This window comes from Ectopseudomonas guguanensis (genome assembly GCF_900104265.1).
Lineage (GTDB): Bacteria > Pseudomonadota > Gammaproteobacteria > Pseudomonadales > Pseudomonadaceae > Aquipseudomonas > Aquipseudomonas guguanensis.
The window spans coordinates 1-49,179 of the sequence record NZ_FNJJ01000002.1 but is presented as its reverse complement, the minus strand read 5'-3'; the positions used below and the strand labels follow the sequence as shown (position 1 = coordinate 49,179).

57 protein-coding genes and 3 tRNA genes are annotated in these 49,179 nt (G+C 62.4%); 17 read left to right on the top strand and 43 right to left on the bottom strand.

What is annotated here, in order from left to right; genetic code table 11:
- Positions 1–164 precede the first annotated feature (164 nt).
- A complete protein-coding gene (locus BLS61_RS23615) occupies positions 165–329 on the bottom strand; it encodes a hypothetical protein (protein ID WP_167358694.1) in 165 nt (54 codons plus the stop codon).
- Between the two features lie 173 nt (positions 330–502).
- Between BLS61_RS23615 and BLS61_RS02750 the strand changes: the two genes are divergently transcribed.
- Both BLS61_RS02750 and BLS61_RS02745 read left to right on the top strand, forming a co-directional pair.
- Positions 503–2,416, top strand: coding sequence for a bifunctional metallophosphatase/5'-nucleotidase (locus BLS61_RS02750; protein ID WP_090427015.1), 1,914 nt, complete (start codon positions 503–505; stop codon positions 2,414–2,416).
- Positions 2,417–2,712: 296 nt separating this feature from the next.
- On the top strand, positions 2,713–3,627 hold the full coding sequence (locus BLS61_RS02745) for a DMT family transporter (RefSeq protein WP_090427013.1): 915 nt from the start codon (positions 2,713–2,715) through the stop codon (positions 3,625–3,627).
- A gap of 200 nt (positions 3,628–3,827) precedes the next feature.
- On the opposite strand, the gene BLS61_RS02740 is transcribed toward BLS61_RS02745, so the two are convergent.
- The 3 genes from BLS61_RS02740 to BLS61_RS23340 form a co-directional block, all read right to left on the bottom strand.
- Positions 3,828–4,274: a hypothetical protein gene (locus BLS61_RS02740; RefSeq protein WP_090427011.1), complete on the bottom strand. Its 447-nt coding sequence runs from the start codon at positions 4,272–4,274 to the stop codon at positions 3,828–3,830.
- Positions 4,275–4,299: 25 nt separating this feature from the next.
- Positions 4,300–4,464 carry a hypothetical protein gene (locus BLS61_RS23610; protein WP_090427008.1) on the bottom strand — a complete coding sequence of 55 codons (165 nt, stop codon included), beginning with the start codon at positions 4,462–4,464 and terminating at the stop codon, positions 4,300–4,302.
- 105 nt (positions 4,465–4,569) lie between these two features.
- Positions 4,570–4,779 (bottom strand): hypothetical protein, encoded by a 210-nt coding sequence (locus BLS61_RS23340; RefSeq protein ID WP_139205530.1) that lies wholly within the window; start codon positions 4,777–4,779, stop codon positions 4,570–4,572.
- A 239-nt stretch (positions 4,780–5,018) separates the two neighbouring features.
- Here BLS61_RS23340 and BLS61_RS02730 point away from each other — a divergent pair.
- A tRNA-Met gene (locus tag BLS61_RS02730) sits at positions 5,019–5,095 on the top strand.
- Positions 5,096–5,159: 64 nt separating this feature from the next.
- Here the strand turns inward: BLS61_RS02730 and BLS61_RS02725 are convergent.
- From BLS61_RS02725 to BLS61_RS02655, 12 genes are all read right to left on the bottom strand, one after another.
- A complete protein-coding gene (locus BLS61_RS02725; RefSeq protein ID WP_090427005.1) occupies positions 5,160–5,981 on the bottom strand; it encodes a hypothetical protein in 822 nt (273 codons plus the stop codon).
- 75 nt (positions 5,982–6,056) lie between these two features.
- On the bottom strand, positions 6,057–7,043 hold the full coding sequence (locus BLS61_RS02720; RefSeq protein ID WP_090427002.1) for a phage integrase: 987 nt from the start codon (positions 7,041–7,043) through the stop codon (positions 6,057–6,059).
- Complete coding sequence (locus BLS61_RS02715; protein WP_090427000.1) at positions 7,040–8,323, bottom strand: hypothetical protein; 1,284 nt, start codon at positions 8,321–8,323, stop codon at positions 7,040–7,042. Before BLS61_RS02715 ends, BLS61_RS02720 begins: the two co-directional genes overlap by 4 nt.
- 121 nt (positions 8,324–8,444) lie before the next feature.
- A complete protein-coding gene (locus BLS61_RS02710) occupies positions 8,445–9,746 on the bottom strand; it encodes a zonular occludens toxin domain-containing protein (protein WP_090426997.1) in 1,302 nt (433 codons plus the stop codon).
- Between the two features lie 2 nt (positions 9,747–9,748).
- Complete coding sequence (locus tag BLS61_RS02705; protein ID WP_090426994.1) at positions 9,749–10,108, bottom strand: DUF2523 family protein; 360 nt, start codon at positions 10,106–10,108, stop codon at positions 9,749–9,751.
- 5 nt (positions 10,109–10,113) lie between these two features.
- Complete coding sequence (locus BLS61_RS23335; protein ID WP_139205529.1) at positions 10,114–11,784, bottom strand: hypothetical protein; 1,671 nt, start codon at positions 11,782–11,784, stop codon at positions 10,114–10,116.
- Between the two features lie 146 nt (positions 11,785–11,930).
- Positions 11,931–12,191: a major capsid protein gene (locus BLS61_RS02690; protein WP_090426986.1), complete on the bottom strand. Its 261-nt coding sequence runs from the start codon at positions 12,189–12,191 to the stop codon at positions 11,931–11,933.
- A gap of 263 nt (positions 12,192–12,454) precedes the next feature.
- Complete coding sequence (locus tag BLS61_RS02680; RefSeq protein ID WP_017361246.1) at positions 12,455–12,634, bottom strand: hypothetical protein; 180 nt, start codon at positions 12,632–12,634, stop codon at positions 12,455–12,457.
- Positions 12,635–12,649: 15 nt separating this feature from the next.
- Positions 12,650–13,021, bottom strand: coding sequence for a hypothetical protein (locus BLS61_RS02675; protein WP_090426980.1), 372 nt, complete (start codon positions 13,019–13,021; stop codon positions 12,650–12,652).
- Positions 13,022–13,269: 248 nt separating this feature from the next.
- Positions 13,270–13,581, bottom strand: coding sequence for a hypothetical protein (locus BLS61_RS23730; protein ID WP_208598766.1), 312 nt, complete (start codon positions 13,579–13,581; stop codon positions 13,270–13,272).
- A gap of 4 nt (positions 13,582–13,585) precedes the next feature.
- A complete protein-coding gene (pflM, locus tag BLS61_RS23330; RefSeq protein ID WP_139205528.1) occupies positions 13,586–13,963 on the bottom strand; it encodes a lysogeny maintenance protein PflM in 378 nt (125 codons plus the stop codon).
- A 439-nt stretch (positions 13,964–14,402) separates the two neighbouring features.
- Entirely contained in the window at positions 14,403–14,675 is a 273-nt protein-coding gene (locus tag BLS61_RS02655; RefSeq protein WP_080558732.1) for a MerR family transcriptional regulator, read from the bottom strand.
- 218 nt (positions 14,676–14,893) lie between these two features.
- On the opposite strand from BLS61_RS02655, the gene BLS61_RS24040 reads away from it, so the two are divergent.
- Together BLS61_RS24040 and BLS61_RS02645 are read left to right on the top strand one after the other, a co-directional pair.
- A complete protein-coding gene (locus tag BLS61_RS24040) occupies positions 14,894–15,067 on the top strand; it encodes a hypothetical protein (RefSeq protein WP_341844474.1) in 174 nt (57 codons plus the stop codon).
- Positions 15,068–15,131: 64 nt separating this feature from the next.
- A complete protein-coding gene (locus tag BLS61_RS02645) occupies positions 15,132–15,449 on the top strand; it encodes a hypothetical protein (protein WP_090426977.1) in 318 nt (105 codons plus the stop codon).
- Between the two features lie 113 nt (positions 15,450–15,562).
- On the opposite strand, the gene BLS61_RS02640 is transcribed toward BLS61_RS02645, so the two are convergent.
- The 6 genes from BLS61_RS02640 to BLS61_RS02620 form a co-directional block, all read right to left on the bottom strand.
- Positions 15,563–16,345, bottom strand: a complete 783-nt coding sequence (locus tag BLS61_RS02640) for a nucleotidyl cyclase domain-containing protein (protein WP_090426973.1) — start codon at positions 16,343–16,345, stop codon at positions 15,563–15,565.
- Position 16,346: 1 nt separating this feature from the next.
- On the bottom strand, positions 16,347–16,916 hold the full coding sequence (locus BLS61_RS23325; RefSeq protein WP_139205527.1) for a hypothetical protein: 570 nt from the start codon (positions 16,914–16,916) through the stop codon (positions 16,347–16,349).
- Between the two features lie 283 nt (positions 16,917–17,199).
- Positions 17,200–17,370, bottom strand: coding sequence for a YhfG family protein (locus tag BLS61_RS02635; RefSeq protein ID WP_090426970.1), 171 nt, complete (start codon positions 17,368–17,370; stop codon positions 17,200–17,202).
- Between the two features lie 91 nt (positions 17,371–17,461).
- Positions 17,462–17,767, bottom strand: a complete 306-nt coding sequence (locus BLS61_RS02630) for a HigA family addiction module antitoxin (protein WP_090426968.1) — start codon at positions 17,765–17,767, stop codon at positions 17,462–17,464.
- 12 nt (positions 17,768–17,779) lie between these two features.
- Positions 17,780–18,058, bottom strand: coding sequence for a type II toxin-antitoxin system RelE/ParE family toxin (locus tag BLS61_RS02625; protein ID WP_090426965.1), 279 nt, complete (start codon positions 18,056–18,058; stop codon positions 17,780–17,782).
- A 107-nt stretch (positions 18,059–18,165) separates the two neighbouring features.
- Positions 18,166–18,666, bottom strand: a complete 501-nt coding sequence (locus tag BLS61_RS02620) for a BRO-N domain-containing protein (RefSeq protein WP_167358693.1) — start codon at positions 18,664–18,666, stop codon at positions 18,166–18,168.
- Positions 18,667–18,911: 245 nt separating this feature from the next.
- On the opposite strand from BLS61_RS02620, the gene BLS61_RS02615 reads away from it, so the two are divergent.
- Positions 18,912–19,184, top strand: coding sequence for a DNA-binding protein (locus BLS61_RS02615; protein WP_090428033.1), 273 nt, complete (start codon positions 18,912–18,914; stop codon positions 19,182–19,184).
- A gap of 129 nt (positions 19,185–19,313) precedes the next feature.
- Positions 19,314–20,381 (top strand): hypothetical protein, encoded by a 1,068-nt coding sequence (locus tag BLS61_RS23320; protein ID WP_139205526.1) that lies wholly within the window; start codon positions 19,314–19,316, stop codon positions 20,379–20,381.
- 211 nt (positions 20,382–20,592) lie between these two features.
- Here the strand turns inward: BLS61_RS23320 and ychF are convergent, their stop codons facing one another.
- The 9 genes from ychF to BLS61_RS02570 all read right to left on the bottom strand — a co-directional run bounded on the left by ychF (position 20,593) and on the right by BLS61_RS02570 (position 27,899).
- Complete coding sequence (gene ychF / locus BLS61_RS02610) at positions 20,593–21,693, bottom strand: redox-regulated ATPase YchF (protein ID WP_090426958.1); 1,101 nt, start codon at positions 21,691–21,693, stop codon at positions 20,593–20,595.
- Positions 21,694–21,718: 25 nt separating this feature from the next.
- Positions 21,719–22,309, bottom strand: a complete 591-nt coding sequence (pth, locus tag BLS61_RS02605) for an aminoacyl-tRNA hydrolase (protein WP_090426955.1) — start codon at positions 22,307–22,309, stop codon at positions 21,719–21,721.
- Between the two features lie 63 nt (positions 22,310–22,372).
- Entirely contained in the window at positions 22,373–22,975 is a 603-nt protein-coding gene (locus BLS61_RS02600) for a 50S ribosomal protein L25/general stress protein Ctc (protein ID WP_090426952.1), read from the bottom strand.
- 105 nt (positions 22,976–23,080) lie between these two features.
- On the bottom strand, positions 23,081–24,022 hold the full coding sequence (locus BLS61_RS02595; protein WP_003244667.1) for a ribose-phosphate pyrophosphokinase: 942 nt from the start codon (positions 24,020–24,022) through the stop codon (positions 23,081–23,083).
- A gap of 45 nt (positions 24,023–24,067) precedes the next feature.
- Positions 24,068–24,142 (bottom strand) — tRNA-Gln (locus BLS61_RS02590).
- Between the two features lie 56 nt (positions 24,143–24,198).
- Positions 24,199–24,273: transfer RNA gene (locus BLS61_RS02585), tRNA-Gln, on the bottom strand.
- Between the two features lie 26 nt (positions 24,274–24,299).
- Positions 24,300–25,169, bottom strand: coding sequence for a 4-(cytidine 5'-diphospho)-2-C-methyl-D-erythritol kinase (gene ispE, locus BLS61_RS02580; protein WP_090426950.1), 870 nt, complete (start codon positions 25,167–25,169; stop codon positions 24,300–24,302).
- A gap of 388 nt (positions 25,170–25,557) precedes the next feature.
- Complete coding sequence (lolB, locus tag BLS61_RS02575) at positions 25,558–26,175, bottom strand: lipoprotein insertase outer membrane protein LolB (RefSeq protein ID WP_090426948.1); 618 nt, start codon at positions 26,173–26,175, stop codon at positions 25,558–25,560.
- Positions 26,172–27,899 (bottom strand): tetratricopeptide repeat protein, encoded by a 1,728-nt coding sequence (locus BLS61_RS02570; protein WP_090426946.1) that lies wholly within the window; start codon positions 27,897–27,899, stop codon positions 26,172–26,174. The genes lolB and BLS61_RS02570 overlap by 4 nt, the downstream gene beginning before the upstream one ends.
- A 209-nt stretch (positions 27,900–28,108) precedes the next feature.
- Between BLS61_RS02570 and hemA the strand changes: the two genes are divergently transcribed.
- From hemA to BLS61_RS02540, 6 genes are all read left to right on the top strand, one after another.
- Positions 28,109–29,389: a glutamyl-tRNA reductase gene (gene hemA / locus BLS61_RS02565; RefSeq protein ID WP_090426944.1), complete on the top strand. Its 1,281-nt coding sequence runs from the start codon at positions 28,109–28,111 to the stop codon at positions 29,387–29,389.
- Positions 29,386–30,468, top strand: coding sequence for a peptide chain release factor 1 (gene prfA / locus BLS61_RS02560; protein WP_090426942.1), 1,083 nt, complete (start codon positions 29,386–29,388; stop codon positions 30,466–30,468). Before hemA ends, prfA begins: the two co-directional genes overlap by 4 nt.
- 285 nt (positions 30,469–30,753) lie before the next feature.
- Positions 30,754–31,587: a peptide chain release factor N(5)-glutamine methyltransferase gene (gene prmC / locus BLS61_RS02555; RefSeq protein WP_090426940.1), complete on the top strand. Its 834-nt coding sequence runs from the start codon at positions 30,754–30,756 to the stop codon at positions 31,585–31,587.
- 4 nt (positions 31,588–31,591) lie between these two features.
- Positions 31,592–32,344, top strand: a complete 753-nt coding sequence (locus BLS61_RS02550; protein ID WP_090426937.1) for a molybdopterin-synthase adenylyltransferase MoeB — start codon at positions 31,592–31,594, stop codon at positions 32,342–32,344.
- Positions 32,334–33,122, top strand: a complete 789-nt coding sequence (murI, locus tag BLS61_RS02545; RefSeq protein WP_090426935.1) for a glutamate racemase — start codon at positions 32,334–32,336, stop codon at positions 33,120–33,122. Before BLS61_RS02550 ends, murI begins: the two co-directional genes overlap by 11 nt.
- Positions 33,123–33,216: 94 nt before the next feature.
- Positions 33,217–33,732: an acyloxyacyl hydrolase gene (locus tag BLS61_RS02540; protein WP_090426933.1), complete on the top strand. Its 516-nt coding sequence runs from the start codon at positions 33,217–33,219 to the stop codon at positions 33,730–33,732.
- A 73-nt stretch (positions 33,733–33,805) separates the two neighbouring features.
- Here the strand turns inward: BLS61_RS02540 and BLS61_RS02535 are convergent, their stop codons facing one another.
- The 11 genes from BLS61_RS02535 to BLS61_RS02485 all read right to left on the bottom strand — a co-directional run bounded on the left by BLS61_RS02535 (position 33,806) and on the right by BLS61_RS02485 (position 43,521).
- Positions 33,806–34,339 carry a DUF2878 domain-containing protein gene (locus tag BLS61_RS02535; protein ID WP_090426932.1) on the bottom strand — a complete coding sequence of 178 codons (534 nt, stop codon included), beginning with the start codon at positions 34,337–34,339 and terminating at the stop codon, positions 33,806–33,808.
- Complete coding sequence (locus BLS61_RS02530) at positions 34,332–35,606, bottom strand: SAM-dependent methyltransferase (protein WP_090426929.1); 1,275 nt, start codon at positions 35,604–35,606, stop codon at positions 34,332–34,334. Before BLS61_RS02530 ends, BLS61_RS02535 begins: the two co-directional genes overlap by 8 nt.
- A complete protein-coding gene (locus BLS61_RS02525) occupies positions 35,593–36,393 on the bottom strand; it encodes a DUF1365 domain-containing protein (protein WP_090426927.1) in 801 nt (266 codons plus the stop codon). The genes BLS61_RS02530 and BLS61_RS02525 overlap by 14 nt, the downstream gene beginning before the upstream one ends.
- A complete protein-coding gene (locus tag BLS61_RS02520; protein WP_090426924.1) occupies positions 36,393–37,640 on the bottom strand; it encodes an NAD(P)/FAD-dependent oxidoreductase in 1,248 nt (415 codons plus the stop codon). The genes BLS61_RS02525 and BLS61_RS02520 overlap by 1 nt, the downstream gene beginning before the upstream one ends.
- A complete protein-coding gene (locus BLS61_RS02515) occupies positions 37,637–38,392 on the bottom strand; it encodes an SDR family NAD(P)-dependent oxidoreductase (protein ID WP_090426922.1) in 756 nt (251 codons plus the stop codon). The genes BLS61_RS02520 and BLS61_RS02515 overlap by 4 nt, the downstream gene beginning before the upstream one ends.
- Positions 38,389–38,811, bottom strand: coding sequence for a nuclear transport factor 2 family protein (locus tag BLS61_RS02510; protein WP_090426919.1), 423 nt, complete (start codon positions 38,809–38,811; stop codon positions 38,389–38,391). The genes BLS61_RS02515 and BLS61_RS02510 overlap by 4 nt, the downstream gene beginning before the upstream one ends.
- Positions 38,808–40,244, bottom strand: a complete 1,437-nt coding sequence (gene phrB / locus BLS61_RS02505; protein ID WP_090426916.1) for a deoxyribodipyrimidine photo-lyase — start codon at positions 40,242–40,244, stop codon at positions 38,808–38,810. The genes BLS61_RS02510 and phrB overlap by 4 nt, the downstream gene beginning before the upstream one ends.
- Positions 40,232–41,188, bottom strand: coding sequence for a MerR family transcriptional regulator (locus BLS61_RS02500; protein ID WP_090426913.1), 957 nt, complete (start codon positions 41,186–41,188; stop codon positions 40,232–40,234). The genes phrB and BLS61_RS02500 overlap by 13 nt, the downstream gene beginning before the upstream one ends.
- Positions 41,189–41,192: 4 nt before the next feature.
- Entirely contained in the window at positions 41,193–42,143 is a 951-nt protein-coding gene (locus BLS61_RS02495; RefSeq protein WP_090426910.1) for a YbgA family protein, read from the bottom strand.
- Between the two features lie 164 nt (positions 42,144–42,307).
- Complete coding sequence (locus BLS61_RS02490) at positions 42,308–42,538, bottom strand: TIGR02450 family Trp-rich protein (RefSeq protein ID WP_090426906.1); 231 nt, start codon at positions 42,536–42,538, stop codon at positions 42,308–42,310.
- The gene (locus tag BLS61_RS02485) at positions 42,535–43,521 is read right to left on the bottom strand and encodes an NAD(P)/FAD-dependent oxidoreductase (protein ID WP_090426903.1); all 987 of its coding nucleotides are present in this window, start codon (positions 43,519–43,521) and stop codon (positions 42,535–42,537) included. The genes BLS61_RS02490 and BLS61_RS02485 overlap by 4 nt, the downstream gene beginning before the upstream one ends.
- A 347-nt stretch (positions 43,522–43,868) precedes the next feature.
- Between BLS61_RS02485 and BLS61_RS02480 the strand changes: the two genes are divergently transcribed.
- From BLS61_RS02480 to BLS61_RS02465, 4 genes are all read left to right on the top strand, one after another.
- A complete protein-coding gene (locus BLS61_RS02480; RefSeq protein ID WP_090426901.1) occupies positions 43,869–44,771 on the top strand; it encodes a TIGR01777 family oxidoreductase in 903 nt (300 codons plus the stop codon).
- A 12-nt stretch (positions 44,772–44,783) separates the two neighbouring features.
- Positions 44,784–45,806 (top strand): ferrochelatase, encoded by a 1,023-nt coding sequence (hemH, locus tag BLS61_RS02475; RefSeq protein ID WP_090426898.1) that lies wholly within the window; start codon positions 44,784–44,786, stop codon positions 45,804–45,806.
- Positions 45,807–45,970: 164 nt separating this feature from the next.
- Entirely contained in the window at positions 45,971–47,302 is a 1,332-nt protein-coding gene (locus BLS61_RS02470) for a spinster family MFS transporter (protein WP_003246965.1), read from the top strand.
- Between the two features lie 133 nt (positions 47,303–47,435).
- Positions 47,436–48,206 (top strand): hypothetical protein, encoded by a 771-nt coding sequence (locus BLS61_RS02465; RefSeq protein WP_244157899.1) that lies wholly within the window; start codon positions 47,436–47,438, stop codon positions 48,204–48,206.
- Between the two features lie 4 nt (positions 48,207–48,210).
- On the opposite strand, the gene BLS61_RS02460 is transcribed toward BLS61_RS02465, so the two are convergent.
- Entirely contained in the window at positions 48,211–48,933 is a 723-nt protein-coding gene (locus BLS61_RS02460) for a substrate-binding periplasmic protein (protein ID WP_090426893.1), read from the bottom strand.
- Positions 48,934–49,179: the final 246 nt, after the last annotated feature.

The window sequence follows — 49,179 nt, the reverse complement described above, 5'->3', positions numbered from 1 at the left end:
GCCCGAACGAATCGCGACACCCTCAATATCGCTTGGTGCGCATGGCGCACCCTACGATGTGCATGCAACCACGCGACCCATAGGGTGCGCCGCGCGCACCGGCTTTGCACAACGCCGTGCCGAACGAATCGCGACCCCATCATCGCTCGATGGCATGGCGCAACCTACGCCAACGCCAGATGCACCCGTAGCGCAATCGGCACCAGCATCAGCAACACGCCCAGGCCCAGCACTCGCACGCCCCATTCGTGTTCGCGAAAGTTGAAGCCGACTCCCAGCAACAGGAATCCGCCGATCAGCAGCACCAGCATCAGGTGATAGTGGTCCATCGCTCTTCTCCGCTTCGCTGTCCTGCTTTGAGCCTAGTCGCTGTGGCGTTCTGCCGTGCTGACCTGGGGCAATGAATGCCTGACTCGATTGGCGACAAAGTGCGTCCCGATCGGTCGCTGCCTGGCGTAATGGCCTGCTCCATACTGTGCGCAGTCATCGTCAAGGATCGTCCATGCGCCTGTTTTCCTCATTCCTGCTCGCCGGCCTGCTTGCCGCCGCGCCGCTGGTCGCTGCCGAGCGCAGTTTCACCATCCTGCACAGCAACGACTGGCAGTCGCGTCTGCTCGGCTTCGGCCCCTACAACGAGTACAGCCCGGCGACGCTGAACGATGACGACACCGTAGGCGGCGTCGCGCGCCTGGCCACCCTGTTGAACGAACGCCGCGCAGCAGCCGGTGACGAACCCCTGCTGCTGCTCGATGGCGGCGACTTCACCATGGGCACGCTGTTTCACACCATCGCCCGCGAGATGGGCAGCGAACTGCGCCTGATGACCGAGCTGGGCTACGACGCCGCGGTGATCGGCAACCATGAATTCGATTTCCGCCCCGCCGGCCTCGCGGCGATGATCAGCGCCGCGCACAAGGCCAAGGGCGATGCGCTGCTGCCGTTGCTGTCGAGCAACATGCGCTTCGATCCGGCGAGCAAGGCCGATGACAGCCTGCAGGCGCACGCCGAGGCCGGGCGCATCCTGCCGTACAAGCTGATCGAACGTGGCGGCATCCGCTTCGGTCTGTTCGGCCTGCTCGGCAACAACGCCGTGGCGGTCAGCCCGATGATCAAACCGGTGACCTTCGCCGACCCGGTGGCCACCGCAAGGGAAACCGTGGCCAAGCTGCGCGAGGAGGGCGCCGAGGTGGTCATCCTGCTCTCGCACATGGGCGTCACCCAGCAGGCCGATGGCCGCTGGCGCGGCGAGGAAGTGGAGCTGGTCGAGCAGGTGCCCGGCATCGATATCGTCGTTGGCGGCCACTCGCATGTGGCGCTGCCGCAGCCGGTATTGGTCAACGGCCGTACCCCGGTGGTACAGGCCGGCTCGGAAATCCAGTACCTCGGCGAACTGCGCATGACCCTCGGCGCCGACGGCGTGCCGCGGGTGCGGGACTATCGCCTGCATCCGATCAACGACAGTATCGCTGGCGACGAGGCGATCACCGCCCAGGTGGAAGACTTCAAGCAGGTGGTCAGCGAGCGCATGCTGGCGCCCAAGGGCTATCGCTTCGACCAGTCGCTGGCCAAGGTCGACCAGAGCCTGGGCCGCGATTTCAGCGACCAGACCCTGGCCAATCTGGTGACCGACGCCCTGCGTCATGCGGTGGACGCCGACCTGGCCTTCACCGGCAACGGCACCATCCGCGACGACCTGCTCAAGGGACGCAACGGCGTGCAGGACGTGTCCGACCTGTTCCGTATCGCGCCGCTGGGTATCGGCCATTTCGATGACGAGCCCGGCTACCCGATGATCAAGGCCTACGTCAGCGCCCGCGAAATCAAGTCGCTGCTGGAGGTGCTGCTGCTCGCCTATCAGTTGCGCGACAGCCAGAGCTATTACCCGCGTGTGTCTGGCGTGCGCTTCAGCTATAACCCCTGGCGCGTGCCGTTCGACCGCGTCAGCCGCATCGAGATTGGCGATCCGGTCAGGGGTTACCGCGAGCTGGATCTGAACGACACGCGCCTCTACAGCATCGGGGCGACCAGCTACGTCGGCAGCTTCACCTGGCTGGTGCCGGACCTGACCAAAGGCCTGCTCGAGGTCATCCCCAAGGATGCCGAGGGCCGTCCACTGCCGCGCATCGAAGACGCCATCGTCGACCAGGACCCGGAAACCGAAGGCGTACAGGAGCTCAAGGAGTGGCAGGCGCTGCTCGACCATATCCGCAGCCTGCCGGATCTGGACGGCGACGGCCTGGCCGACATACCCACCACCGGCGCTGCCGCCGAGGTGCGCATGCTCCGCGCTCCCAGCCTGCATCCTGCCGAGCTGTTCCGTCTGGCCGGGCCGCTGCAGTGGGGTGTCAGCCTGGTGATTCTGGCCGGCGTGCTGCTGATTCTCTGGCTGCTGAGTCGCCCGTTGCGCCGCCGGTAGTGACGAGCGTCCCGCTGTAGGATGCGCCGTGCGCACCGAGGATTGACGCGCATCCGTGTATGTCCGCGCACAGTGCCTTCGAATCGACTGGTGCCGAATGACTGGTGCGCACGGCGCTCCCTAGGGTTCGCGTCCGTCCCGCAACCTTGCCAAGCTTTCAATGCCTCCGTATGGTGCAAAGCCGCCTGATTCGGAAGCTATGCAATGATCGCTCAGCACTGCCTGCTCGGTGACCGCGCACAACCGGCCAAACCCCTTCTGGATAAATGCCGCCCTGCAGCGGTGGCGCTTGCCTTATGAGCACACTCAACCATTCCCGCTCGCTGGCCTTCTTCGGCCTGCTGCTGGCCAACCTCTGCTGGTCCGGCAATGCCCTGGTGGCGCGTGCCTTCGCCGGCGAAATCGCGCCGTTCACCCTGTCATTCTGGCGCTGGTGCCTGGCGCTGGCGCTGTTGTTGCCGTTCGTGGCCGTGCCGCTGTGGCGTCATCGCGCGGCCGTGGCCAAGGCCGGCTGGCGCCTGCTGGTGCTCGGCTGCCTGGGCATCGCCGGCTACAACTCGCTGCTCTACAGCGCTGCGCAAACCACGGCGGCCATCAATATCTCGCTGGTCAACACCTGCCTGCCGCTGGTGACCTTCATTGGCGCCGGGCTGCTGCTCAACGAGTGGCCTGCGCGCCGTGCCTGGTGGGGCATGCTGGTGGCCGTGGTGGGCCTGGCGGTGCTGATCAGCCAGGGGCAGTGGAGCCGCCTGGCCAGCCTGTCCTTCAACCAGGGCGACCTGATCATGCTGCTGGCGGTGGTGGACTGGGCGCTGTATTCGCTGCTGCTGCGGCGCTGGGCCGCCTACCTGCAGCCGATTCCAGCGCTGGCCCTGCTAGGCGTGTTCATCCTGCTCGGCGTGCCGCTGATCCTGCCCTTCTATCTATACGAGCTGAGCCAGGGCGCGCACCTGGCGCTGAACGTCGCCAACCTCTCGGCCATCGCCTACACCGCCGTGTTCGCCTCGCTGCTGGCCTACCTGGCCTGGAACCATGGCATTCGCGTGGTCGGCGCCGCCAAGGCGGCTCTGACCAACTACGTCATGCCGGTATTCACCGCGTTTCTCGGCTGGGTGCTGTTGAACGAGAGCCTGCAGCTCTACCACTGGCTGGGTGCAGCGATGATCTTCGGCGGCCTGCTGCTGGCCACGCGGCCAGGCAAAACACTGTAGGGGCGGCGTCTCGCCGCGAACGCAGCGGGCACTGCATCACCCTGCAGGAGCCGCGCCCCGCGGCGAATCGCATGAACACCGCAAAAGCTTCGCCCCGGGGCGGGGCTCCTACGCAGGGCTGTAGCGCTTATTGGCCGCGGGTGGATCATCTTTCAAAGCCGACGGATGAATAAGGCGTCATCCGCCCTACGGCGATCCCCTCACTCCGGCTTCATCATCACGAAGGCTTCACCGCCTTGGCGATCATGCGTCAGGATGAACGGCTGCCCGGCGATCATCATCTTCACCGGCACCCTGCGCGGCACCGTGGTGCCGGCGTTGACCGCAGCGGCAGTCAGCAACTGGCGAGTCAGCGTTTCATCCTGCTGCGGCTCGCTGGTCACCACGCATTCATGGCTGACCTTCACCTGAATGCTCAGGCTCTTGTCCGCATTGAAACCGACGGTGGCGAAACCCATGTCGGTCATCTCGGTGATGCCGTGCTGGCGCGCCACGCTATGCGCTTCGGCGAAGCTCGGCGCCGTCTGCAGGCAGATATCGCGAAAGGCCTGCACCACGGGGGAGGTCACCGGCACTGGGGGCTGCGAGCCGAGGTTGGCGCAGGCGCCGAGCAGACCACAGCCGACAAGCGAAGCGAGCTTTTTCATCTCATCTTCCTTAATGAAGGGTTATTCAGGGTTGCTGGCAAAGATCATGCCCCAGCAACTGCGAGGCCAGACCCCTGGCCAGATAGGTTTCCACCACGCGACCATCGCCGCAGTCGGTCCTGTGACCGATGGCGATACCGATGGAAAGCAAGACGAACAGCGCCAGGCCGATATTCTGGATGGGCGTCATGACGGGACTCGTATGCGTGAACAGTAAGGCAGGATGAAGAGACGGGCAGGCGATGGCAAGCGCCAAACCCCATCGCCCGTGCGCCGGTGCGCGCGGGTGTGATGGTTACGGCAGCGTGATGGACACATCGCCCAGCATAAGGCGCGCAATGACCATCCAGGCAACCGCGCTGACGATACCCAGCACGCCGTAGCCGACGATGATGCCAAGCGCAATCTGTTTCCACAGCCCGGCGAAGCGGTTCGGTTCGTTGCGGTAGTGCGTCGGCATATCGCGCTCCGCGCGCAGATCGTCGAAATCGTCTCTCGCTCTCAAGGTATTCTCCTGGTTCGTTGGCCAGCGCGTCGGCGCTGCAGCCTGCTGGAGGCGAATTTTCCGGTATCGCCTGATCGCCCCGCAAGCGCCGTTCGGACGGTTTGGTTGTGAGCGGCAGGCGCGGAAACCAGCCCAGGCACGAGCTGCCAGCGCGGAAGCCTAACCGCTTGATAAAACGTAAATTTATCGATGATCTGGGGTTGACAGCGGTAGGCGAGACGCGGACAATGCGCGCCGTTGGCTACATAGCTCAGTCGGTTAGAGCGCAGCATTCATAATGCTGATGTCCCAGGTTCAAGTCCCGGTGTAGCCACCATATTTTTCAAAGGGTTAGCTTCGGCTAGCCCTTTGTCGTTTCTAGGGTAGTGACTACGAAGTGACTACGGCTTGCCTACAGCCGATATGCACCCTTGAACGGCAAAAGTGATTTCATCCCCCACCTTGCTCGCGATCAGCACCTGATCACCACCTAGAAAAGCGACGCGTTGCCCCTCTTGCAGAGGGCACTGTGCATGCTGGTACATCTCAAAGTTGTACAAAAACCATTTGGATGTACTTTCCAATAAGTCGTTGTAGGCATCTGCTCCGACCTGATACCAGCTGTAAACAACGAGAATTAAGGCTATTGGGCCTGCAACCTGAACAAAAGCAGTGATGCCCCTATAGCGAACAGTGCTGCCTTCCTTGTACCAAGGAAAAATCATCACGCGTGCATTTTCGTCTAGCAGGTTGAACATCAGAAAAATGGCAATAACACCTGCCCCCAGAATTAGGGCTGCGATAGAAAAAAGAAGCAATAAAGGTGGGGTAGCCAAAAGGCTTGTGAAAGCAATGGTATGCACAAACTGACTGGGATCGACTCCGGTGAACCCGTTAACAACCTGTGCAGCGCTGGCGATAGTAACGTTTGCTCCAGTGGCGAAAATGCCAACGAGAACGAGCTTGCCCAGCAATGTAGATACGATTGCTTTATAGGCGATGGTGAGGTCAGCAAGCATAGCCGCACCCCAATAAAAGGCCGCAAATGCTGCGAACGCCTTGTAAATCTCCCAGTTGAATTGCTTGAAAGGCAGACAGACCGCGAATAAAGCTAAGGCGTTGAAGTATGCTCGCTGATTCGGCTGGAGCGATTTGTACCAATGCCAGGAGCGCGATCGCAGTTGAGCCAGTGGGCTTTCTTCTGGCGTATTTGCCGTTTCCATGATGGTCCGTTGATGTCCTTATTGTTTGCCGTTTGGCTTTCATAAGGCATCCATGCCAAGCAATACAAGTCTGTTTCATACATTTACCCCACTTTGAGCAAGCGGAGAGAGCCGAAGCGCTGATTCCAGATGATTCGGTGACAGGTGTGCATAACGCATGGTCATTGCGATGGTGGAGTGCCCGAGGATGCGTTGCAGACCCAGGATGTCACCACCGCCCATCATGTAGTGGCTGGCGAAGGTGTGCCGGAGAATGTGGGTCATCTGGCCAGGAGTGTGGAAGCCGCAGCGCTGGTAAGCAGATCGGAATGCCGACCGGCAAGGCATGAACAACCGACCATTCCCAGGCATCCCCACCTTTAACGCAATCTCTTCGACCTCTTTAGGGATCGGCACCGATCGGGACTGGCGGTTTTTGGTCCGGTGAAAGTGGGCCTTACCGCCGAACAGCGCACCCCGTGGCAGGGATTCCGCTTCGTCCCATCGAGCGCCAGTGGCCAAGCAGATCAGCGCAACCGGGTAGGTATGGTTGTTGGTCGAGCGCTTGCACTCTTCCAGCAGTTGTTCGACCTGTTGCAGCGTCAGAAACGTCAGCTCGGTCTGGTCGGTCTTGATCTGACGAACCTTGGCCAACGGATTGTTGCCGACCCAGGCACCCAGGCGGATCAGTTCGGAGAAGACCGCCGACAGGTAGCGCTGTTCATGGTTGACGGTGTGCGGGCTGACGTCCTTTAGGCGTGTCTGGCGATAGCGTGCCCAGGCGAGTGCATCGAAGTTGGAAGCCATCGGATTGCCGAGGCGTTCGACAGTGGCCAGGGTGCGTGCAAGACGATGCTTGGCATCCTTGAGTGAGCAGCCGTGTAGGTCATGCCAGAGCGTCACCAGATCAGACAGGCGATCATCAAGCGGCCGGCCGGTAGCGTGGAGGCTGGCGAAGAACTCCGATTCATAGCGCTGGGCTGCGGCCTTGGTCTTGAAACCCTTCTTGCGAATACGGCGACCCGAGCGACCGTTTTCGTAGAAGTCAGCGGTCCAGGTGTTGCCGTCTTTTCTGGCCGTCATACAGCACGCCCCCAACGTACATGGCGTTCTTCCAAGATGCCTTTGATGTGCTTATACAGCCCGTCCTCATCCATGCCTTTGGCGGCATAGTGGTCACGGATCACCGGCCAGCACTCCCAATCCTTGAGGCGGTGAAATGCTCGCCTAGCGCCCACTCGCTCCCGTGCCAGCAGGCTGACGAAGTTTCCCAGGAATAGCTCGACGTTCTTCCCCGAGAAGCCCCGAGACGTCTTGTATTGGCGCTTGTACTCGGTTTCATCGACGAGGGAATCGACCGGCAGATCGACGCGCACATCGTCACGGATGAGCGTCCAGATGGGTTCGAAGTAGCCAGGGCGAGCCAGCAGCTTGAACTGGCGCAGGCCATAGCGCCAAAGGCCGTCTAGGTGCGGGGCAAAGGCGGCGTAGCTGTTGGTTTCGATGGTCTCGCCGCTGTGCAGATCGAACGAGCCGGAGGCGAATTGCTGGATGACTGAGTGGTGGTAACGCAGCTCTACGCGCCACACGTCTTGCTCGGGGTTGTAGTTGTCCGGGTCGGCTTCGTCGAAGCTGTCGCGACGCTTCCAGACGTTTTCCCAATAGTCGAGTTTGTCGATGGAGCGGGCCTGTTCGGTCTTGTTGTAGATACCCAGCTGGACACCACCAGCGGAGCCGAACAGGTAGGACTGGCCTTTACCGTAGGTGGCAGACTCAAGCGTCCACTGAATTTCCTTGATGCCGGAGATATCTCGGGCAGCACGTGCACGGCAGTGCATGCGGGCGACCAGATCGGCGGGAGGTTGCCAGCCCTGCAGGTCTAGCGCGAGGTGGACCGCGCATTGGTTGCGTTCAACGTTGGTCAGGACGTGGCTGGCGTAGTAGTCCAGGCGCTCCTGCAGGCGCTCGGGGCAGAACTGGTCGATGGCGTGGGGAGACACTTCGATTTTCAGGTGTGGCCCGATGTTCTCGATTTTGGCGTTGAAGTTCTTCACCAGCAGGATGATGCCCAGGTCGGCATTCTGCAGCTTGTACTGGTAGCCAGAATCCTTGCTGACACGACCCGAGTGCCAACGCTGGCCAGCGAAGTCAACGATGGTCCCTGGCTTGTCGAACAGACACATGATTTCCGGGCGGATCAGACCCCGATACAACTGGCGGACGGTATCGACGCTACAGGCCAAGATTCGAACGCCGGACAGATCCACGAAACCACCCGCCCGAGGATCACAGAACAAACGACTTTTCGGGTTCTCTTTCCCCGTTTCGATATCAATGCGGTAGTAGTCCTTTGGTGCACTCATTCTCTGTATCTCTCTGGTGTAACGTGGTTACTAAAATCGGTTTATCTGACGTGCTACAGGGACGTCAGCGGCGTGCGCGCCGCTCGCTCCCTCTGAACTGAACCGCTCGCTCGCGGCGCGCTCACCGCCACGGCCTCGCCGCGTATTCGCTGTTGGGAACAACGTTCACTGGTACAGCGCTAACCGTAGGAGGGGGCTTGCTGGTGCTTGTGGAGCCGATGGCTGCTGCGGCAGAAATGCCGTTGAGATCCTGCCGAGTGCCGGAGGCATCTCGTTGCTGGGGGCGGCCAGGGCAAAGGGCTGTTGCGACGTAACCCATGGGGTGGCTGATGTGTACGACGCAAGGGCCGAGGATGCGCACCAGATAGCCCAGGTTGCGTAGTTCGCTGAGTGACTGGCGCAGAATCTGGCCATCAGCATCGATGACATCGAACTGGCCAAGCTCGCGAATCTGGCCATCGACGTTGGCAACCATGACGGCACGAACGGCAAAGGTGCGAGGTGCGTAGGGGTGGTTCAGCTCACCAGCCAGTACATCAGGCGGCTCGTTAACCAGAAGATCACCAGCAGGATCAGTGCGCGTATCAGGAGGAAGCGCAGGGCTCGCCACACCGGGCGAAGTAGTTGGAGGAGCAGATTTCGCAGGGGCTTGAGCGCCGCCAGGAGAGCCGAACTTAGGTGTGCCAAGAGATAGTAGAGCGACAAACAGACAGGCAATAAATGCCAGTAGAAAAAGTAGCTTAGGCGACTTGAGCAGGCTCTTTCCGGCTTTGGTGTCTTGGGCCTTTCCGGTGGCGGTGGATTGGTAGAGCCGGAAGGTGTCGGGCTTGATTCGTTTGTATTCAATGATGGTGCCTTCGGCGGGTGGCCGGTTGAGCTGGGCGTCATGCTGGGCCTCCTTGTAGCGACCTTTGATGCCGATGACGGCGAGGTTGGAATGCTTGTAAGCCATCTCGCAGGTCATGCGGATGTCGTCGCGGATGTAGCTGATGTTGGGGGTGGTCAGCACCACGTCCCAGTTCCAATGGCGGTGGCGGGTCCAGCCGTCGAGCCAGTTCATGGGCCGGTCAGCGGCTTGGGCGGCTTCGGAACCGCCTGGGAAATCGAAGCGCTCCAGATCGCGTTCGCGCCAGGCTTTGGGGAAGACGAGCTGGGTTTCATCAAAGATGATGAAGGCGCCGCGGGGTGCCCACTGGAACCACGTGCGCATGCGCTCCATGTCGGCTTGCTGCTCAAGGTCGAGGTTGATGATGTCGACGGTTTCGGGCAGATCAGGCATGACCTGCAGCACGCGCTCCAGGGTGAATCCGCGCACGTTGGTGATGATCAATCGACCCTCTTTGAGGGCGGGCACGGCGTCGTCTTGAATCGCGCCAGAGGTCTTGTAAGAGCCGTTGGGGCCGTGGTGGATTTTGATCGACATGGTTAGCGCCCTATGAACGGTACGAACTTGAGGGCGAAGCGGGTGGAGAGCGCTGAGAAGATGATGTTCAGCGCTTGAGGTATGCCGAAGAAGTTGAGCGCGCTGACGACTTCGGCTGGCAAGGCGCCCCAGCGCTGTCGCACGGCTTCGGCCAAGCCGATGTCTTGCATGACCCCTTGGGCCGCTTCATAGGCCACTTCCAGGGCGAGCAGTTGCATCTGTACCCAGGAGTAGATGGCAGCCTTGGTCAGCAGGACCAAGCCGTCTTTGACGAAGGTGTAGATGCCGGAGCTGAGGAAGTCCCATACGAATTGGAAGAACGCGAGGACTTGATCGAGAAAGCCGGAAAGCCAATCGAGCATGGTGGTTACCCTCTGAGGACGATGATGGCGGCCAGGGCGACGGCGGCCAGGAGAAGCACGTAGCGCAGGTAGGAGAGCTGGTCGGAGTAGTCGGCCGGACAGATGCGCAGGGAGACACCGCCGGTACTGATGGAGAAAACTTCGCAAGGGAGCGAGCCGCTGCTATCGCTGAGGTTGAGGTCGAACACGCCCTTGAACAGGGCGCTGTATTCCCCCAGTTTCTGGTCCAGTTCGGCGCGGGCGTCAGCGATGCGCTGATCCCACTCGCTCAGGCCTTCGGCAAAGCTGCCGACTTCGCCTTGCTGGAGACCACGAGTAGGCCCTGCAGGGCCTTCGCTATCCTGATCTTCGCCGTCACCATCGCCATTGCCGTTTCCAGTGCCGGAGCCATCTTTGATGCCGCCTGAGCTGCTGCAATTAGGTCCAACGCACTTGGAGCTTTCGGAGGTGACGTTGCCATTGGCATCTTTGGTGGTGTGGCTGACGTTGGTCGTAACTTGGGTTGAGCAGGAGCCAACGCCCGAGCAAACGACCTTGGTTTGTGTATCGGTCTTGGTCGTAGTGGTGGAACCATCAGCGTTCTGCTTGGTTTCGACCTTGGTGTCGGTCATGGTCCCGGTAGAACTCGGGTTCTTGCCGTGGCAGGTGAACTTCCCGCCATTGACGTGGCTGGCGGTGCCGCAGTTGGTGTAATCGCCTGGCTTGCCGGAGTAGTCCGAGGACTTGCACGCCAGGTGACCGCCAAGGCTGTCTTGCACGAAGACATACACGCAGGGTTCTTTTTCGTTGACGATAGGCGCGTCAGGCGGGAGGCATTCTTCACCCTCAGGGCATATATCACCCGGCTCGACTGGTGGCGGGGCAAATACAGGCGGCGTACCGTCTGCGACTTCACCGGTGAAGTTGACCGCTACTCGGCATTCGACCGGGGCAGGGCCCAAGCTGATGGTGCCGGTCTTCTTCGGGGCAGGTGCTTTGCAATGGCTGAAGTCGAGAACGTTGGCTACGCAACCTTGCTGAACAATAGGCGGCGGCGGGATGGGGTTGCCGTTGTCATCGACGGCGACGACGGTGGTCGTAAAACGGGTGGACTCAGCGAAATGCTTGCACTGAGAAGGCTTATCCGCTTCGCGGAAGGGTACGCATTCACCTTGGGCGTTTTTGATTTTGGGAATCGTGGCGCCGCCAATGAATTCTTCACCGCACTTTTCTCCGTTGGGAACTTGTGGGGCTTCGCAAACACCATTGCCAGGATTGTAGGTTGTGCCTGATGGGCAAGAAGTGCCCTGACGATCTACGTGGACTGCGTTATTAGATGAAACAACGCCAGCAACATCAGTTCCTGCCTTGCCGCGAGCTTCATAAACACAACGAAACCTCACAGATGACAGCAGAACCATATCAGTAACTGAGTGGGTGTATTTCGGGGAGTAACCATCCAGCCAAGACATATATTGGTCACATGCGCCGCGCGGAGACGCAGAGGTAAAATGCTGTGCCTGCGCAGAAACCCGCCAGTAGTAATCTTCAGCACTAACACTCTGAGAGCAGAGCAAAGAAAGCAGCAAAGCTGCCGCAGTGACCCAAGCGCGATAACGCATCCTCACACCCCGTTGAGGAACATGAGACACAGCGCCCGGGCGGTGGGCTGCAGAAATAAACAACTCGTCGTTCATGGCAGCATCCAAAGAGAACCCCGCCGAAGCGGGGTCTGTTGCAACGGCTCTGCTGGTCAGAAGAACTCGCCGATTCGAAAGCCGGTGATGAAGGCTCCGGCGATGAAGGCGCCGAGCATCACTGACCAGAGCATTGGCCCAGGCCCTTAGGCTTTGCGCAGCATGGAGAACACCACGCCGACGCAGGCCAGAACGGCCAGTGCCAGGGCGATGTAGCCGGCGATGGTGCTGGCGTCGGCCTGGCCTTCCTGGATCTGGGTCTGGATGGCAGCGGTGTCGACCACAGCGGCGAAGGCCGGGACGGTTGCGACGGAGACGACAGCGCCGATGCAGGCGTTGCGGGCGAAGCGACGAGCACGACCGAAAGCGGTGGCGCCGTTTTGCAGCTGGGTTTTCAGTTGTTTCATGGTTGTTACCTCATGCGTCGTAGGACTGATGCGACCAATCCACCGGAAAGGCCGATTGCGAACGCCATGAGCGTTCCGCCAAAACCAATGCCGAACGCCTCTGGCGAAAATCCCCCTGAGACCAAGATGTCTACATAGCCAGCGGCCTCGGGAGGGATCAGGTAGGCCTGTTGCCATCCGTACTGCGAGCAGGACACCGACGCATCTGCGTTGGTGGTCCACTGCATGCACACTTGAACGGCAACGACCGACATACAGCCCCCTTACTCGGCCAGGCTGGGGTCGCGGACGACCTCAGCCATGGCGATGCAGTCGGGGCAGATCACGAGGGCGGGCGCCTTGTTCAGATCGGGCAGCAGGTCGGGCTGGGGGGCGGACTGGTTGTAGAGCTGGCCCATGGGCTGCCCGCAGCAGTCGCACAGCACGCGATCAACGATCAGCACGGCGGCGCCCTCCCGTCAGGCCTTGGCCGCGTCCGGCTGGGTGCCGGTCGGCTTGGGCTGTTGTTGGGTGGCTTGCGGTGCGGCAGGCTTGGCGGCCTGGCCTTTCGGGTTCACGGCTTCGATGTGCAGAGCTAGGTTCTTGCCCTTGTTCTGGCCGCCGCGTGCCACGTCGAAGGTGATACGCACCAGCTCCAGCGGGGCGAACTGGGCGCCGGCTGCGAATACTTCGTCGGCGGCGTCTTCAGCGATAGCCATGCCGATGATGGACAGGCCGTGTTCGGTCTTGCCGTCCGGTTCGTCGCCGTAGAAGACCTTGGCGTATTTGGTGTCATCCACCTGGGTCATCTGAGTGCCGAGAAATGCAACTTCCATAGTCGAACGTGCCATTTGTGTTTCCTCGCTTAGTTGCGCGTTATTGCGCGGTTTTGCCTTTCAGCAGGCCGAGCGATCCCGCACGGGCAAACTTTCGTTTTTGCCCGAGGGTGGCTCTCGACTTGCCGGGGTTTCAGTTGCCGCTTGTGCAGCCTGTTAGTTGGTTAACACCAAGGGCTTTGCCCTTGTCATCCCACTCTTGCCGCCGAGGGCTCGGGAGCGCGGGGCGGTGGAGCTGCCCCACACTCTCGAGCAGAGGCTATTCAGGGTGGTGGGCGTTCAAGGGTGCGCTCCGCCCGTGCTTCCGTTCGCCGGATCGGTGAAGCGTGATCCGACGAGCCGGGAGCGCGGCCCTTGACCTGTTCAGCATCGGCGGCGTTGGCCGGATCGCTGGGGGCGCACTGGTGAACGACCTTGGCGATTGCCTGATAGAAGTAGTCGTCTACCGATTCCATCACCTTGACGACTTGCAACGTCGAGAAGATCGAACCGACAGCAAACCCGATGAACAGATAGGGGAATGCGTGCCAGAGCAGGGCGACCAGATAGCGGCCAACACGGAAAGAGACGGTCATGCGCTCACCCCACCAGTTCGAACGGTTCGCGCAGGGGCACGAAGGGCGTTGGTTTGCCGGTGTCGCTCACAACGTGCCAGTACTTCGGCGGTCGGCTCGACGGCGTGTGCTTCGAGCAGATAAAGGCCGGCGTCAAAAATGTCCTCCGACCATTTACCAACGACCATTGCGCGGGGCGGCATTCGGCGCAGGGTGTGGACGGGGAGGTGGCGCCAACGGGCGCTTCCCAGTTTCGGTTTACCCAGCAAACAGAGCAGTCGCAGTTCTCGGCGTGCGGGTGACGGCGAAAGGCGAACGCCTTGCCCTGCGGATTGCGGGCAAAGCAGCTCTGGCAGCCGCAATCCTTGTGGTGCGCTAGCAGGTACTGGCTCGGGTTGGTCATGGGCTGACACCTCGGGCTTTGCGGAAACCACAGCAGCAGCGCGGGCACGCTGAGTAAGGCGGCCACATTCGTTACCGGAAATGGCTCCAGCCTCATGGAAGCCTTCGATGTAGCCGAGCAGGTAGAACAGTAGGGATTCCAAGACGCCCCGATCAGAAGACTTGAGGCGGTCGAGGCGAGCCAGATCGCGCTCTACGCGCTCATAGAAAGATTGGTGATTGCGGCTCATGCGGCAGCCCTCACACCACGGACGCGGTAGAAGTCGCGGGCGCGTTCCTGAGTGAGCCCCCAGTGGCGACCAGGGCCGGACGGCAGGTCAGCGATTACGCGCTCTATATAGGCAGCACAGTCGGCCTTGTTCGGGCCGGTGTGGACGCGGTGCCAGCGGCGTTGCTTGGTTGCGCCGTGGAGGGTGCAGGTCTCAACGATGTAGGCGGTCTTAGTCATCGCTGTAATCCCCCGCGCAGAAGATGGTTTTGCCTCGGTCGAGGTCGCGGCGGATGCGGTGCAGGTTGATGACGCGGTGACGGCCGATTTTCACGGTCGGGACGGTGTGGCTTTCGATCCAGCCGCGCACCACGTCTTCGGTGATTTGCTCCATGCCCAGGAGCTGAGCCAGCACGTATTTCGTGCAGAACGGTGCGTCGCGGAAATCCGTTACGCGTTGGGCGTCTCCCGAAATCGAAAGCCCCACTACACCAGACTGTTCCATAGCTTTTGCCCTATACTCGTCCAAACGTTCGACTCAGATACTTGAGTCAAAATACTTGAACAAAGCATATGAATTGCTTTCTAAAAATTCAAATTATTTGATCAAAATACTTATACGAAATGGGCACAATAAACGAGCGCGTTAGAACGGTTGCCTCTATGGCTGGCATGGATCGGCTCGTTAGAGAGACGCCTATTGGCTCGAATAGATGGCGAACGGTGCTCTACAACAAGGATGTACGGATCAGTACGGACGAGATAGAAGCGCTGGGTGCCTTGTATCCGAGCTATCGCTGGTGGATGGTCAGCGGCGAGATTGCGCCGGAGATAGGCCAGACCAGCCCAGAATTTGACGAAGCCAACCGAAACTTGACCAATCCAAACGCGGGATAGCGATCACCCGAGAAGTAGCTAGGCGCTGGTATGCCCGCCGACACAGAAAGGAAGTGTGAAGACCATGAGAACTGCAGTAACCCTTGCCACCTTGTCCCTCGCAATCCTCACCTCTGGCCTGGCGAATGCAGCGCAGAGACAAGAAACAGGCTACTACACCAGCGAGACGCGGCAAGGGCTCAAGATCTACAAGACCCGTAAGCCGTTCACCTGGATGACGGAGAACAATAAGATCATCTTCTCTACCGTCTGCATGAACGAGCGCAGTGGTAGCCTCGAATACCGGGAGTGCCGCAAGCGCGCCAAAGAGTATTTCCGCAGTAAATGCAGTGTTAGCGGCGACCGCTTCTGTAACGCCTCAAACAATTTCAATCCGCTCTAGAAATGAATGTATTTCAATAAGGTCAGAGAGCTTGCAATAAAAGAGCGTAACTGGCTATGAGTGCAATTGAGAGTCGCGCTATTTTAAATTGGATATAGGTTTGAGGTCGCGGATTACTCTTTTTTTCGATAGACGATGTGGCCTGGGACATCTTTAAAGATTTTCGTTCTAAAGCTGATTAGACCATTCTTTGATGTTGGCCAAATCGCGCGAACCTTGTCGTCTACGCAAACCTCATTGATTCCGCCTGAGAGTTTTGTTGCACGGTAAACGCACTCGCCAAATACTTTGGGGTGTCGCTCTCGGGGAAGTCCCACAAGGGAGACAATGGCTTTGCTGTAAGCTAATCCCACACCTAGATCAATTTCAGGAAGGCGATATCTCTTGCGCAATATTTCATTCAATATGTCGCGCATAGGGCCAATAGCCTTTTTAGCTGAGTCATGAGCAGAATATATCGCGCTGCTAGGGCTATCCTGATCGACTTTAAAGAGAGCTAAAACACCATCGCCAAGATATTCAGTTACATTGCCTTCATTGAGCTTTACTGTGTATGCGAGGGAGGGGAGCAAAGCTGATGTTTCATAAAAGACACGCTGTAGAGTGCTGACATCAGCTTTTTTAGGGCTTATTGCGGTCAATAAATGATTAGTGGAATTGCGCATATCCGCGACAAAAGCAATGAAATCATCAATTATTGTTTCGTCTTCTCTGATTATAGGGTGTCCCGGTATATGGGAGCGTTCTGACTCAAGGGATTCACTCATCATTTCCGCGCTGTCAAAGGCTGCTCTGGCTACTAATAGATGGCCGCCGTTTTTCCAATGAAGTTCCGCGCGATCTAGTGAAGAAGAAATTATCTGCCTGAGACGGGCTTCTTGATCTGAAGTAAACAATTTAATTACCTGATAGGACTTTGCTGATTGCCCAGAGAGTTATTCCACCTAGGAGCCATACGGGTACTAGATAAATGCAGTAAGATGACCTTAGGATTTTTATATCTCGAATGTAGGCAAGCTTTGCCTTTTCGAAGGCTAGCTCTCGAAGAAGCATGTCTTCAGATGTCGGAAGATTGGAGAGGATGTCACTTATATTGAGGTTGGACTTAATGGGGAAGTTTATAAAGGCGTCAACGGAGTTTAAGCTATACAGGTTTGATTCGTAAAAGGTGCCTTTGAGATTCTCTGCGCCCTGTACATGTGATGATGGTGAAGATAAAGCTATTACGCTAACCATGAGAAAGAAAAAGGAGAGTAGCCATGCAATAATGGTTGCAATGGTAAAGATAAAAAAAGTTGGACTTGATTGTTTGTAATACGAAATGCACTTGTATATATCTTCAAGTACCGGTAGCGGTAGAAGAAGAACAACAAACATAAATCCTATCTTTACATCTATAGCTCTAATGGTTTGCTGGATGTCAGAGATAGACTGATAAAGGAAGTCACGTTTTTGAGAAAAATCCATTTTTCGTTCCGGCATGGCAATTGGCCATGCTTAGGCTAACTGAAGATTAAGTGGCAAGCAAATCAGTGGTGACTACAGAGCGTTAATTTTCTGGAAAGGACTGGTATAGCCAGCTTGGGGAGGGATGGAAATCCCGATTTATGGGGCTTTCTGGCTCAGCCGGGCGGTTCGTAGCGGATTCATAATGCTGATGTCCCAGGTTCAAGTCCCGGTGTAGCCACCATATTTTTCAAGGGGTTAGCGAAAGCTAACCCCTTTTTATTTGCCCCGCTTTTTGTCCCTTTCAGTTGCCCTTGGAACGAAGTTGGCTCAATACCGCTTCGCGTGAAGGTAATGGGCGTTCCGCATCGGCAGGCGTGACCTGAAAACCCGCCAAGCGCAGGCTGGCGATGTAGCTGGAACGACGCACCTTGGCGAAGTAGGCCTTTTTGATCTGCAAGGATGGGTGCGACATGACGCTACCTCTATCGACGGTGACAATCGTTTCAGCGATCAGGCGAACGCCCGTTAGCCAACCTGCTTCAGGTCTACGTGTGCCGGATTGGTCAGCTCGCTATCTGAAGCGGCTCAATGGCCTGCTCGATGGCTGCACCAGACTCGGCGTAAGTTGCCGCCAGTGCATACTCAGTCTGCAAGTTCATCCAGAACTGAGCTGAGGTGCCGAAGTAGCGGCCTAGACGAATAGCCGTATCGGCGGTAATGCCACGACGCTCCCGTACGATGTCATTGATGGTCGGCGCCGACACATGCAGAGCGCGAGCAAGTGCGGCTGGGGTCATGCCCAGCGGCTCAAGAAACTCTTCGCGTAGCACTTCGCCAGGGTGAACGGGGCGCATGCCGTTGATAGCCATGTTGCCACCTCCTCAGTGGTAGTCGACGATCTCGACTTGTGTAGGACCAGCGGCAGTCCACACAAAGCAGATTCGCCATTGATCGTTGATTCTGATGCTGTGTTGATCTGCTCGATTGCCTTGTAGCTGCTCCAGCCGGTTGCCTGGTGGAGAGCGGAGGTCGCGCAGCTCAACGGCTGCATTCAGCATCGTCAGCTTCCGCGTGGCCACATTGAGAATGTTGGCCCAGCGTCTGGAGCTTCCTGACTCAAACAGAGCCTGGGTTTCTGCACATCTGAAACTCAGGATCATACGTTAATCCTTAACGTTAAGCGTTAATTTGATCATACGCGCCAGCCATCTTCCGACACCAGCGCTTTTTACCCGTGATGGTCTTGCCGCGCCGGGCGCGTTGGTCATCAGCGCCACCAGCGCTGGAGCAGGGCGCGCAACGAGCGTTCGCCGGGGGTGGGCGGTGGGGCGAAGCGCGGCATATCGCGCAGGGCGATCCATAGATCGCCTTGCCATTCCAGCAGGCTGATGCGTTGGCGATCCCAGGCCATCAGCGTGCGCCTGGGTTCCTGTGCGCGATGCTCCCAGGCGTCGCGCAGGGCGGGCAGGGCTTCATGAGTGAGCCAGCGGCGCAGGTGGCGATTCTCGGGATGGCTGAAACGGCACAGGGCGCGATAAAGCGCGGATTCGCTGAGCACCTGCACAGGCTCCGCATCGCCCTGGTGAGTACGGAAGATCAACGTGCGTACCTGGTCGTCATCCATCAGCCGGCAGATTCGCTCCGGGTTGCGGTGCCCCATCAACAGGCCGAACTCCTTGGCGCAGACCCAGGGCTGGCGGTCGATCATCACGCCACGCAGCGGGCGGTTGTGGCGCATCAGCAGCAAGGGGACATAGCTTTCTTCCATAAAGGCCTCCGTGGATTCAAGTAGGTTCGCGTCTTCGCTGATTGGAGACATGGCAAGTGCTGAGCCGGCATGCATCTTTTTCGAGTGTCGCCTTGCGGAAACCCGCTACAGGCTGGGCGCACGTTCTATGCGATTACTCCTATAATCGGGCCACCAACAGCGGTGCGCTTTAGATGTACTAGATACATGTGTTCATAATACATGTCGCTCGCTAAATGTACATAGAACATTTATGGTTTTTTCTAATGAGCGAAGGGATTACCGATAGAGGTCTTAGATTGCTGGAAATTGCCAGCATCAAGGCCTTGGCTGAAGCGGGAAGCACTGCCTATGTACGCTGGCAGAACATAAAGAGAGGCAAAGCCCGCATTGGGGCGAACGAGATCGAGATTCTCGGGCGAGTATTTCCTAGCTATCGGTGGTGGTTGTTGACTGGCGAAGCGATGCCGGAACATGGCCAGACGAGCCCTGATGACGACGAAGCCAACCGAAACCAGAGCGGCTCAAACGCAGGGTAGGACAGAAAATAAATCTGTCCCCTTTTTCCTGCAAAGTTTGGCCCATATTTCTTATGGCCGAGCGATTTAGATATTTAGTGATCTTTTGTAAATTTTATATGTGTGCGTAACAAGGAAAAGGGACTGTTAATGCATTCATTTGAGCTTAAGAGAGAAGCTGAGTTTGCGCTTGGATCACTTGAGAAATTCTCAGGCTTCATAGATAGTGTAAGAAGTATTTCAAATGTCTTGTCAGATCTTCCTGTGCATCTAGGCCAGCTGTCAACGGTGGGCGATAATAAACTTGGAGTCGTTAGAGGTGAAATAAAGTCATCGATAAGCAATATTCGATCAATAGTTGGATCACTAAGTACAAGGCAAATATTTAAGGATGTCGAAGGGCTTTCGAGCTTGCTTGAGGAACTGGGGGGTGGGGAGTTAGACGATTTAGGGTTGGTAGAAAAAACCAACTCAAAACTTCAAAAATTCTCTAGTGATTATGAGGGGTATATAGACAGCTATAGGATAGAAAATGCTGTGCCTCTTTTATTTTCTTCTGGGCGACTTGTTTATTCTCTGGAGTCTTTGATAAATGCATACAGGTTCTCTGCGGCTAATCTAACCGGCAGTGATTGTATCGAAGATGACGGCTCTAGGTCACAGCTGTCACTGTATTTGTCGAATATTAAAGACTTAAGAGATTTTGCGGAAAAATTAAATGCTATATCTGATTTGTATGAGGGTATAGCTGGTCTGCTAGGGGTTGATTTAACTGATTATCCTTTGGTTATTGATCAGGTTGAGGCTGGTAGTCTTTGGTCAAAAGTTTTTGGTGAGTCAAGAGTTATCGGCCTAATGGTTGATGTTCTGAAGGGGAGCGCTGGATTTTTATATAGGAACTATACAGCAGAGGGGAAAATTGCCTCAATTCCTGGAAAGCTAGAATCATTGGACAAGATTATTGATCTTACAGGACGACTTGAACAGGCTGGCGTAGATACAGGTGAGATAAAGGATGAAGTTAGGCGGGCCACAGTAGGTATAGCAAAGAGTCTTAATGAATTGCTAGATTATCAGTATAAAGTTGAAATTAATGGTGAAAGCCTCTCTGTAGCTGATGAGGTTTTAAAAGGATTGACAGGGGATTCCTGGCGGCGACCAAGACTGGCTTATGAGGATAAGGAAGATCCACCTTTGTCATTGCCACCACCAGAGTGACTACATTGGTCGAATTTTTCTGGAAAGGACTGGCCTAGCCAGCTTGGGGGAGGGCTGGAAGCTCCATTTTATGGGGCTCTCTGGCTCAGTGGGGCGGTTCGTAGCGGATTCATAATCCCCAGCTCCCACCAGCCGCACTAGACAATTCCCTACCCTAAAAACAACAAAACCCCGCTTTCGCGGGGTTTTGTTTATGCGCTGCCTACAACGATCAAACGTTAAAGCGGAAGTGCATCACGTCGCCGTCCTTGACGATGTAGTCCTTGCCTTCCAGGCGCCATTTGCCGGCTTCCTTGGCGCCGGCTTCGCCCTTGTAGGCGATGAAGTCGTCGTAGGCGACCACTTCGGCGCGGATAAAGCCTTTCTCAAAGTCGGTGTGGATCACGGCGGCGGCCTGCGGGGCGGTGGCGCCGACGCGCACGGTCCAGGCGCGTACTTCCTTCACGCCAGCGGTGAAGTAGGTCTGCAGGTTGAGCAGCGAGTAACCGGCGCGGATCACGCGATTCAGGCCCGGCTCTTCCATTCCCATGGTTTCGAGGAACATCTGCATCTCTTCCAGATCGTCCAGCTCGGCGATCTCGGCTTCGATCTTGTTGCACACCGGCACGACAATGGCGCCTTCTTCCTTGGCGATGGCGTTTACCACGTCGAGGTGCGGGTTGTTCTCGAAGCCGTCTTCGGCGACGTTGGCGATGTACATCACCGGCTTGGTGGTGAGCAGGTGGAAGGTCCTGGCCAGGCGCTTCTCGTCGTCACCCAGGTCTTTCAGCAGGCTGCGCGCCGGCTTGCCTTCGGTGAGGTGGGGGATGAGTTTTTCCAGCAGGGCCTTCTGCGCCACGGATTCCTTGTCGCCACCCTTGGCGGTACGAGCGACGCGCTGCAGCTGCTTCTCGCAGCTGTCGAGGTCGGCCATGATCAGTTCGAGGTCGATGATCTCGATGTCGCGCTTGGGGTCGACGCTGTTGGCGACGTGGATGACGTTCTCGTCTTCGAAGCAGCGCACCACATGCGCAATCGCATCCGTCTCGCGGATGTTGGCGAGGAACTTGTTGCCCAGGCCTTCACCTTTCGATGCGCCCGCCACCAGGCCGGCGATGTCGACGAATTCCATGGTGGTGGGGATGACCTTCTCGGGCTTGACGATCTCGGCCAGGGCATCCAGGCGCGGGTCGGGCATGGGCACGATGCCGCTGTTCGGCTCGATGGTGCAGAAGGGGAAGTTTTCTGCGGCGATGCCGGACTTGGTGAGGGCGTTGAACAGGGTGGACTTGCCGACGTTGGGCAGGCCGACGATGCCGCAGTTGAATCCCATGATGTGTCCCTCGGGGGAAAGATGGTTACTTGGTGGCCTTCTGGCTATGCAGTTTGCGCATGGCCACGGTCCAGTCGCCGGCGAGTATTTCCGGCAGGACGTCCAAGGCGAAGTCGATGCTCTGGTCGAGCAGTTCCTGTTCGCTGCGTGGGGCGCGTCCGAGCACGTAGCCGGAGACCAGGCTGGCGTGCCCCGGGTGGCCGATGCCGAGCCGCAGGCGATGGAAGTTATTCTGGTTGCCGAGCTGGGCGATGATGTCGCGCAGGCCGTTGTGCCCGCCGTGGCCGCCGCCCTGCTTGAGCTTGGCGACGCCGGGGGGCATGTCGAGTTCGTCGTGCGCCACCAGGATTTCTTCGGGTTTGATCTTGAAGAAATTGGCCAGGGCCGCCACGGACTGGCCGCTGCGGTTCATGTAGGTGGTGGGGATGAGCAGACGAACTTCGCGCCCCTGATGGACGAACTTGCCCACCAGGCCGAAATACTTGCGATCGACAGAGAGGTTGGCGCGCTGGCTCTCGGCCACGCGCTCAACGAAAAGGGCCCCTGCATTGTGCCGGGTCTGGTCGTATTCGGGGCCGGGGTTACCCAGGCCAACGATCAGTTGTACGGCAGTCATACAGGAGCCCTTTCGAGGAAATCGCCCGGCGTGATCGCCTGCCGGGCGGGTTCCGCGCTGCGATTACTCGGCAGCGCCTTCTTCGTCTTTAACGCGGCTGGCGTGGATGTTGGAGACAGCCAGGTCGTTACCGTGAGCCAGAGCAACCAGCTCTACGCCTTTCGGCAGCTTCAGGTCGGACATGTGGACGGTCTGGCCAACTTCTACGGCAGCCATGTCGACTTCGATGAATTCCGGCAGGTCTTTCGGCAAGCAGGAAACTTCGACTTCGTTGATGGTGTGGGAGATCTCGCCACCCTGCTGCTTCACGCCAACGGCGGTTGCTTCGTTGATGAAGTGCAGCGGTACGTGGGCGGTCAGCTTCTGGCCGGCAACGACGCGCTGGAAGTCAGCGTGCAGGACGAAGCCTTTGGCCGGATGGCGCTGCAGGGCCTTGATCACGACGTTTTCGGTGGCACCGGCAACGTTGACAGCCAGAACGTGGCTGAAAGCGGCTTCGTTTTCCAGCAGCTTGGCCAGGTCTTTGGCCAGCAGGCTGATGGATTGCGGGGCCTTGTCGCCACCGTAGATCACGGCAGGAACCATGGACACGTTACGACGCAGGCGGCGGCTCGCACCTTTCCCCAGGTCGGAACGCACTTCGGCATTCAGGGCAAACTCAGTCATTTCATTTCTCCAAAATAACCAAACCGCCTTCGGGCTTGCGACCAGCCTCGGGCGGTAGGGCAAAAAGCCCCGCACGAGGCGGGGCGCATTACGTCAGCGGGTTCCTTAACGGAACATCGCGCTGATCGATTCTTCGTTGCTGATGCGGCGCACCGCTTCGGCGACGACCGGGGCGATGTCGAGCTGGCGAATGCGCGAGCAGGACTGCGCCGCAGCGGACAGCGGGATGGTGTTGGTGACCACCAGCTCGTCCAGGACGGAATTCTCGATGTTCTCGATGGCGCGGCCGGACAGCACCGGGTGGGTGCAGTAGGCGTACACCTTGGCAGCACCGCGCTCTTTCAGCGCCTTGGCGGCGTGGCACAGGGTACCGGCGGTGTCGACCATGTCGTCGACCAGGATGCAGGTACGGCCTTCCACGTCACCGATGATGTGCATCACTTCGGACTGGTTGGCCTTCTCGCGACGCTTGTCGATGATCGCCAGGTCGACGCCCAGGCTCTTGGCCACGGCGCGGGCACGAACGACGCCGCCGATATCGGGGGAGACGATCATCAGGTTGTCGAAGCGCTGGTCTTCGATGTCGTCGACCAGGACCGGGGAACCGTAGATGTTGTCCACCGGAATGTCGAAGAAGCCCTGGATCTGGTCAGCGTGCAGGTCGACGGTCAGCACGCGGTCGATACCGACCACGGTGAGCATGTCGGCCACCACTTTGGCGCTGATCGCCACGCGCGCGGAACGCGGACGGCGATCCTGGCGGGCGTAACCGAAGTAGGGGATGACCGCGGTGATGCGGGTAGCCGAGGAACGGCGGAAGGCGTCGGCCATCACTACCAGTTCCATCAGGTTGTCGTTGGTGGGTGCACAGGTCGGCTGAATCAGGAAGACGTCCTTGCCGCGGACGTTTTCGTTGATTTCGATCATGACTTCGCCGTCGGAGAACTTGCCGACCGAAGCATCGCCGAGGGGAATGTGCAGCTGACGAACGATCCGTCGCGCCAGATCGGGGTTTGCGTTCCCCGTGAAGACCATCATCTTGGACACGCGCAGTACCTGCCGGCTGGGGTATACCTGGATGGGTATGGAAAATGGCAGGGGCGGCTGGATTCGAACCAACGCATGGCAGGATCAAAACCTGCTGCCTTACCGCTTGGCGACGCCCCTATATTCTGTGTCGAATGCCGTTCGATCCGGTTTGCGATGCCTCCCGAGGGAGGTTATGGCAGGGGCGGCTGGATTCGAACCAACGCATGGCAGGATCAAAACCTGCTGCCTTACCGCTTGGCGACGCCCCTGTATCGTATAACCGAATGCTGAGCATTCACTTCTTGGCCAATGCTTGGAGCCTGCGGTGCAGCATCGAGATGTTGCGACCTTGAGCGACAAAGCTCGGCAGAGTGCCTGGAAGTTGGCGGGCGACTTTATCAGCATCGTCCCGATTTGGGAAGCTCCCAAATACGCAAGCTCCAGTGCCGGTCAATCTAGCTGAAACAAATTTGTTCAACAAGATCAAAGCGTTACGAACCTCTGGATAACGCTTCTCTACAACCGGCTGGCAGTCGTTTCGACCACCCCCCGCAAGAAGGCTGCGAACTTTAATGGGCGGCGTATCGCGTGTCAACTCGGGCGCGCCGAAAACTTCTGCTGTGCTTACAAAGACTTGCGGTACCGCGACGAGGAACCAGGGTTCCTCCAGCTCCACGGGGGTCAGGCGCTCGCCCACGCCCTCGGCGAAGGCCGCGCGGCCACGCACGAATACCGGCACGTCGGCGCCCAGGGCCAGGCCGATTTCGGCCAGGCGCTCTTCGCCGAGTTGGGTGCGCCACAGGTGATCGAGGCCGAGCAGGGTGGTGGCGGCATCCGAGCTGCCGCCACCGATACCGCCGCCCATGGGCAGGCGTTTGTCCAGCCAGATATCGGCGCCCAGCGTGGTGCCTGAAGCTTCCTGCAGGCGTCTGGCGGCGCGCACGATCAGGTTGCTGTCATGCGGCACGCCGTCGATGGGCGTGTGCAGGCGGATTTCACCATCCTGGCGCAGGCTGAAGCCGAGCTCGTCGCCATGGTCGAGAAACTGGAACAGGGTCTGCAGCTCGTGATAGCCGTCGGCGCGGCGGCCGAGGATATGCAGCATCAGGTTGAGCTTGGCCGGGGCGGGCAGGATCAGTTCGGCGTGGGCGGGGATGGCGGTCATGGGCGGGGTGTCATCGTGAGGCATGTGGTGATTGTATGCGGGAAATGCAGCGGCGGGTGCGGTGTGTCAGAGCAGCATCGCGGCTAAAGCCGCTCCTACAAACACCGCGGCCTCCCCTGTAGGAGCGGCTTTAGCCGCGAAATGCCCGGTTCGTAGCCCGGATGCAATCCGGGGCTTTGTGGCGATGGTTCCCGGATTTCATCCGGGCTACGGCTGCGTGCGCGAAACCTGTAGGAGCGAGCTCTGCTCGCGAAGCGGTTGGCGCCTTGTCGGGTGGCAGGGGGGCGGCGTGGTTGGGGATGACTCTTTTCCATCCGCCAGCTGTGCACTGTGGAAGGGCTGGACAAGCTGTCGCGGCTAAAGCCCCTCCCACAGCGAATGTGGTCGCTTATTGCCCCAGCTGACGCGGCTGCCAGTCCTTGATCACCAGGGTCACTTCCAGGTCCTGGCCATACAGCTTCAGGCGCTCGGGCAGGGCGTAGCCGTTCTGTTCGATGTAGCGCTGGTATTCGACTTTCCAGCCATCCTGCTCCAGCTGCGCCAGGTGGCTGTCGCCGTCGAGGGTGATGCGGCTGCGGCTTTCCGGGGCGGGCAGGCCGCGAATCCACCAGAGCAGGTTGGACACCGGCAGGTCCAGGCGCAGTTGTTCGCGCAGCAGGGCTTCCGGCGATTCGGCGCGGAAGCGGCCGCGGTTGGACACTTCCAGCAGAATGTCGCCGGGGCGGCCGGTCAGGCGCGCGGCGCCGCCGCCCAGCGGGCCGGACAGGCGAATGTCGTAGTAGTCCTGGCGCTGCAGCCAGAACAGGGTGGCGCTGCCGGAGTCCTGCGGGGCGCGAATGCCGATCTTGCCGTTGATCTGCCAGCCGTCGAGCTGGGCGATCTGCTGCTTGTGGGCTTTCCACTGGGCGGGGTCGCCCTGGCCTTCCAGCGCTTCGCGCGAGGTAAGGCCGGCGCAACCGGCGAGCAGGGCGAGGAGGCTGAATACGAGGAGGTGACGAAGCATCAAAGAGTCTCGGAACCGGTCAGGCGCAACAGGGTGTCACGCAGGATGGGGCTGTCGGGCGTTGCCTTGAGGGCGTCGCGCCAGACGTTGCGGGCTTCACGCTGCTTGCCCTGGACCCAGAGCACTTCGCCGAGGTGGGCGGCGACTTCGTGGTCGGGGAATTTCTCCAGGGCCTGGCGCAGCAGGCGCTCGGCCTCGTCGAGGTTGCCCAGGCGATAGTTGACCCAGCCGAGGCTGTCGAGAATTGCCGGGTCGTCCGGATTGAGCTGGTGCGCCTTTTCGATCAGCTCGCGGGCTTCCTCGTAGCGCGTGGTGCGATCGGCCAGGGTGTAGCCGAGGGCATTGAGCGCCATGGCGTGCTCGGGTTCGCGGGCGATGATGTAGCGCAGATCGCTTTCCAGCTGGGCCAGGTCGTCGCGCTTTTCCGCTAGCATGGCGCGGGTGTAGAGCAGGTTCAGGTCGTTGGGGTACTGCTCCAGCCCCTCGCTGATCACCTTCCAGGCCGGCTCTACCTGGCGGCGATTGCTCAGGCCCTCGGCTTCGATCAGGTACAGCTGGATGGCGTAGTCCGGCTGGGCATCACGTGCCCGCGCCAGGCGTGCGCTGGCTTCGTCGAAGCGCTGCTGGGTGAGCAGCAGTTCGGCCTGGCGTTGCTGGGCCGGCAGGTAGTCGTTGCTCGGGCCGACCAGGCTGTATTCCTGCAGGGCGCTGTTGGTGTCCTTCAGCGCCTCGTAGGCACGGCCGAGGTTGTAATGGGCGGCGTCGACGTGGCTGCGGCGCTCGACCAGCTCTTCCAGGTAGACGATGGCTTCCTCCCAGGCTTCGGCTTCCAGGCACACCAGGGCCAGGGAGAAGCGCAGGTCATCGTCGTTGGGATTTTCCTGCACCAGCTTGGAGAACTCGCCCTTGGCATCGTCGAGGCGATCCTGCTCGACCAGCAGGCGCGCGTAGGTCAGGCGCAGGCGCTTGTCATCGGGGTTCTTGCGGATGCCCTTCTGCAGCAGGGGCAGGGCTTCGTCGCCACGGCCGAGGCTTTGCAGCAGGCGCGCGCGCAGCAGGATGGGCGACACTTCGCTGGTGCTCGCTGCGCTGTCCTCGAGCAGCTTGAGCGCCTCTTCGGGACGGCCGTCCTGCTGCAGGAGGATGGCCTTGCCGAACAGCAGCTGGCTGTTGTCCGGGTTCTTGTTCAGCAGGCGGTCGAAGCCTTGCAGCAGGCCGGCGCGGGTGTCCGGGTCGGTTTCCGCGGCGGACAGCGCGAGGAAGTCGAAATGGGTATCGCCCTGGCGCTGCAGCACCTGCTCCATGTAGGTCATGGATTCGTCGTAACGGCCGGCGCGGGCCAGTTGCACGGCGGCGGCGCGTTGTGCATCGATATTGCCCGGCGCGCTGCTGGCCCAGATCAGTGCGCTGTCCAGCGCTGCCTGTTCGGCGCCGAGGTACTCGGCGATGCGGAAGGCGCGTTCGGCGACGCCGGCATCGCCAGTGGCGTTGGCCTGCTGCACGTAGTTGCCGAGGGCGATGTCGAAGCGATTGCGCTGCCCGGCCAGCTCGGCGGTGAGCAGGGCGAACAGGGTTTCCTGGCTGAACGAGCCGTACTCGCTCGGTTCCAGCTGGGTGGTCTGGTCGGCTTCCTGGACCGGCGGCGTACCGTCCGGCTCGCTGGGGGCGAAGGTTTGGCAGCCGCTGAGGAAGGCGAATGCGGTGAGCAACGCGAGGGGTCTGTTCATAGTGCCTTGTCGTGCGTTATTCCGGGGCGAGGGCCGTGCTGGCTCGTGCCCTGCGACGTTCGCGGCATCATGACACAAGCCTCGGGGCAAGCCCACTGGCCTGGACGATGCGGCGAACCGTCTATTGGGACAATAGGTCGCGGGAGTTGTTCTCGCCGGGGCGAAGTAGGACAATTGCCGGCTCCCGTACTGCCCCTCAGCGACCCTGCATGGCCTTCATCGCCCTCGGTATCAACCACAAGACCGCCTCGGTAGAGGTGCGCGAGCGCGTTGCCTTCACGCCGGAGCAGCTGGTCGAGGCGCTGCAGCAGCTGTGCCGGCTCACCCCCAGTCGCGAGGCGGCGATTCTCTCCACCTGCAACCGCAGCGAGCTGTATCTGGAGCAGGATCAGCTGAGCAGTGACGAAGTGCTGCAGTGGCTGGCCGACTATCACCGCCTGAGCGTCGACGAGCTGCGTGCCTGCGCCTACGTGCACAGCGAGCAGGACGCTGTGCGCCACATGATGCGCGTAGCCTGCGGGCTGGACTCCATGGTGCTCGGCGAGCCGCAGATTCTCGGCCAGCTCAAGTCCGCCTACGCCGTGGCGCGCGAGGCCGGCACCGTCGGGCCGCTGCTCGGCCGGCTGTTCCAGGCCACCTTCAGCACCGCCAAGACCGTGCGCACCGACACCGCCATCGGCGAGAACCCGGTGTCCGTGGCCTTCGCCGCGGTGAGCCTGGCCAAGCAGATCTTCGCCGACCTGCACCGCAGCCAGGCGCTGCTGATCGGCGCCGGCGAGACCATCAGCCTGGTGGCGCGTCACCTGCACGATCAGGGCATCAAGCGCATCGTCGTCGCCAACCGTACCCTGGAGCGTGCCAGTCAGCTGGCCGAGCAGTTCGGCGCCCATGCCGTGCTGCTGTCGGACATCCCCGACGAGCTGGCGCACAGCGACATCGTCATCAGCTCCACTGCCAGCCAGCTGCCGATTCTCGGCAAGGGCGCGGTGGAAAGCGCGCTGAAAAAGCGCAAGCACAAGCCGATCTTCATGGTCGACATCGCCGTGCCGCGCGATATCGAACCGCAGGTGGGCGAGCTGGATGACGTCTACCTCTATACCGTCGACGACCTGCACGAGGTCATCGAGGAAAACCTCAAGAGCCGCCAGGGCGCGGCGCAGGCCGCCGAGGAGCTGGTAGCTGCCGGCACCGAGGATTTCATGCAGCGCCTGCGCGAGCTGGCCGCGGTCGACGTGCTCAAGGCCTACCGCCAGCAGGCCGAGCGCCTGCGCGACGAGGAGCTGGCCAAGGCCCAGCGCATGCTGGTCAACGGTGCCAGCGCCGAAGACGTACTGGCGCAACTGGCCCGTGGCCTGACCAACAAGCTGCTGCACACGCCCAGCGTGCGCATGAAGAAACTTACCGCCGAGGGGCGCATCGACGCGCTCAGCCTGGCCCAGGAATTGTTCGCCCTCGACGAGGGCGCGCCGCAGGACAAAGGTCTGCAATGAAAGCTTCACTGTTGAACAAGCTGGACAACCTCAGCGACCGCTTCGAGGAACTCACCGCGCTGCTTGGCGATGCCGAGGTGATTGCCAAGCAGACGCAGTTTCGCGCCTATTCCAAGGAATACGCCGAGATCGAGCCGGTGATCGCCACCTTCCGCGAGCTGCGCAAGGTGCAGGGCGACCTGGAAGGCGCGCAGGCACTGCTCAAGGAAAGCGACCCGGACCTGCGCGAAATGGCCGAAGAAGAAGTGGCCCAGGCCAAGGAAGCGCTGGTCACCCTGGAAGACAAGCTGCAGCGCATGCTGCTGCCCAAGGACCCCAACGACGGCCGCAACGTCTACCTGGAAGTACGCGCCGGCACCGGCGGCGACGAGGCGGCGATCTTCTCCGGCGACCTGTTCCGCATGTACTCGCGCTACGCCGAGAAGCAGGGCTGGCGCGTCGAGGTGTTGTCGGCCAACGAGGGCGAGCACGGCGGCTTCAAGGAAGTGATCGCCCGCGTCGAGGGCGACAACGTCTACGCCAAGCTCAAGTTCGAGTCCGGCGCCCATCGCGTGCAGCGCGTGCCGGAGACCGAGTCCCAGGGCCGCATCCACACCTCGGCCTGCACCGTGGCGGTGCTGCCGGAGCCGGACGAGCAGGCCGCCATCGAGATCAACCCGGCCGACCTGCGTATCGACACCTACCGCAGCTCCGGCGCCGGCGGTCAGCACGTCAACACCACCGACTCGGCGATCCGCATCACCCACATTCCCACCGGCACCGTGGTGGAATGCCAGGAAGAACGCTCGCAGCACAAGAACCGCGCCAAGGCCATGGCCTGGCTGGCGGCCAAGCTGCAGGACCAGCAGGAAGCGGCGGCGCACAAGGAAATCTCCGAGACGCGCAAGTTGCTGGTGGGCTCGGGCGATCGCTCCGAACGCATCCGCACCTACAACTTCCCGCAGGGCCGGGTCACCGACCACCGCATCAACCTGACGCTGTACTCGCTGAGCGAAGTCATGGCCGGCGGCGTGGAGGCAGTAATCGAGCCCTTGCTGGCCGAGTACCAGGCCGACCAGTTGGCGGCGCTGGGGGACTAAAAGCGGCTGCAGGCCACAGGCTTCAGGCTGCAAGCTAAAGCCGTAGCCCGGATGCAATCCGGGAAGAGCTGAAAGCAAGCGCCAACGTAGCGCCTAACAGTCCCCTCTCCCCTCGGGGAGAGGGTTAGGGAGAGGGGGCGCAACGGCACACCCTCTCCCCCGACCCCCGCTCTGCGCCCCAGCCCCTCGCAGAGCTCAGGGCGCTTGAGCGGGCGAAGCGATGCTTCGCTATTTCCGTTCAAGCCCCGCAAGCGGGAGAGGGGAGAAAAGCAGTCAGGATGAACCATGGTCACCATCGAATCCCTGCTCGACAACGCCGACCTGCCCGACTCGCCCACGCCGCGACTGGACGCCGAGCTGCTGCTGGCCGCCGCGCTGGGCAAGCCGCGCAGCTACCTGCGTACCTGGCCGGAGCGCGAGCTGGATGACGAGCAGCTGGCGCTGTTCCAGGCGAATCTGATGCGTCGCCGTCAGGGTGAGCCGGTGGCCTATATCCTCGGCCATCAGGGCTTCTGGAGCCTGGAGCTGGAGGTGGCGGCGCATACCCTGATCCCGCGCCCGGACACCGAGCTGCTGGTGGAAACCGCGCTCGAGCTGCTGCCGGCCACACCCTTGGCCGTGCTGGATCTGGGCACCGGTACCGGCGCCATCGCCCTGGCCCTGGCCAGCGAACGCCCGGCCTGGCGGGTGACCGGCGTGGACCGCGTCGAGGACGCCGTAGCCCTGGCCGAGCGCAATCGCCAGCGTCTGCGGCTGGACAACGCTGCGTTCGTGCATAGCCATTGGTTCTCTGCCCTGAGCGGGCAGCGCTACGGTCTGATTCTGAGCAACCCGCCCTATATCCGCGCCGACGACCGCCACCTGAACGAGGGTGACGTGCGCTTCGAGCCGAGCAGCGCTCTGGTGGCTGGCAGCGACGGGCTGGACGACATTCGTGCGATCATCCAGGCCGCACCGACGCACCTGCTGCCCGGCGGCTGGCTGCTGCTGGAGCATGGCTTCGACCAGGCCGAGGCGGTGCGCGGTTTGCTCGGCGCCGCCGGCTTCGCCGAGGTGCACAGCCGGCGTGACCTGGGCGGCCATGAGCGCATCAGTCTGGGACGTTTCGACCATGAGTGACGATATGCTGAGCGATGACGAACTGCTGCGCTACAGCCGGCAGATCCTGCTGAAACAGATCGATGTGGAAGGACAGTTGCGCCTCAAGCACGGCCGCGTGCTGATCGTCGGCATGGGCGGCCTCGGCTCGCCGGTGGCGCTGTACCTGGCCGCGGCCGGCGTCGGCGAGCTGCACCTGGCCGACTTCGATACGGTGGACCTGACCAACCTGCAGCGGCAGATCGCCCATGACACCGCCAGCATCGGCCAGGCCAAGGTGGATTCGGCCATGGCGCGCCTGGCCGCGATCAACCCGCAGATCACGCTGGTGCCGCATCGCCAGGCGCTCGATGCCGACTCGCTGGCCGCCGCGGTGAGCGGCGTCGACCTGGTGCTGGACTGCTCGGACAATTTCACCACGCGCGAGGCGGTCAACGCCGCCTGCGTCGCAGCCGGCAAGCCGCTGGTGTCCGGCGCGGCGATTCGCCTGGAAGGCCAGCTCTCGGTGTTCGATCCGCGCAACGCCGCCAGCCCCTGCTACCACTGCCTGTACGGTCATGGCAGCGAGGCCGAGCTGACCTGCAGCGAGGCCGGCGTGGTCGGCCCGCTGGTGGGCCTGGTGGGCAGCCTGCAGGCGCTGGAGGCGCTCAAGCTGCTGGCCGGCTTCGGCGAGCCGCTGGTCGGTCGTCTGCTGCTGATCGATGCGCTGGGCACGCGCTTTCGCGAGTTGCGGGTCAAGCGCGACCCGGCCTGTGGTGTCTGCGGCGATGCCCAGTAACGCGCCGGTTGGCGTTTTCGATTCCGGCGTTGGCGGCCTTTCGGTACTGCGCGAGATTCGCCAGCTGCTGCCCAACGAGTCGCTGCTTTATGTCGCCGACAGCGGCCATGTGCCCTACGGCGAAAAGAGTGCGGAGTATATTCGCGAGCGCTGCGTGCTGATCACCGAGCACCTGCTGGCGCAGGGCGCCAAGGCACTGGTGCTGGCCTGCAACACCGCGACCGCGGCCGCGGCCGGGGAGCTGCGCGAGCGTTATCCGGATTTGCCCATCGTCGGCATGGAGCCCGCGGTGAAACCGGCGGCAGCGGCGACCCGCAGTGGCGTGGTCGGTGTGCTGGCGACCACCGGTACGCTCAAGAGCGCCCGATTCGCCGCACTGCTTGATCGCTTCGCCAATGATGTGCGGGTGATCACCCAGCCTTGCCCGGGGCTGGTGGAATGCATCGAGGCCGGCGAGCTGCAGGCGCCGGCGACTCGCGAGCTGTTGCAGGGTTACGTGGCGCCGCTGCTGGCCGAGGGCTGCGACACGCTGATTCTCGGCTGCACCCACTATCCCTTCCTGCGCCCGCTGCTGGGTGAGCTGGTGCCGGCATCGGTGAGCCTGATCGACACCGGTGCTGCGGTGGCGCGCCAGCTGCAGCGTCTGCTCGCTCTACACGACTTGCAGGCCACCGAGGCGGCCCGGCCGACGCGTTACTGGAGCAGTGGCGAAGCCGCGCAACTTTGCCGCGTATTGCCGATTTTATTGGGGGAAAAGGCCGAGGTTCTTTCGATATAGTGAATTTTTTTCGGTTTGCGCTTTCACTGCTACTGGATGTTTCTATATTTTGTTACGAGCCTGATAAAACCTCTCGCTATTAAAGGAATGACTCATGAAGAAGTTGTATGCCCTTGCTGCAGCTACGGCCCTCTCGTTCGGAACCCTGGGCGCTGCGCAGGCTGCGGATGTAACCGCAGCTATCGGTCAGAGTGGCGACTCCACCATGGTTTATCGTTTGGGCGCGCAGTGGGACTGGAACCATAGCTGGCTGCAAAGCAGCTACGGCCGTCTGACGGGCTACTGGGACCTGGGCTACACCTACTGGGATGGCGACGACACGGCGAGCAACCACAGCCTTTCCTTCGCCCCGGTGTTCGTTTACGAATTCGCCGGGCAGAACGTGCGCCCCTATATCGAAGCCGGTATCGGTGTTGCCGCGTTCTCCAGCACCGAGCTGGAAAGCAACGATCTGGGCTCTTCCTTCCAGTTCGAGGACCGCATCGGTGTGGGCCTGCGTTTCGCCGGCCAGGAGATCGGCCTGCGCGCGATCCACTATTCCAACGCCGGCCTGAAGAACCCGAACGACGGCGCCGAAGCCTATACCGTGCATTACCGCATGAGCTTCTGAGCCTGGGCTGCAGGACAGGTACAGACACAAAGGCCGGGCACAAGCCCGGCCTTTTGCGTTTCTGGCGAAGGGGTTACGAAGCGCTACGCTGGCTGCGCAGGCGCTGTTCGTACTGCTCGCGATACAGCTTGGCGAAGCCGTGCAGCACCGGCATCACCAGCGCCCAGACCAGCGCGAGAATCACCAGGGTCGGCCAGGTGCCCAGCGGCAGGGTGACGTCGGCGATCTTGGCGCCGCCGTAGTACGACAGCGGTGCGGCAAGCGCGCCCAGCAGGCTGCTGCGCCACCAGGGCTGCGCCGTCCAGGCCAGGCAGTGATTGAGGGTGCTGGCCAGCAACAGCCAGAGCAGCGCCAGCCACAGCGGGATCAGCTGGCGCGGCTCGCCGAAGTCGAACACCCCCAGATTAAGCAGAAAGCTGTCCAGCGCGCTGCCGGCGAGAAACACGCTGAGCAGCAGCTTGCCTTCGGCCGCCCAACTGCTGACCCACAGCAAGTGCACGGCGATGATCGCTGCCACCACCACCAGCAGCCAGGGGCTGTCGCCAGCAAAGACGCAGACGAGCCAGCCGAGCTGGAACAGGAGGGCGTTGGCAATCAGCTTAGGCATCGAAGTTTCCCAGAAGCGGCGCAGGGCGAGCGGCCGGTTTGGCCAGCAGCAGTTGCGCGGTGCCAATGGTGCGTTCGAGGAAGCCGCCTTCGCAATAGCACAGGTAGAACTCCCACAGGCGATAGAAGTAGTCGTCGTAGCCCAGCTGCTCCAGGCGCTGGCGCGCGTGGCGCAGGTTGTCGTGCCACAGGCGCAGGGTGCGCGCGTAGTGCAGGCCGAAGTCTTCCATGTGGTGCAGGTTGAAATCGGTGTGGCGGGTGACCACGTCGAGCATCTTCTGCATCGAGGGCAGGGCGCCACCGGGGAAGATATAGCGCTGGATGAAGTCCACCGATTTGCAGGCCTGCTCGTAGCGCTGGTCGCGAATGGTGATGGCCTGCAGCAGCATCAGCCCGTCGGGCTTGAGCAGGCGCGCGCACTGCTTGAAGTAGGTGGGCAGGTAGCGGTGGCCGACGGCCTCGATCATCTCGATGGAAACCAGCTTGTCGTACTGGCCGTCGAGGTCGCGATAGTCCTCCAGCAGCAGGGTCACGCGGTCTTCCAGGCCCAGCTCGCGGATGCGCCGCTCGGTGTGGGCGTGCTGCTCGCGCGACAGCGTGGTGGTGGTGACGCGGCAGCCGTAACGCGTCGCCGCGTACAGCGCCATGCTGCCCCAGCCAGTGCCGATTTCCAGCAGATGATCGGAAGGCTGCAGGGCCAGCTTCTGGCAGATGCGTTCGAGCTTGTTCAGCTGCGCCTGCTCCAGGCTGTCGTCGGCGCTGCGAAACATGGCAGCCGAATACATCATGGTCGGGTCGAGAAACTGTTCGAACAGGTCATTGCCCAGGTCGTAGTGTGCGGCGATGTTGCGCCGCGAGCCTTGCCGGGTGTTGCGATTGAGCCAGTGCAGGCCTTGGATCAGCGGGCGGCCGAGGCGTGCCAGGCCGCCTTCCATGGCATCGAGAACGTCGAGGTTGGCGACGAAGATGCGGATCACCGCGGTGAGGTCCGGCGTGCTCCAGTAGCCGTGGATATAGGCTTCGCCGGAACCGATCGAGCCGTTGCCGGCCACCAGCCCCCAGACCGCGGGGTCGTTTACCAGGATCTCGGCCCGGAGACGCGCCTGCGGATCACCGAAGTGCAGGCTGTCGCCTGCCTCGTGAATGATCAGCAGACCATGGCGCAGGTTTTCCAGCTGGCGCAGTACGGCGCGTCGCAGCAGACCGGCGCCGATACCGTTGCCGCTGCGTACCAGGCTTCGGGTGGAGGTCAGGCTAGAGCTCTTCATGGGGCATGTCCTTCACGTGCGGGCGGGCAACGCGGAAGCTGCCTTCCGCGGGGGAGTGGTCGAAAATCGGGATGCGCTTGAGCAGCAGGCGCAGCGCCTGCCAGTAGATGGCGGCGACGGTCTTGCCGGTCATCCAGGGAAAACTGAACAGATAGCGATGCAGGCTGGCGCGGTCCAGCGCCTGGCGCTGCAGGCTGAGGCTGGCATCGAACAGCTTGGTTGCGCCTTGCCAGTCGGCCATGTGCACGCCCAGACGCTCACCAACGGCGCTGAAACTCATGCGGTATTCCAGCTCGCGCGGCAGGAAGGGCGACACGTGGAAGGCCTTGTCCACGCTGATCCGGTGGCGACCTTCACCCTCTGCCGGCAGCACGTAGTGGTAGCGTTCGCGCCATGGCGTGTTGCTGACTTCGCAGAGGATCGCCACCAGGCGCTCTTCGGCATCGTGACAGTAGAAGATGCTCACCGGATTGAAGGCCAGGCCCCAGCTGCGCGGCTGCGTCAGCACGCAGATGCGACCTTGCGGGCGCGTGCCCAGTGCTTGTTCCACGCGATCGCGCACCGCTTCGTGCAGCGCCACGCCCTGGCGGGTGGACTCGGGCAGGTAGTCGGTTTCGCGAAAGGCGAACGGCGCGAAGCGGCCGCGCCCGGCCAGCTTCGAGAGAGCGAACAGCTGCGGCTGCTCGCTCAGGTCGAGGTACAGCAGGCCCATGCGATAGCGAAAGGCATGGGCACGCGGGGCGAAGCGGCGATGCTGCACCCAGCCGCTGTACAGGGCGCTGTGCATCAGAGTGTTTCTCCGAAGGCGCGGGCCACGCGCAGCGCGCTGACCACGCCGTCCTCATGGAAACCGTTGGCCCAGTAGGCGCCGCAGTAGTAGCTGTGCTGCGCGCCGAGCAACTCTTCCCAGCGCGCCTGGGCGGCGGTGCCGGCCAGGCTGTACTGCGGGTGGGCGTACTGGAAGCGTGCGAGGATCTTGCTCGGGTCGATGGCGGCGGTCTGGTTGAGGCTGACGCAGAAGGTGGTGTCGGCCTCGATGCCTTGGAGGATGTTCATGTTGTAGGTGACGGCTGCCGGCTGATCGGTCGGTCCGCCCAGTCGGTAGTTCCAGCTGGCCCAGGCCAGCTTGCGCCTGGGCAGCAGGCGCGTGTCGGTGTGCAGCACCACGTCGTTGTTGGCGTAGGGCAGGGCGCCGAGAATGTCCCGCTCCTGTGCGCTGGGCTGATCGAGCAGGGTCAGGGCCTGGTCGCTGTGGCAGGCGAAGATCACCTTGTCGAAGCGCTCGCTGCCGGCTGCGCTGTGCAGGGTGACGCCATCCTGATCACGCACGACGCGGCTGACCGGGCAGTTCAGGCGAATGCGCTCGGCGAAACTTTGGGTCAAGGGCGCCACGTAGCTGCGCGAGCCGCCTTCGATCACCTGCCAGGTCGGGCGGTCGCTGACCGAGAGCAGGCCGTGGTTCTTGCAGAAGCGCACGAAGAACTGCAGCGGGAAACCGAGCATGTCGGCCAGCGACATCGACCAGATGGCCGAGCCCATCGGCACGATGTAATGCTCGATGAAGCGGCGGCCGTAGCCGTTGCGCTCGAGGTACTGGCCGAGCGTGGTGTCGGCGCTGATGCGATTGTTGGCCAGGTCGTCCAGCGATTGGCGATTGAAGCGCAGGATGTCGCGCAGCATGCCCCAGAAGGCTGGCGACAGCAGGTTGCTGCGCTGGGCGAACAGGGTGTTGAGGTCGTGGCCGTTGTACTCCACGCCGGTAGCCGGGTCGCTCACCGAGAAGCTCATCTCGGTGGGCTTGAAGCCGACGCCGACCTGCCCCAGCAGGCGGATGAAATTGGGGTAGGTCCAGTCGTTGAAGACGATGAAACCGGTGTCGATGGCGTAGTTTCGCCCCTCCACCTGCACGTCGACGGTGTGGGTGTGGCCGCCGATCCAGTCGCTGGCCTCGAACACCTGGATGTCGTGCTGGCGGTTGAGCAGGTAGGCGCAGGTCAGGCCGGCGATACCGCTGCCGACGATGGCGATTTTCATGCGTTGTCCTCGTTACGCGCCAGTCGGCGACCTATGGCCAGTTGCAGACTGCTGGGCAGGCTGCCGAGCAGTTTCAGTACCGCGATGAAGGGGGTGGGGAAGGCGATTTCATGCGGGCGCTTGTCCAGGCGCGCGGCGATGTGCCGTGCGGCGCGCTCCACCGGCCAGCGCATGGGCATGGGAAAGTCGTTCTTCTGCGTCAGCGGAGTGTCGACGAACCCCGGGCTGACCAGGGTGACGTCGATGCCCTCGCTGGCCAGGTCAATGCGCAGCGTCTGCAGCAGGTAGCGCATTGCCGCCTTGGAGGCGCCGTAGGCCTCGGCCCGCGGCAGCGGCATGAAGGTCACCGAACTGCCGACCCCGACCAGATGCGGACGCTCGCCGCGGCGCAGCAGGGGCAGTGCTGCCTCGATGCAGTAGCCGGCAGAGAACAGGTTGGCGCTGACCACGCGTTCGATCATCGCTGCCTCGAACTGGCGTACCTCGACGTACTCGCAGGTGCCGGCATTGAGGATCACGCAGTCCAGCGCGCCCCAGACCTGTTCGATGCGTTCGCCGATGGCGCGCACCTGCTCGGCGTCGGTCAGATCGCCCGGGGCCACCAGCACCCGCTCGCCATAGCGCGCGGCGAACGCCTGCAGCGGGCCGCTGCTGCGTGCGCTGAGTGCCAGGCGATGGCCGGCGTGCAGCAGCTCTTCGGCCAGGGCGGCACCGATGCCGCTGCTGGCACCGGTCAACCAGATACGTTTCATGCCAACCTCCTTTTCAGCCAGGCGATCACGCTGCCGATCACGGGCAGGTGTTCATAGAGCAGTGCGCCGGCATCGAAGTAGTCGCGGTGCCGGTAGACGCGCTCGCGCCAGTACAGGTGCGAGCAACCTTCGACGGCGATCTCGGCGCCGCCGCGCAGACGCGGATGGCGGTAGCGCATGGTCCAGCGCAGGTAGCCTTCACCGGGCGCGACTTCATCGAAGCCGTGGAATTCGAAACGCAGCGCCTCGACGTTGGCATAGAGTTCGCTGAAGTAGCGGCGCATCTCGCTCAGGCCGCGCACTTCATGCAGCGGGTCGCGAAACAGCACGTCGTCGCTGTACAGCTCGCCGAGCAGTTCGAGGTTGTCCTTGTTCAGCGCGGCGAAGCGCTCGGCGAAGTCGCGCAGGAAGGCGCTCATGCTGGCAGGGCCTCGGGCGAGAGGTTCTTGAACGCCGCCAGGGCACGCTCGCGCGAGCGCGACAGGTCGACGATCGGCCGCGGATACCCGGACGGCGCGAACAGACCGCCGAGCGCGGACGGGTCGTGGATATCGCGCTTGTTGACCGTGGCCAGCTCCGGCATCCACTGGCGAATGAACTGGCCGTCGGGGTCGAATTTCTGCGACTGGCTGATCGGGTTGAAGATGCGGAAATAGGGCGCGGCATCGGTGCCGGTGGACGCGCTCCACTGCCAGCCACCGTTGTTCGCCGCCAGGTCGCCGTCGATCAGGTGGCGCATGAAGAAGCGCTCGCCCTCGCGCCAGTCGATCAGCAGGTTCTTGGTCAGGAACATGGCGACGATCATGCGCAGGCGATTGTGCATCCAGCCGGTTGCCAGCAGTTGGCGCATGGCCGCGTCGACGATCGGCAGGCCGGTGCGGCCTTCCTGCCAGGCGGCCAGTTCCTGCGGCGCGTCACGCCAGGGCACCGCCTCGGTTTCCGGGCGGAAGGCGCGATGCCGCGATACCCGCGGGTAACCGACCAGGATGTGCTTGTAGAACTCACGCCAGAGCAGTTCGTTGACCCAGGTGACGACGCCCGCGTTGCCACTGTCGAACTCGCCCTGGTTGGCTGCCAGCGCAGCGTGCAGGCACTGGCGCGGCGACAGCACGCCGGCGGCCAGGTAGGCCGAGAGCTGGCTGGTGCCCGGTTTGGCGGGGAAGTCGCGCTCGTCCTTGTAGAAGGCCACCTGCTCCTCGGCAAAGCGCTCAAGACGTTGCAGCGCCGCCTGTTCGCCGGCTGGCCAGAGCTGGCGCAGGCTCTCGCTAGGCGGGGCGAAGCCGGTGACGGCGGTGGGAATGGCGTCGCGCTTCACCGCCAGCGGCGTCTGCGCCCTGGGTAAGGTGACCGGGCCGGGCAGGGCGCTGTGCAGGCGTTCGTAACAGACCTTGCGGAACTGGCTGTAGACCTGGAAGTAGCCGCCGGAGCGCGTCAGTACGCTACCCGGCTTGAACAGGATCTGGTCGAGATGGCTGTGCCAGGCGATGGCCTGCTGGCTGAGGTAGGCGGCGACCTGCCGATCACGCAGGCTTTCGTTGATGCCGTACTCCTCGTTGACGTGCACGGCACTGATGGTGTGCTCGCGGCACACATCGGCAATCTGCAGCGGGGCGTCGTTCCAGTCGTGGCACTGGCGCACCAGCAGCGGCACGTTGAGCGCGGCCAGCGCCTGGCTCAGTTCGGCCAGGTTGCGCAGCCAGAAGTCCACCTTGCACGGCGCGTCGTCGTGGCGCTGCCACTGGCCGGGCGTGACCAGGTACAGGGCGATGGTCGAGCCGCTGCGCATGGCCTGGCTCAGGGCGGTGTTGTCCTGGGTGCGCAGGTCGCTGCGAAACCACATCAGTTGCTGCATGGGGTTACCTCTTGAGCGCCGAGCAGGCCCTGATGGAACAGCCAGGCGTGCGCGGCGAGCGGATCGCTGGCCGACTGCAGGCCATTGAGGGCATCGCGGTGAATGTGGGCGGCGGGGCCGGCGATCAGCAGCGGCACCGGGCACTGTTCGGCGAGGCGGGGCAACTGGCGGCGCACCAGGGTGCCGTCCAGCGCCTCTTCGGCGTACAGCAGCAGGGCGCGCGGCGCGATGTGCTCCAGCGCGGTGAGCAATTCGTTGGGCGGCAGGGGCCAGTCGAACACTTCCACCGGGCAATCGCTGGCGCTGGCCAGCCAGGCGCACAGCCACAGGCCCGGCTCCATCGGCGCTTCGCCGAGGTTGATCAGCAGCAGCGGTGCGCCACCGACCTGGCGATTGCCGTGGTAGATGCGCGTGGCCAGCTTGCTGCGCAGCCAGGAGAGGAAGAACACCTGCTCGGCGCGCGCGCCGAACTGGCCTTGCCAGCGCTGGCGCAGATCGCCGAGCAGCGGCCAGAACAGCTGTTCGGCCAGGGTGCTGGCCGGGTACAGCGCCAGTGCCGAATTGAAGCGGTCGTCCAGGCGTCGCTCGTTGAGCTGGACGATGCAGCCGAGCATCTCGTTGCGCTGGCACGCCCAGTTGTCGCTGCTGCTGGCCTGGGGCACCTGGCCGTGGTCGAGCAGCGCCTTGACCTGGCCCACGGCTACGCCGCGTGCCAGCCAGGCGAGAATGGCGTGGATGCGTTCGAGGTTGGCCGGTGAGTACAGGCGATGCCCCTTGGGCGTGCGATAGGGCACGATCAGGCCATAGCGCCGCTCCCAGGCGCGCAGGGTCACGGCGTTGATGCCGGTGCTGCGTGCCACTTCGCGGATGGGCAGGTAGCCCTCTTCGAGCGCCTGGCGGTAATCCTGGCCGGTGTCGTCGTCGACGAAGTTTTCGCTGGTCATGGCGTCACAGTGCGTTGCGCAGGGCGAGGGGTTCGGGATGCGGTTGCAGGTAGGCCTGCTCGGCGATATAGCGATCCGGGTGGCGGCGGAAGTGGTGCTTGAGCAGCGTCAGCGGCACCACCAGCGGCACGATGCCGTCGCGGTACTGGCTGATCAGCTGTTGCATTTCCTGCTTCTCGTCGGCGCTGATGGCGCGCTTGAGGTAGCCGCTCAGATGCTGCAGCACGTTGCTGTGGGTGCGGCGGGTGGCGCATTTCTTCAGGGCGCTCATCAGCTCGCTGAAGTAGTGCGGCGCCAGCTCGCCGAGGTCGTGCCGGCCCAGTTCGCCGAGCATGCGCCCGAGCGACTTGTAACGCACCGGGTCGGTGGCCATCAGCAGGTACTTGTAGCGCGAGTGGAAGGCGATCAGCGCGCCGCGGGTCAGGCCCTGCTGCAGCAGGCGCTGCCATTCGGCATGGGCGTAGACGCGGGTGATGAAGTTCTCGCGCAGCACCGGATCGTTGAGGCGGCCGTCCTCTTCGACGGGCAGGTCCGGGTGGCGGGCGCAGAAGGCCGCGGCGAAGATGCCACGGCCCGGCTCGCTCGGGCGCCCGCCCTCCTGATAGACCTTGACCCGCTCCAGCCCGCAGGAGGGCGATTGCTGCATGAAGATGTAGCCGCTGATGCCCTGCAGCTCGTTGGCCATGCGCTCGCCGTAGGCGGCCAGGGCGTCGGTGACGTCACGCGAGCGGTCGACGGTGCCAACGGCGCGCGGCGCCTGCGGATCGCCCACCAGGCGAATCGGCTCGCGCGGAATCGACATGCCAATGCCGACTTCCGGACAGACGGGGATGAAATCGAAATGTTCGGTCAGGCTGCGGCTGCACAGACGTGACAGCTTGTGGCCGCCGTTGTAGCGCACTTCGGCCCCCAGCAGGCAGGCGCTGATACCCAGTTTGGCTTTGCTCGCTTGCATAACCTGACCTCGAAAGACCTTGTACATAAAGCTGTGCATGTACAACTTGCGTCTATCATAGGTGCGCGGTTGTACAAGTCAAATGCTTTGTACAGCTTTCGTATTGCTTTTCGTGACAGGCGAGCGGCGTCAGCAGGCGGTGACGCCGGAGCAGCGAAGGGGAGTCAGCGCCAGCCTTGCAGCCAGCGCTCGGTGTCCTGCAGCTGGCGCCAGTCGAGCTGCTGGCTGCGCTGGGTGAGGACGGCCTGCAGTTCGACGCCGAGAACGTTGTCGTCCTCGTCGCGGAGCAGTTCGGTGACCAGGAAGTGGCGCTCGCGATTCTGCGGCTGCGCTGCCGTCCACTTCGACAGCAGCAGCTTGCGCGGATTGAGGCGACGCTTGCCCGGTGAGCTCATTGCAGGTGCTCGAGCAGGCGCCGCGCGGCATCCTGGCCGCTGAGCCAGGCGCCCTCGACGCGGCCGGACAGGCACCAGTCGCCGCAGGCATACAGCCCCAGGTCGGCATCGGCCAGCGCGCCCCACTGGTGCGCCTGTGCCGGCCGTGCATAGAGCCAGCGGTGGGCGAGGGTGAAGCTCGGCGGCGGCACGGCGCAGCCGATCAGCTCGGCGAATGCGCCATGCAGGTGCTCGATCACCGTCTCCCTGGCCAGGTCCAGATGCTGGCGGCTCCAGGCGCTGCCGGCATGCAGCACCCAGGTGTCGAAGTGGGTGTCGCGCCCCGGTTTGCTGCGGTTGCGTGCGACCCAGTCGAGCGGGCTGTCCTGCACGAAGCAGCCTTCCACGCGCGTCTCCAGCTCCTTGTCGAAGCCCAGGGCCACCGCCCAGGTCGGCTCCATGATCACGCTGGCGGCGGCGCCGGCCAGTTTCGGCGCGGCCGCGAGCAGGGCGCTGGCCTGTGGTGCGGGGGTGGCCACGATCACGTGGCTGTAGGGGCCATGGCTGTTGCCTTCGGCGTCCTGCAGGCTCCAGTGGCGGTCGCCGCGGAACACTTCGGTGATACGGCAGCTGAACCTGACCGGCAGGGCGCCGAGCATGGCGCGGGTGATGGCGCTCATGCGCGGGCTGCCGACCCAGCGCACCTGCTCATCCGGCGAGGCGCTGAGCTGGCCGTCCTGGGCGTTGTACAGGCTCGGCTGCCATTCGGCGACCCAGCCACGGGCCTGCCATTGCTGCACGACTTCGACGAAGCGCCGGTCGCGAGCGGTGAAGTACTGCGCGCCGAGATCCAGGCTGCCGGCGTCGCTGCGCTTGCTGGCCATGCGCCCGCCGCTGCCGCGGCTCTTGTCGAACAGTTCGATGTCCTGCCCGGCGGCATGCAGGGCCTGGGCGGCGGAGAGTCCTGCGATGCCGGTGCCGATGATGGCGATGGGTGCGTTCATGGTTACCTCGTCAGCGCTGAATGCTATACAGGCTAAGGTTTGGACAAAAGCTATACAAGGATGTTTTCATGTACAGCTGAAGCCGTTCGAACCTGCTCAAAGCCTGCTGCGCGTCGGCTCTGCTGCGTTAAAAACAGGCTCGGACTGCTCATTTACAACTCGTAAACTCCGCGTCCTCACCTGTTTTTGCCTTGCATAGCTCTAGCTCGCGAGGCTTTGAACAGGCTCTGAGTGGCGCTCCCTTGCTTTAGGTTTAGGACATACGCGGCCATCGATAAAGGCACGTGTGCGCGTCATGAACCAGACTAAAGGTGAAGTCTCATCAATTGCCATGCGAGGACGATGCCATGCATATCCTACTGACCGGCGGTACCGGCCTGATCGGGCGTGCGCTGTGCGCGCACTGGGTCGAGCAGGGCCATCGCCTGACGGTCTGGAGTCGTGAGCCGGGCAAGGTGGCCGGCCTGTGCGGGCCTGCGGTGCGGGGGATCGGGCGGCTCGAGGAGCTGGCGGAGGAGCCGCTCGATGCGGTGGTCAACCTGGCCGGTGCGCCCATCGCCGACCGCCCCTGGAGCAGCAGACGCAAGGCGCAGCTGTGGGCCAGTCGTATCGGCTTGACCGAGCAGTTGCTGACCTGGTTGCAGGGCCGTGCGCAGCGCCCGGCGGTGCTGCTGTCGGGCTCGGCGGTGGGCTGGTACGGCAACGGCGGCGAGCGCGAGCTGCACGAGGAGACGCCGCAGGTCACCGACGATTTCGCCGCGCAGCTCTGTGGTGCCTGGGAAGAAACTGCACAGCGCGCCGAGGAACTGGGTATCCGTGTGGTGCTGATCCGCACCGGCCTGGTGCTGAGCCCCGACGGCGGCATGCTCAAGCGCCTGCTGCTGCCGTTCAGGCTCGGCCTGGGCGGGCGCCTCGGCGATGGTCGGCAATGGATGCCGTGGATTCATATCGCCGATCAAATCGGCCTGATGGATTTTCTCTTGCAGCAAGGCGACGCTCGCGGTCCTTATAATGCCTGCGCACCGCTGCCGGTGCGCAACGCCGAGTTCACCAGGGCGCTGGGCCAGGCGCTGAGCCGCCCGACCATTTTCCCTGCACCGGCTTTCGTCCTGCGCGCTGCTCTCGGTGAAATGTCCGAGTTGCTGCTCGGCGGTCAGCGTACCGTGCCGAAGCGTCTGCTCGAGGCCGGTTTCAGTTTCCGCTTCACCCATCTGGATGTGGCTCTGGCCGATCTGCTGTGCCATCAATAGCTAGGATTTCGCATGACCGATCACGCATTGTTGCTGGTTAACCTGGGTTCGCCCGCGTCCACCGAAGTAGCCGATGTCCGCCGTTACCTCAATCAGTTCCTGATGGATCCCTACGTGATCGATCTGCCCTGGCCGCTGCGTCGTCTGCTGGTGTCGCTGATCCTGATCAAGCGCCCGGCGGCATCGGCGCATGCCTACGCCTCGATCTGGTGGGATGAAGGCTCGCCGCTGGTGGTGCTCAGCCGCCGCCTGCAGGAGGCGATGAAGGCGCACTGGCGGCACGGCCCGGTGGAGCTGGCCATGCGCTATGGCGAGCCGTCCATCGAGTCAACCCTGCAGCGCCTGGCCGAGCAGGGCATCCGCCAGGTGACGCTGGCGCCGCTGTATCCGCAGTTCGCCGACAGCACCACCACCACGGTGATCGAGGAAGCCAGGCGCGTGGTGCGTGAGCGTGGCCTGGACCTGCGCTTCTCCATCCTGCAGCCGTTCTACGACCAGCCGGAGTATCTGGATGCCCTGGTGGCCAGCGCCAAACCCTATCTGGAGCAGGATTTCGACCACCTGCTGCTGAGTTTTCATGGCCTGCCCGAGCGCCACCTGCACAAGCTCGACCCCAGCGGTCACTGCCTGAAGGGCGACGACTGCTGCCGCAGCGCCTCGCCTGCGGTGCTCGCAACCTGCTACCGCGCGCAGTGCCTGCGCAGCGCCGAGCTGTTCGCCGAGCGCATGGGCCTGCGCCCGGAGCAATGGTCGGTGAGCTTCCAGTCGCGTCTGGGGCGCGCCAAGTGGATCGAGCCCTACACCGAGACCCGCCTCGATGAGCTCGCCGCGCAGGGGGTGAAGAAGCTGCTGGTGATGTGCCCGGCCTTCGTCGCCGACTGCATCGAGACCCTGGAGGAGATCGGCGACCGCGGCCGCGAGCAGTTCGTCGAGGCCGGTGGCCAGAGCCTGCAGCTGGTGCCCTGCCTGAACGATCACCCGGACTGGGCGGCCGCGCTCAATGTCCTCTGCGAGCGGGCGCCGCAAGCCCTCTGATGGATGCCGCTGCCCGCCGCCGTGAAGCATTCGCGGTGGCGGGTATGAAGCATTCGCCCGCCTGATAACACCTTCGAGCGATACTCACCGCCGTTTATATCGTCCTAAGCTGACGCCACTTTCAACCGCCGCGCACCGCGTCAGCGGTGCCGAGGAGAGCGTCCGTGCATAACAACAATAACGGCTATCCCTCCAGTGCCCGCGCCTGGGTCACTGTCGCCATCCTGATGGTGGCCTATGTGCTGTCCTTCGTCGATCGGCAGATTCTCAACCTGCTGGTCGAGCCGATCCGCCGCGACCTGATGATCAGCGACACGCAGATGAGCCTGCTGATGGGCCTGTCCTTCGCCCTGTTCTACACCGTCTGCGGCATTCCCCTTGGCCGCGTCGCCGACACTCGCAGCCGGCGCGGGCTGATCGCCGTGGGCATCCTGTTCTGGAGCGCCGCCACCGCCGCCTGCGGCATGGCCAAGATGTACTGGCAATTCCTGCTCTGCCGCATCGGCGTCGGCGTGGGCGAGGCGGCGTTGTCGCCGGCGGCCTATTCGCTGATCGCCGACAGCTTTCCCGCCGAGCGCCGGGCCACGGCCATCAGCGTCTATTCCATGGGTGTCTACCTCGGCTCGGGCCTGGCCTTCCTGGTCGGCGGCCTGGTCATCCAGTTCGCCTCCGCGCAGGGCGACGTGACCCTGCCCGTGCTCGGCGAAGTGCGTCCCTGGCAGCTGATCTTCCTGATTCTCGGCGTGGCCGGCGTGCTCTTCACCCTGCTCATGCTGGCGGTCAAGGAGCCTGCCCGCCGCGGCGCTGGTGCCGGCGTGGCGGTACCGCTCAGCGAAGTGGGGCGCTACATCCGCGCCAACCGCCGGACCGTGCTGCTGCACAACTTCGGCTTCGCCGGCCTGGCCTTCGCCGGCTACGGCAGCGCCGCCTGGGTGCCGACCTTCTACATCCGCACCTACGGCTGGGACGCCGGCCAGGTGGGCATCGTCTATGGCTGCATCGTCGCGGTGTTCGGCTGCCTGGGCATCGTCTTCGGCGGGCGCCTGGCCGACTGGATGGCCAAGCGCGGGCGCAGCGATGCGAACATGCGCGTCGGTCTCTACGCCGCCCTGGCCGCGCTGCCGCTGGTGCTGCTGTTCCCGCTGATGGACAGCGCCCTGTGGGCCAGCGTGCTGCTGGCGCCCACGGTGTTCTGCCTGAGCATGCCGTTCGGCGTGGCGCCGGCGGCGATCCAGGAGATCATGCCCAACTCGATGCGCGGCCAGGCCTCGGCCATCTACCTGTTCGTCATCACCCTGATCGGCCTGGGCATAGGCCCGACCGCCGTGGCCCTGGTCACCGACTTCGTGTTCGCCGACGACAACGCGCTGCGCTACTCGCTGCTGATCGTCACCACCCTGGCGGTGCTGATGTCCATCATCCTGCTGGCCAAGAGCCTGAAACCCTACCGCGAGAGCGTGACGCGCCTGGAGCAGTGGGCGGCGAGCCCGGCCTGATCCGGCCCGAGCGCGGCAACGAATGATGCGCTTGCAGGCGTTGCCGCACGGGCCAGATGGAATTTTTGCGCTTTACTGAGGTTCTGAGTGATGCCTGCGCCAACCCGGCCCAGGCTAGCCTGGGAGCCAGAGGATGGGAGCGAGGCCAGGGCCTGCCGTCTGCGGTGGGCGAGCGAAGGGGGTGGCTTGTTGGCAACGGTGCTTGCCCGGGCTGGCTTTGCTCCTGCTGATCGGCGGCTGCAGCGGTCGCCTGGACAACGACTCGATCCTGCATACGCGCAGCCCGGTCAAGCCGGCCGAACTGCTGCAGACCGACGTGGACCGCATGGCCACCCTGGCCATGCGCAACAACCTCAACAGCCTGTACCGGCTGATGAACAAACTCTACCAGCGCAACCCGCGCGAATGGCGCAAGAACGCGCACACCGACAGCGCCGCCGCCGAGCGCGCCATCCAGCATGCCATCGAACACAACCTGGACTGGCCGACTCTGGGCGGCCGACGCGACGTCGCCGCGCTCGACTATGCGCTGAGCCCGGGCTTTCAGGGCGACCGGGTGGCGGCCTTCACCTATGCCATCGGCAGCATGCTGGTGACGGCGCATGGCGGGCGCACCGAGTTCTACCTGACCGACAGCTTCAACGCGCAGTTCATCCACAACGCTGCGCGCAATCTGGAGAAGGCCGCCTGGATGCTCGGCCAGCGCCGCGACGCCAGCGGCCAGCCGCTGCTGCTGTCCAACGAAGTGTCCGAGCAGGGCAGCAACCTCAGCTATGCGGTGGAGTTCGGCAAGATGGTGGCGCGTCTGGATCTGCTCACCCACGTGCTGGAGGAGCGCTATCGGCGCATGGGGGCCAACTATGCGCAGAGTTTGTTCCTGTTGAACTTCCTGCCGGTGCAGTAGCCCTTCACTGCGCCCAGCGTTGCTGGATCTCATCCAGCTTGCCGGCATTGCGCAGGCGTACCAGCGCCTCGGAGAATTGCCTGGCGCGCTCGATATCGCCCTTGGCGAAGGCGACGAAGCGCGGCATCTGGATCAGCGGGCGCGGCAGGACGCGCACCTGCTCCTGGGCGCGCTGTTCACGCACGAAATACTGCAGCTGCACGCGGTCGCCGACGATGATGTCGATGCGCCCGGCCAGCAGCATCGACACCAGCTGGCGCGGGTTCTGCGCGCTGGTGTCACGCGCCAGGTCGGCGCGGTCAAAGTTCTCCTCGTAGGAGTAGCCGCGCACCTGGCCGATGACGTAGGGGGAGAAGTCTTCCAGCGCCTGCCAGTCCTTGATCGCGGTCTTGGCGGTGGTCATGAACACAGTCGAGCCGCTGCGCAGCGGGCCGACCAGTTCGTACTGCTCCTGACGCTGCGGGGTGCCGGCGAACTGGAAGGCCATCTGCACCTCGCCGCGGTCGAGCATGCGCTTGACCCGCTCCCAGGGGTAGAGGCGGATTTCGTAGGGGACCTTCGCCTCGCGCAGCACCGCGTCCACCAGCTCGACGTCCAGCCCGTGCGGCGTATCGCTTTCAGGGGTGACGTAGCTGTAGGGGGCGAACTGTTCGTCGCCCACCACCCGCCAGGGCTGTGCTGCCAGCGAGTGGCTCAGAGCCAGAAGAGCGAGCAGCAGATAGCGCATGGTGGCGTTCCTCATGACCGGCCTGTATTGAGGCTAGCCAATTTTTGGTTCTTCGCGTTCTCGCGGGGAAGATGCGCTTGACACCGGACTGGCAATAACGTGTTAGCTGTCGATGACTTGGCACTATCCGTTAGCGTGTCGCCTGATCTGCTGGGTTTCGCCCCTTACGGGCGACTCACTTGATTCGCTGCGCTCACCCTTCGGGCCAGCCTGCGGCTGTTACTTCGCTGCGCTTCGTAGCTCTTG

Excerpts from the sequence above, each read along its gene's own strand:
- BLS61_RS23325 (WP_139205527.1), bottom strand. The coding sequence starts at position 16,916 with ATGGATTTTTCTCAAAAACGTGACTTCCTTTATCAGTCTATCTCTGAC.
- BLS61_RS02530 (WP_090426929.1), bottom strand. The coding sequence starts at position 35,606 with ATGAAGAGCTCTAGCCTGACCTCCACCCGAAGCCTGGTACGCAGCGGC.
- phrB (WP_090426916.1), bottom strand. The coding sequence starts at position 40,244 with ATGCAGCAACTGATGTGGTTTCGCAGCGACCTGCGCACCCAGGACAAC.
- murI (WP_090426935.1), top strand. The coding sequence starts at position 32,334 with ATGCCCAGTAACGCGCCGGTTGGCGTTTTCGATTCCGGCGTTGGCGGC.
- BLS61_RS02675 (WP_090426980.1), bottom strand. The coding sequence starts at position 13,021 with ATGGCACGTTCGACTATGGAAGTTGCATTTCTCGGCACTCAGATGACC.
- BLS61_RS02720 (WP_090427002.1), bottom strand. The coding sequence starts at position 7,043 with ATGACGGCCAGAAAAGACGGCAACACCTGGACCGCTGACTTCTACGAA.
- BLS61_RS02535 (WP_090426932.1), bottom strand. The coding sequence starts at position 34,339 with ATGCCTAAGCTGATTGCCAACGCCCTCCTGTTCCAGCTCGGCTGGCTC.
- BLS61_RS02690 (WP_090426986.1), bottom strand. The coding sequence starts at position 12,191 with ATGAAACAACTGAAAACCCAGCTGCAAAACGGCGCCACCGCTTTCGGT.
- BLS61_RS02460 (WP_090426893.1), bottom strand. The coding sequence starts at position 48,933 with ATGCGCTATCTGCTGCTCGCTCTTCTGGCTCTGAGCCACTCGCTGGCA.
- BLS61_RS23335 (WP_139205529.1), bottom strand. The coding sequence starts at position 11,784 with ATGAACGACGAGTTGTTTATTTCTGCAGCCCACCGCCCGGGCGCTGTG.
- BLS61_RS02740 (WP_090427011.1), bottom strand. The coding sequence starts at position 4,274 with ATGAAAAAGCTCGCTTCGCTTGTCGGCTGTGGTCTGCTCGGCGCCTGC.
- BLS61_RS02630 (WP_090426968.1), bottom strand. The coding sequence starts at position 17,767 with ATGGCTATCAACGGCATGCGCCCCGTTCACCCTGGCGAAGTGCTACGC.
- BLS61_RS02615 (WP_090428033.1), top strand. The coding sequence starts at position 18,912 with ATGAGCGAAGGGATTACCGATAGAGGTCTTAGATTGCTGGAAATTGCC.
- BLS61_RS02635 (WP_090426970.1), bottom strand. The coding sequence starts at position 17,370 with ATGTCGCACCCATCCTTGCAGATCAAAAAGGCCTACTTCGCCAAGGTG.
- BLS61_RS02500 (WP_090426913.1), bottom strand. The coding sequence starts at position 41,188 with ATGACCAGCGAAAACTTCGTCGACGACGACACCGGCCAGGATTACCGC.
- BLS61_RS02525 (WP_090426927.1), bottom strand. The coding sequence starts at position 36,393 with ATGCACAGCGCCCTGTACAGCGGCTGGGTGCAGCATCGCCGCTTCGCC.
- BLS61_RS02750 (WP_090427015.1), top strand. The coding sequence starts at position 503 with ATGCGCCTGTTTTCCTCATTCCTGCTCGCCGGCCTGCTTGCCGCCGCG.
- BLS61_RS02625 (WP_090426965.1), bottom strand. The coding sequence starts at position 18,058 with ATGATCCTGAGTTTCAGATGTGCAGAAACCCAGGCTCTGTTTGAGTCA.
- BLS61_RS02725 (WP_090427005.1), bottom strand. The coding sequence starts at position 5,981 with ATGGAAACGGCAAATACGCCAGAAGAAAGCCCACTGGCTCAACTGCGA.
- BLS61_RS02540 (WP_090426933.1), top strand. The coding sequence starts at position 33,217 with ATGAAGAAGTTGTATGCCCTTGCTGCAGCTACGGCCCTCTCGTTCGGA.
- BLS61_RS02495 (WP_090426910.1), bottom strand. The coding sequence starts at position 42,143 with ATGCAAGCGAGCAAAGCCAAACTGGGTATCAGCGCCTGCCTGCTGGGG.
- BLS61_RS23320 (WP_139205526.1), top strand. The coding sequence starts at position 19,314 with ATGCATTCATTTGAGCTTAAGAGAGAAGCTGAGTTTGCGCTTGGATCA.
- BLS61_RS23615 (WP_167358694.1), bottom strand. The coding sequence starts at position 329 with ATGGACCACTATCACCTGATGCTGGTGCTGCTGATCGGCGGATTCCTG.
- BLS61_RS02655 (WP_080558732.1), bottom strand. The coding sequence starts at position 14,675 with ATGGAACAGTCTGGTGTAGTGGGGCTTTCGATTTCGGGAGACGCCCAA.
- BLS61_RS02520 (WP_090426924.1), bottom strand. The coding sequence starts at position 37,640 with ATGAAAATCGCCATCGTCGGCAGCGGTATCGCCGGCCTGACCTGCGCC.
- pflM (WP_139205528.1), bottom strand. The coding sequence starts at position 13,963 with ATGACCAACCCGAGCCAGTACCTGCTAGCGCACCACAAGGATTGCGGC.
- BLS61_RS02510 (WP_090426919.1), bottom strand. The coding sequence starts at position 38,811 with ATGAGCGCCTTCCTGCGCGACTTCGCCGAGCGCTTCGCCGCGCTGAAC.
- BLS61_RS23730 (WP_208598766.1), bottom strand. The coding sequence starts at position 13,581 with ATGACCGTCTCTTTCCGTGTTGGCCGCTATCTGGTCGCCCTGCTCTGG.
- BLS61_RS02490 (WP_090426906.1), bottom strand. The coding sequence starts at position 42,538 with ATGAGCTCACCGGGCAAGCGTCGCCTCAATCCGCGCAAGCTGCTGCTG.
- BLS61_RS02485 (WP_090426903.1), bottom strand. The coding sequence starts at position 43,521 with ATGAACGCACCCATCGCCATCATCGGCACCGGCATCGCAGGACTCTCC.
- hemH (WP_090426898.1), top strand. The coding sequence starts at position 44,784 with ATGACCGATCACGCATTGTTGCTGGTTAACCTGGGTTCGCCCGCGTCC.
- BLS61_RS02645 (WP_090426977.1), top strand. The coding sequence starts at position 15,132 with ATGAGAACTGCAGTAACCCTTGCCACCTTGTCCCTCGCAATCCTCACC.
- BLS61_RS23610 (WP_090427008.1), bottom strand. The coding sequence starts at position 4,464 with ATGACGCCCATCCAGAATATCGGCCTGGCGCTGTTCGTCTTGCTTTCC.
- BLS61_RS02745 (WP_090427013.1), top strand. The coding sequence starts at position 2,713 with ATGAGCACACTCAACCATTCCCGCTCGCTGGCCTTCTTCGGCCTGCTG.
- BLS61_RS02480 (WP_090426901.1), top strand. The coding sequence starts at position 43,869 with ATGCATATCCTACTGACCGGCGGTACCGGCCTGATCGGGCGTGCGCTG.
- BLS61_RS02600 (WP_090426952.1), bottom strand. The coding sequence starts at position 22,975 with ATGACTGAGTTTGCCCTGAATGCCGAAGTGCGTTCCGACCTGGGGAAA.
- BLS61_RS02620 (WP_167358693.1), bottom strand. The coding sequence starts at position 18,666 with ATGGAAGAAAGCTATGTCCCCTTGCTGCTGATGCGCCACAACCGCCCG.
- ispE (WP_090426950.1), bottom strand. The coding sequence starts at position 25,169 with ATGACCGCCATCCCCGCCCACGCCGAACTGATCCTGCCCGCCCCGGCC.
- ychF (WP_090426958.1), bottom strand. The coding sequence starts at position 21,693 with ATGGGATTCAACTGCGGCATCGTCGGCCTGCCCAACGTCGGCAAGTCC.
- BLS61_RS02550 (WP_090426937.1), top strand. The coding sequence starts at position 31,592 with ATGCTGAGCGATGACGAACTGCTGCGCTACAGCCGGCAGATCCTGCTG.
- pth (WP_090426955.1), bottom strand. The coding sequence starts at position 22,309 with ATGACTGCCGTACAACTGATCGTTGGCCTGGGTAACCCCGGCCCCGAA.
- BLS61_RS02715 (WP_090427000.1), bottom strand. The coding sequence starts at position 8,323 with ATGAGTGCACCAAAGGACTACTACCGCATTGATATCGAAACGGGGAAA.
- BLS61_RS02705 (WP_090426994.1), bottom strand. The coding sequence starts at position 10,108 with ATGCTCGATTGGCTTTCCGGCTTTCTCGATCAAGTCCTCGCGTTCTTC.
- BLS61_RS02710 (WP_090426997.1), bottom strand. The coding sequence starts at position 9,746 with ATGTCGATCAAAATCCACCACGGCCCCAACGGCTCTTACAAGACCTCT.
- prmC (WP_090426940.1), top strand. The coding sequence starts at position 30,754 with ATGGTCACCATCGAATCCCTGCTCGACAACGCCGACCTGCCCGACTCG.
- BLS61_RS02515 (WP_090426922.1), bottom strand. The coding sequence starts at position 38,392 with ATGAAACGTATCTGGTTGACCGGTGCCAGCAGCGGCATCGGTGCCGCC.
- prfA (WP_090426942.1), top strand. The coding sequence starts at position 29,386 with ATGAAAGCTTCACTGTTGAACAAGCTGGACAACCTCAGCGACCGCTTC.
- hemA (WP_090426944.1), top strand. The coding sequence starts at position 28,109 with ATGGCCTTCATCGCCCTCGGTATCAACCACAAGACCGCCTCGGTAGAG.
- BLS61_RS02465 (WP_244157899.1), top strand. The coding sequence starts at position 47,436 with ATGGGAGCGAGGCCAGGGCCTGCCGTCTGCGGTGGGCGAGCGAAGGGG.
- BLS61_RS02570 (WP_090426946.1), bottom strand. The coding sequence starts at position 27,899 with ATGAACAGACCCCTCGCGTTGCTCACCGCATTCGCCTTCCTCAGCGGC.